We start from the raw sequence: 57,671 nt of genomic DNA on the forward strand, positions 1-57,671 counted from the left end.
GGCACCACGTGGATTTGGTTTTCAGTTCTACACCGAATCGATGAAACTCACTACCGCCGATGGCGAAGACTTTTGCGGTTTCGTGGGGATCGGTGGCAACCAAGACACAGTGCATTTTCAGATTAACGGCACCGGATGCAAACACGTGTTTACCAAGCTGCCGGCTTGGGAGCTCCACGGTTGGTTGTCTAACGTGTTAGGTATCAAACAGCTGGCGCGTCTGGATTTGGCGTTCGACGATTATCACGGTTTGTTCGATTGTAACTACGCACTCAAAGCCGCTTATGAAGATGCATTTCGTACCGCCTCCCGAGGCGTTTCACCGACAGTGAATGAAAACCACAAGTACCGTTTTGGTGAAAACGGTACTAAGCACTACAGCCAAGAAATGGTCACCGTCGGCTCCCGTACCTCTCGCATTTACTGGCGTATTTACAACAAAGCCCTTGAACAGAATCTCGCTCAGAACGGCATGGTTTGGTATCGCACCGAGTGTGAGCTAAAAAAATGGGACATCGACGCCCTATTAAATCCTGACGGCGCCTTTGCGGCATTGAATGCTTTTAGTTCATCGATAAGCAGTGCTCCCGCCTTTAATACCAAGCCTCAGCCTGAAAAGCGTGTCGCGTGTGATGTGTTAAGTGCTGCCTATTGGATGCGTCGCCAGTACGGAAAGATCCTTAACGCGCTGATTGAAGAATTCGACGGCGATATTCCCAAGGTCATTGGATTATTGCAACGGGACGGACGCAAGTTCCGCTTCCCTGATACGTATGCGGCGTTAATCCAGTCCATTACGAACCGGTCTGTCTCAGACCCATTGGAGTGTTAATCATGAGTAAAGGTGTATTTGTGTTAGGCGTGGACATCATCTGGAACAGTTTTCGGGGGGATGGTGCTCAGCTCAATATCTCGCGTCCACTGCGTGAAATCAACGTAGAGAAGTTCAAACGCCGCACATTAGGTGAGTCGGGCGATGTCAATCCGCAGTTTGACCACCCTATTCAGCTCGATTATCAGTACGCGCTGAAACTGGAAAAAACTGGCGCGTTAGTTCCGCGTCGTGAATACGAACTCAAGATGGAAATCAACCCGACCGACCCATTATCGGGCGCTATCGTAACGGAGTTGATCCCGATTGATGATGAAATCAAAGCCCACTTTAAAGCATCAGGTATGACCAAATAATGAGTCAAAATTCAGGAACTTACATTATCACTTGTGAGTATCCCGATTGCTCAAGTGGCTATCGTTTGGTGACGTTGGAAGAGATCTCCACTCAACTGGCGCCGCCTTATATGACCCTCGACCAACTCAAACAGGTCATGCCTGAAACAGTATTGTTTCTTGCACTCTGTTGGTGTTGGAAGAAGGTTCTCCACCACTAAAAAGGAAATCATTTTATGAAAACGTTGAATGTAACAAGTGTTGTCTCCGCTGTGTCTTTGGCTTTGGTTTCAGGTGCGGCTTCAGCTGCGGCGCCCGATGTCACAGGGGCGGTGGCGAGTATTGGTGAATTTGGTGTAGTGATTGGTACGCTTGGCGGTGCTTATCTGTTGTTGACCATTGCTAAAAAAGCGTGGGGCAAAATCGGTGGTTAATGGCGCCTTTGCTTGCTAATTCAAGGGCTGTTTACTCAGCCCTTTTTTGATCAATTAAGAGGGTTTAAGGATGGTTCATTATGACGTTAGAAATGTATGTCATTTGCGTATTTTTACTCGGCTTATTTGTGCTGCACTCCTAGTCTGGACACCGATTTGCACGGCATTAGAAGTTAAGGCCACTTGGGTACTGAAGACCGAAGACTACCGTGATTGCCTTATCATTACCGAAGAGGAAACGGCTACGGAGGCGTTGAAGGAGCAATGCAAAAGCCAAGTATATGAATCACTGACACTACCGAGTCCCGAAACCTATCATGTTGAATTTACTTCTGATCTTTACCAAATGAAGTTTTATTGGGGCAAGTTTTCTGCCTCCATTCGATTCGCCCGCTGGCAGCTCATCAATAGAAAATCCGCGCCAAATTGCAAGTCAGATCAAGCACCTACGTTTCCCAATACGTCGTGTGATCCCCCGATTCCAACCTGTGCCGATTCGGACATCCAAAAGGAATTTCAGCAAGCACAGTATGTGTGCCAGATAAATAACCCTAATAGCCAATTGTGGAATACCGATTACCGTTGGTCTTGTGAGGACGTTGAGGGAGAATCTCCAACCATGTCGTCAAGTTGTCACTATAACCCCAATAACTGTATTGTTGGCTTGAGTTGTAAAAGCGACAATGATTTACCCTATTGTGATCCCAGTAAAGAGGAGTGTGAACTTCCCCCGCAGAGCACCACTCCGTCAGACTTGCCGCCCATCGGTGGCAGCACCTACGATACGGTCGAAAACATTCCTAGCTTTTGTGATATGAATCCGCAGTTGTGTGAGAAGCAGCAACCTCCAGTAAACCGCGCTGAGCCCAATCCCAATCCCGTGAGAAAGCCGCCAATCAACTCCACATTATCGGCGGGTGACAGCGAGATTGTGCAAGAAATCTCAGTCACTAATCAGCATTTGGGCAATGTAAACGCCAATCTCAAAAACCTCGGTGGTCAATTGCTTGATCAACTGGCGCGAGGCAATGAGTTCTCCCAGCATCAATTGGGTGTGCTGCGAGAAATGCTTGAGTCACTGAGCCGAACTAAAGTGGTGATCCCGAATGAAATAGGAAACGACGGTAAACCTACGACAAAGCCGATGGCGAGAGCCGATTGTGACAAGTCTATCTTTGAGTGTCGCGGCGATGTCATTCAATGTGCCCTGCTCAAAGTTCAGTACGACAACACATGCACGGCTGACGAACTGGTGCAACTGGAAGAGGCGTTTAAAGGCATCAAGTTACTCAACAATGAAACGCTGTTGGTGCAGAGCGACATCGTTGATTACTCACGCATGAATCAAAAGTACCTCAGCGGCGGCGTTTCTTTTGGAGGCGGCGGCTGTCCTGCACCTGAGCGCATTTCGTTTCGTGCCTTTGGTGAATCCAAATCCATCGAGTTTAAGTTTGATCCCGCTTGTCGTTACGCCGAATTGTTAAGACCCCTACTTATCGCGTTCGCCTGGTTAACGGGATTGTTCATCATCGGACGGACACAAGGAGCCGTTTAATATGCAGTATTTCATCGGATTCTTAGCCACGGTGTTGGTTCCACTCATTCCAAGTTTGGCTAAAGGACTCGCCACCTATGTGGCGCTCTCGGTTGGTTTCTCGCTTGTGGCTTATACCGGTGTTTCAATGGCGATCGATTCGATTGCCGACTACATACAGTCGAACATGAACGGCGTGACACCCAAACTCGCGGCACTCATGGGCATGGCGGGCGTCGATACCTACATCAATGTGGTGCTCACCTGTGTGGTGTTCTCGTTTACGCTGAACGGCTTAATGTCGGCGACCGGCTATCGCCCTTCATGGCGTAAACCTATCGATCCCGCATAAGGAGACGAGCCAATGTTGCACGGTTTCAGTGGTGGGATGGGAACAGGCAAAAGCCTTAACGCCATCAAGTTTATCATCGAGAACGACAACTTCGCCGACCGCCCTGTGTACTATCACGGTATTCGGGTGATGCTGCTTGATTACAAGGTGTGTGACAGTTTTCAAGGCTGGCTGTATGGCGTCTATTTTCCAGCCAACAGTCACAACAAAGAGCTGGAATCAAAGCTGCTGCGCATTGAAACCGAGCAACGTCTGGCAACCCTTGAAGATTTTCCCTATCTGGCGTTTCATTACAAGAAACATGAGCCGTTTAAACAGTGGATGTACTGGTTTAAGAAACTCGCATCCCCTAAGCGACTCGCTGCGTTTAAAGAAGCGTTAGCGGTGCTCGAACTCGATGAAGAATCGATCACCTATCAGGACATTGAACACCTGAATCTGTCTTGGACGGCGTTTGATGATCCAACGGAGATCCACACACTTCCTGCCGGTTCGGTGATTCTGGTTGATGAAGTGCAAAACATTTGGGGCAACAGAACGGCGGGTAAAGCCATGTCGCCTGATGTGAAGTTCGTAACCACGCACCGGCACAAAGGCATTGATTTAGTCTACATCTCCCAAGACTTTAAAGATGTTGACCAAATCATCCGCCGGCGTATGCAGTATTACGTCCATTACGAATTCATCGGCGGTGATTGGCTGCATCGATATTTCCACATCGAAGGCTTTGACCCTGCCAACAAGACCGAACTAGCCAAGGCTGAGAAAGAGAAAGTCAAACGCGATAACAAATACTATGGCGTCTATCTCAGCTCCATCAAGCACACGCAAAAGGTCAAAATCGACCCGCAGTTAAAGAAAGGCATCATCGGCTTAACGGTCGGCATTTTAGGTATCAGCGCGGCGGCGTTCTACCTCTATTCGTGGTTTCAAAAACAGGTCACACCGGCTTCCGTTGAAACGGTTCAAAGCGAGATTTCAACCGCTGAAAGTACCGAAAATATGGAGGAAACAAAAATACTGGATATAAACACAGTATATATAGAAAAGTTTCTTCCAAGGCTCGATGCCCTACCTTTTTCAGCGCCGGTGTATGACGGACTAACGCACGAAGCCAACCATTATCCCGAGCTGACTTGTGTGATTATGCATGATGAATGCAGTTGTTTTACCCAGCAAGGCACCGCCTACGCATTGGAAGATCATGCCTGTTTTAATATCGCCCGCTATGGGTATTTTGACCCGTTTGAAGTCTCAAGCGACAACCATCAGCGCCGTAAAACTGCTCAAACTCGCTCTAATGGTGACAATGTCGTACTTAACAAAGGTGGGCTCTATTAATGAAACGCATCCTTGCCCTCGCCTTGTTGTGCCTCGCTTCCCGTGCCTTTGCCTTTGAAGCAAACCTTGCTGGTAAGACGCTCAATGAGTTCTTTATTATCTCAAGCAAAGTGTTTGATAAGACCATCATCGTTGACCCGTCAGTGAACGGTGACTTGAAGCTCTATCAAGCCTCGGGCGCGGCGAACTTTCGTGATGTGTGGTTCAGCGTTATGCGCGCTCACAGCCTCACTTACATCGAATCGGGTTCGGTCATTCGCGTAGACAAGCGCAACAAACTCACTGGTGGCAATGAAATCATCACGCGCACCTATAAGCTGCTCTATCTGACTGCTGATGATTTACTTGAACCGCTGAGAAAGTCCCTCGTAGTGCAATCGTCCGTGCTCGATGTGCCTGATGTGACCAATGTAGACAGTATCATTGCAGGCTCTGCACTGATGATCACCGCGCCCAAGTCCATGCACAGTGATATTGCCGAGTTCATTAATACGGTCGATAAACCACTCAAACAAGTGAAGATACGCGCTGTGATTGTCGAAACCGTTGACGGTGACTTACGAGATTTAACGGTCAATCTCGCTGCCGGTGCGGGTGCGATTAAAACTGCGTTCGATGGTTCAGCCATCGCGTTCTTGACCGGCTCGCCTAACTTTACTGCGACGAGTGACGACTTTAATGCGTTTGTGCGTTGGATTGAGTCCAATGACAAAACCGATATATTGAGCCGCCCTGAAATCAGTATCCTGCATGGTCACAGTGGATTGATTAGTGTTGGTCAGGAGCTGCCTATTATCACCGGCTCGTACACCACGGAGACTGATGGAAGCAACAAACCGTTTCAGACTATCGAGCGTAAAGACGTAGGCTTATCGCTTTGGGTTCAGCCTATGATTGGTTTGAATGGAGATATTAAACTTAGGGTAAAACAAGAGCTTAGTCGTGTTGATAAATCTGTGGAAGCCAGTGACATTGTCACGAGTAAGCGTCAAATAGACACCGTTCTCACGGTCAAATCCGGTCAAACCATCGCACTAGGCGGTATGATGGCGAGAGATTCGCAAACCGTCACCATGAAAGTGCCAGTTCTTGGTGATATTCCCTATCTAGGTGTGTTGTTTCGTTCTGACTCGGAGAAAACCAGTAATCGAACTCTTGATGTGGTGATCCATGTTGAGTAATAATTTTCTAAATATCAGATGTTTAACTCTAATACTTAACCACAAAATCTAACTAAGAAAGACCGCCTTAAGATTAAAACGCAAATTTTTAGAATTAAGTTGTATTTTCAGGTTCATGATATAAACTCAAATATTAAAAATTAAGCTATAAATAATTATGAGGGTTTTGTATGGCAAGAATTAGAAGTCCTAAACCACCCCTAGTTTTGATGGAACAATTTAAACCTCAAGAATTTATTCCGTTATTTGGACGTTATGGTGTGACTGATGAAAATGGTAACTACCTGCATTGGGATAAGTTTCAATGGAGAGTTCCCAGAGGCACTAATCCGGAATTAGCTTGGCTACTAACTAAAATGGCTCGTAATTCTATTTCTAAAAACTTGACCATATTGCACGCAAAAGAAAACACCAGTTTTAAATACTGTGTTCCAGATTCACTTTGGGCAATGCTTCACCGCATTGACACCGTAACAGGTGGTGGTCACAAAATTGGTGATAGCTCATTTATTACGAATAGAGAGAAAGATCGTTATCTAGTGAGTAACTTGATGATGGAAGAAGCTATTACATCTTCTCAATTGGAAGGCGCTTCAACTACTCGGAAAGTGGCAAAAGAAATGTTGGAAACCAATCGGACTCCCAAAGATATATCTGAGCAGATGATTTTTAACAACTACCTATTAATGAAAAGAGCAGTTTCATTAAAGGATAAACCTCTAACAATAGACTTGATCTTAGAGTTACATGAAATTGCTACATTTCAAGCCATTGACAATGGGGCTATGTCTGGCGAATTGCGAGAAAACAATGATATTACAGTTGCTAATATTTATAACGAGGTAGCACATACGCCGCCATGTCACTCTACTCTTAGAGATCGCTTAAATGCTCTGTGTGATTTTGCCAACGAAAGTCCTAATGAGGATGGCTCTGCTGAGTTTATTCATCCGATAGTCAAAGCTATTATTCTTCACTTCATGATCGGTTACATACACCCATTTGGTGACGGAAACGGAAGGACAGCAAGAGCGCTGTTCTATTGGTTCATGCTTAAATCTGGTTATTGGCTGTTTGAATACGTTTCTATAAGCAAACTTATTCAGGAGAAAAGAAGTGAGTACGATACTGCGTTTTTATATACAGAAACAGATGATTTTGACCTGACTTACTTTATTTATCACCAAGTCGACATCGTAGCGAGAGCTGTTAATTCTTTGCATGAGTATATAGAGACGAAGAAAAACGAGTTCTATCAATTCATGGAATGGATAGATAAAAGTCCAATTTCACAACGATTGAAACGGGGTTCGTTAGAGATCTTGAAAACAGCTGTCAAACAACCTGGCAGAACATTTACAGCTAAGGTAGTCTCACAAGATTTAGGGGTAAATGAAAATACAGCTCGTACGTACCTAAATGATCTTGTTGAGGAAAATTTGCTTTTACCTTCACATAAGAAAGGAAAACGAGGAATAACATACATAGCTCCTGTGGGGCTAAGAGAACAACTAAAACTCTGAACGAATGTCCCGTAGGGATAAGGGAGCGTCTTACGCGACCGAGGCACCAAGCCCCCACAAATGCTGAGTGTCTCGTGTCGTTAAATGGCGCGGAGCTTCCCTAGTCTTTTGATGGCATCAAATCCCCCCTTCCTGCCAAGCCAGACGACCTAATAACCTAAAACGCCAAACGTTGCTCATAGCTTTGCAGCATACGAATAGCCGCTTTCCATCTGACAGTTAAAGCGCATCACGGTTGAGTGTGTGCTCGGAACGAGCGCACGCACAAGCGTGATGCGCTTAAAGGAAAGGCAAAACCCCCGAATCTGTATTACGGGGGTAAATTCCACCTAACTATCGGCGTTCTCTGTTTTGGGGACTGAAATCGCTGCGCAGGACTAGGATATTTGCCAACGCTCTAGCGGTTTTCATTAAATATAAAGATGTCTTTCTAGTGGATTCAGATCCTTCGGTGATTAATGCAGCACCTAAAAGGATCTGTTGTGGTGTGATAAGTAAACCTGTGGGCAGTTCTAGCATTCCATTAGTAATCTTAAACTGATGCCAGTTTGCTTCTTTTGACGCATCGCGTGTTCGATACATGCGCATAAGTCTTTTGCATTCAGGTGGTATTGCTCTGCCTTTGTCCCACTCTTTTACAGTTTTTATGTGCTTAAAGCATAGTTCTGCTGTCTCTTCTATTGATAAGTTACATTCAAACTCTCTAAATATATGATTTTTAGTTATAAACATTCGTGTCATTATCTTCACAATAAAAAAAGACAGCCTTATAACTGCGATGAGTGGATAAATCAGCAAATACATAATATCTATGTTTGATTATGCGATGCTATTCATACATTCACTGTTATCTAAGTTCTTTAGTTTCTTTATCGATAAATATGTTCACTGATTCGATAGCTTCGCTTAAATCGTCAAATTCATCAGCTTCTTTTTCAATATTACTATGTGTAGAATTTGTACCCAAAATCCTGCTAATTGATTTAAATTCATGTTCTAATAATTCTGGTTTTACATTTTTCACTAGAATTTTTTTAATTAACTCTCTCCAAAAATTAATTTCTTTTTTATGTTCAACTAGGCGTTTAATTAGAATGTAACGTAATCGTTTATTCATAACCTTAAGTTCAGATAATTCTTTTCTGATGCCATCACTTATTTCTTTTGCAGACTCAAGTTTTTTATTTAAACTCTCGTTGTTATCTTTAATTTCCGCTTTATGGTTTCTAGTCTTATGATCAATATCATTTTCCACTTCTTTTAAGCGATTTCTAACACTATTTGTGTCTGATCTGGATTTAAGGTAGAAAAATCCATATATAATTCCATATATTAGCGTCTGCAATAAAGTATCTAATAATATTTTACGTAAAGGATTTTCAATATCTGAATCGGATTCAGTGTAAAAACCTAGTTCTTTTGCATTACTAAAAGTACAACAATCTAATTTATTAATATCTAATGGAATTAGAATCCTAGTCTTGCTATTAGGACTTATATTTGAAAATTGAAATAAATACTTATCAATAGGCAGTAAGAAGTTGTCTTTAGACTCTATTAATATCGGATTAGATACAGATATTAAATCTATATTGAAACTGTAATTAACAGTAAGAAATAGCCCGTCAATTGTACTTTTAGAATAATTTGTTATTTCTATTGGTTTGTAGTAATTTTCAGCTATCTTCATTGGTGAACCAAGCGAAATAAAACCATTGTTTTTATTTAACGTATAGTTTAGACCGAAATTAATAAAAAAAGTAATTACAGTTACTATTATTATATTCGTTATATCTTTTACCATCCCTATCCCTTAACCACTTACGACATGTCATTCCATTTCTGTATAATAGCCTTTAAAAATAAATATTTCATTTAATTGTTTTTGATTGAAGATTGGTTACGATTTGATTTTTGACTCAACGAGCATTCGTGCTAATGACCTAGAGTACTTAATGAGTTTGGAGGTTGTTTTAAGTTCTAGTTCTGATTGTATGCTTAACAAAGCTATACCAATTAAAATTTGTTGTGGTGCAACCAACTGACCTGTCGGTAATTCCAATTTATCTTTGATCATTGTGAATTGATCCCACGACTTATGATCACTGATTTGGCGCTTTTTCGCGTACCGCATGAGCCGTTTACATTCCGGTGGAATAGGTTTTCCATTATCCCACAGTGTGACCATTCTCGAACTTTTGAAACACAATTCTGCCGTTTCTCCGATACTCAGATTGCACACAAACTCTCTGAATATCTTATTTTTATGCATTTCGTGACAATCTTGGAGAATTAGTATATAAATACAACATATGATAAGTTATTGTTAAATAACGATTATTTGTCATAATCCAATATAATGCGTACTGTCTTATGGGTTCTAAACTAGCTGCCACAGCCCCGCAAGCCATTGAAATCGTTGTTAATCCTAGCCCGTTATACTTTTTTGCGATGTTCTGCCAATACAATTTTATTTGCGGATTTTCGTTTCTATCAGCGTGACAACCAAGCAAAGCCATCTCTGGGTCGATTCCTGCATTTTCCGCTAAAAAAACTGCTTCTGAATCAGAGATATAGCGTGTTCCTTTGCGCATTTCACTGATTCTAGACGGTTGCAGGTTTAAATCATGGGCAATTTGCTTGTCTTGTATGTAGTTTGCGCCTTTTTATCGGAATCTAACTAACAGAGTATTTTCATACATAAGCTAACTCCATACTAATTATTTTCATTGATAACGTTATCTCTAGTTACCTCAACTGGAATCTGGTTGGCTTAGTCATATGACACAATCTTCCACAATACTACTGTTCATATATGACAATGTAACAGTTATGTGCCTGTTTTAATTAGTTAGTGATTTAGTTCAATTGCCAATATGACAGGCGGAATTAACCGTATCTCTCATTTATATATATCGATAGTCATTTTACCGTTCAAGATCCACACATATTTTCAATAAAAGCTGTTTAAAGTCCCTCATATTTGGTGCTTTCAATGGAAGTAAGTAATCACACTGTCACTCAATAGAATTATCCACTAGCTATTTATCGGTTGTGAAACTTGTGTGTAATTTTATTACAAACATGACTTTTGATTTGTTTCTGTAGCATAATAGTCTGCACTAACATGTTGTAAAATAAAGTTAATGTATTTTTTTGTGACTTTGTCGGGGGGTTTGGGTGCGGAATCCTGTTTGCTTATAGGCAGATAAGCAAGTTGTAATTTTTATAATTAACTGTGTGGAAGAATTTAAATGAAAGTAAAAGTAACGTTGGGATATTACAGGTAATAAAAAAGGCACTTACGTGCCCTATTTGTTTGGTTGTTCTTGTTTCTTTGACTGTCTAATTTGCTCGGCGACAATTTTTATTGCTTGTGCAGTGCTGATACCTTGAGACATTAAACTTTGTATTTTCTCGACAGCTTCTTGTTGCTCTTTGTGAGTTAGTGGTGGGAAATCATCAAACATAAAAAAGGCTCCTACTTTAGGAGCCCTACTATAGTGAGTTGATCAATAACTCGCAAGAAAGTTAATGTAGGCGCCCATCGCGTTTTCATTTGTGTAGCTTGCTGCAATGTCTAGCTGAAACAAATTAAGCGGAGATATTCCTACCCCGGCTGTTAGAGTACCTTCAGTATTTTCATATGCTAGGTTTCTGTAGTAACCAGCTCTTAGCTTCAATTGACGCAATAAGTCGACTTCGCCACCAATTCGGATCATTTGTGTATTGTCGTCAAAAGCAGCATAACGTTTCTTTTCGTTAAGATCATAATCAACACTTAAAGTGAAGTAATCTGCTACTATACCTGCGCCTACCGTGTACTGAGGCCTCATTTCATACTGATAGCTGATATCAGGGTTTCCTGAAATAGATGATGGGATAGTTTTTGTTTCTATGTCTCGACTGATAAGATTATTTGCGGTCATACCAACTCGAAACGGACCATAAAACCACAGTGCGCCAGCATCCAAATTGAATACAGTCTTACCAGTGCCATTCTCTGCAACGTCGAATATGTTGTAATCTGCCAGACTTGCTTCATAAACATAGGTATATACGCGCTGGAGTTTTGGGGTGATACCAAATGCCATATGTTGGCCCATAAAGGTTTGGTATTTACCCAGTGAAATTCCCAATTCTGTTACAGCAACAGATACTGCATTAACAGTGCTATTTTCCGCTTTTTCAGCCGTACACTCAGCCGTGTTAGATGGATTACTACATGTATTTGCTATTTGCGGATTCACGAAGGTTTCTGTAAAAGCCTTCCCGTACACGTTTGCAGAAATGAACTGATTAGGTATAGCAAACGCGACTACGCCACCAATTTCTGCATTCAAGATGCTTCCATCAAGATTATCCATAGCGGTCTGGAGTTCGTCTATTCTTGATAAATCTTGGCTATCAAGGATATCTGTTACAGTATCTAGGTTATCGACCATATTATTTTGGTCGTTGTATGAGATACCTATACTCGGAAGTATCATTCCAACATCATCATTTCGTCTATAAATCGCGATTAAAGCCGGATTATAAAAAGGTGCAGTTAAAAAGTTACCTGAAACGACACCAACTCCTCCCATAGCGTCACCTCGTGCCTCGATAGCATAGTTAGCAGCGAACACAGAAGGTGTACCCAATAGAATAGACAGTGTGATTAGTTTGATTTTGTTGTTCATAGCGATATAAAGCAGTAATTCTTTCCAAATATAGCGACTGATTGTTTACTAACTTTAGCTATTCCTCTGAAGAAATATCGTATGTTTTACTAATAACTTGAGATATTTCAATAGAAATAGGTCCTTGCCAGCGTAGATGGGTCATTGAAACGGCAAGTATATATCTATCTGGTGATAGTTCAGTAGCCTCTAGGTTGGTTGGATAATCTGATTCGTATTCTTTTGACCAAACTTCTTTATATTTGCCGTCGATGTAGTCATAGACATTAATGTCTAGTTTCGGTAAAGGGCAAAAGCGATTTAGAAGTGCATTTTTATCAACTGTCCATTGATCTTTTGATGCCCATCTAACTGTTTGTTTGGCTTTACTCTCCGTGAAAATGACCCAGGTGCTCCAAGTGTCATTGTCTGATGTTGAAATGTCTAATCGATACAATCCCATTTCAGGCTTACTGTTTAAGTTGTATCTTTTGATGAAAGAAATGGTATTTCCAGTGACGTTGTCACGATTTATCTTGCTAAACGACGTATCTCCTGATAATGGCTTGTCAACCCACTGAGTCAGTTGAAGAGAGTTAATTTCTTTATGGCTCTTAGCATCAATCACAACTTGATATGCGTCCCTACCTGGGCTTCGTATATCAAGACGTCTTATGTTAATTGAGGAAATCCAGCTGGGAAGAGCATTTGCATCAAGCCCTTTACCACAATCGACGGTTAAAGCTTGTATCAATAAATCGTTTAAATGATTCTTTATGTTCTTGTTATGCTCGAGTTGCCATACTTCTACAAGAGAAGTGAACATATTTTCTAGATCATTATTTAAAAGGCGTTGATGAGCTTGCGTCAGTGGTGAATTGCTTTCAAACCACTCTACGCCATTGGCAGTTAATGGCACGCTAAAAAGCGTGCCTAATATTAGTGCTAATCTTCGCATTGATTACGCTTTCATCTTGTACCCTACACCGCGCAGTGTTTCGATTTCAAGACCTGGCAATTTTTGGCGTAGTTGAAGAACGTGCGTATCTACTGTACGTGTCGTTGGGAAATGGTTGTAGCCCCAAACATGATCTAACAGCTCATCACGTGTAAATACTCGTCCTAAATTACTCGCCAAGAAGAGCAGTAAGTCAAATTCAGTACGAGTGAGAGTCACTGACTCACCTTTGTAAAATACATCGCGAGTAGCTTTATCAATCGTTAATTCTGGTAACACAACCTTCGTGTCATCTTGACCATCTGATTCAGGAGAACGTAGCTGAGCACGAATACGAGCAAATAACTCTGCTTCAGCAAAAGGTTTTGTTAAATAATCATTAGCGCCAGCGTCTAAGCCTGCTACTTTATCTTTTACTGTTACTAACGCTGTTAATAAGATGACTGGTACATCTTTTAACTTTTTCCAATCGGGCAAATGTTGAACAGAATCACCATCTGGAAGTTGTCGATCTAGAATAACTAAATCTGCATTTTCCCAATGTTGCTTAACATCAGCGATTGTTTCTGCATGTAAACAGTCATATCCTGCTTGCTCTAAGCTTACTAAAAGACCATCAGCTAGGTTTTTGTCATCTTCAACAAGAAGCAACGTCTGTTTCACAGGGTATCTCCAATATAAAAGTAGTGGGTGGGCCAATTAGGGTCATTTTTCCGCCCATTCTATCGACCATTGATTCTACTATAGTTAAACCAAGTCCTAAGCCACTTTTACTGACAAATGGCTTGCGTAAGTGACGCCAATCCTTGTTTGTTAATGTCCCTTGGTCGGTAACTTTAATCGTGACAGAATCAGATTTTGTTATCACTTCCAACGTCACCGGCGCAACGCCATATTTCACGGCATTGCGAATTAAATTGTCTATGCATGTGCCTAGCCAATATACGTTTAATTTTGCTGCAATATCATCATTAATGATCAGATCTATTTGATTATTAAACTCTTCCTCAACTTTGAATTGGAGCCATTCTTGTACAGATGGAACCCAATCAGTCGCTAGAGGTTTATTATCAGACTGCAAATAATCCTTACTTGCTTCAGCTAATTGTCTCAAGCGTCGAGAGTCTTCACATAAGCGGCGAAACTCATCGTATAGGGAATTTGGTAAGTGTTCAAATTCCCTTCTAAATCCTTCGACAGTAAGAGATAAACTCGCTATCGGAGTTCTCAACTCATGTGTCAGTATTTGCAGTACTAACATTCGGCTTTTCATCTCTTGGCGTTTACTGTTCCAACGGTATATAGACCAACCGATCACTAAAAGAATGTTAGCAATAACGAGTGCGATCATACTCATGCGTAAGAGATCTGAATGATCTTCTATGTTCCAACAAATGTTACCACGTTGGACAAAGCAAGTATTATCAACTGATGCAATACTGTAGGTTAATCCAGCTTGAGTAGCATTTGTATCCCATGAATCTTTATCAAAAATGTAGTATTCGTCTCCTTTTCTAAGCCAAAGTTCATTTCCTTCTGCAAACATCATAGCGCCAGAAATTAAGGCGGTGATGGAATCTTCATCCATTGCTTGTAAGCGCCCTAATAATGAGTCAGACGATGCTTTGGCTCGTTCCTGAATATGCATGTACTGCTCAAGCTCTTTGAGTTTATCCGGATATTTCTTCACGTATCGCTCTGCATAGGTACCGCCACCTGGATGGATTAACCCACTGCGTGCAAACCATCGAGAAGAGAGTTGAGTCCCTTTACATGTCGCTCTGGTAAAAACTAGCGGCTCTGTCACAAGTGGATTCAGTGGAAGATTTCCTGCGCAATTCAACGCGAGCTTATACAGCATTTGAATATCTTTAATTGGGTATTCTGCTGTTTGAGGAAGCATGCTATCAGGGGTAAGCAGACGTGTTGGGTAATCGGTTTGAATTCCTCGAATATCGTAAAAATCAACAGCTGAGTCATAATCAAATAGCGACACGAACAGATCAATACGCTCGGGGAGCGAAACTGCAAATGTACTGGCCGAAAAAGTCGTTGCGATTAAGGCAAATGTTAATTTTATCGCTTTTATCAATTTGATTATTCGTTAAATCATAAGTTTAAAAAAACTATAACGTATTATGCTTAAAATGAACATGAGCGATGTTATATCGATGTCAATAATACTTAATTGCGGTTTTGTTGATTGTTATGTGTACGAAATGGCTGAAATTTAATGTTTGTGACAACGTCGCAACAGATCAAAAAAAAGAGCAACATAAAGTTGCTCTTGAATGCTTTACGAATATGGCTTAGATATGGCTTAAAATATCATTACAGCTCTGCTTAGCATCGCCAAACAACATTTGTGTGTTTTCTTTAAAGAACAATGGGTTTTGTACGCCTGCATAACCTGTATTCATAGAACGTTTAAATACGATTACGTTTTGTGCGTTCCACACTTCAAGTACAGGCATACCTGCAATTGGACTGTTTGGATCTTCTAGAGCCGCAGGGTTAACCGTGTCGTTAGCACCAATGACTAACACAGTATCTGTATCAGAAAAGTCATCATTGATTTCATCCATCTCAAGAACAATATCGTAAGGTACTTTCGCTTCTGCTAGCAATACGTTCATGTGCCCTGGAAGACGTCCCGCAACGGGATGGATACCAAAACGAACATTGACGCCTAGCGCTCTAAGCTTCTCTGTAATTTCATACACAGGATACTGAGCTTGCGCAACAGCCATACCGTACCCTGGAGTGATAATGACAGATTTAGAGTTTTTAAGCATATCAGCGACATCTTCTGCATTCGTTTCGCGATGTTCGCCCTGTTCTTCATCCTCGCTAATAATCACTTCTTGTCCAAAGCCACCCGCAATAACACTGATGAAAGAGCGGTTCATGGCTTTACACATGATGTACGAAAGAATTGCACCTGACGAACCCACCAATGCACCTGTCACAATTAACAGATCATTTGCTAGCATAAAACCTGCTGCGGCAGCTGCCCAACCTGAATATGAGTTCAACATAGAAACAACAACTGGCATATCAGCACCACCGATAGATGCCACTAAGTGGTAGCCAAAAGCAAAGGCAATTAGCGTCATCACAATCATTGCAAACATGCTGCCATCAGCGTTAATGAAATGGAACATTAGTAATGTTGAAACGACAATCGCAGCCAAATTCATTTTGTGCTTATGAGGTAAATTTAATGGCGATGATTTAATTATCCCGCGTAACTTACCAAAGGCAACGATTGAACCTGTAAAGGTTACAGCACCGATGAATACACCAACAAACACTTCAACTAGGTGAATAACATGCTCGGCATGCGTCGCAACTTCAGGCGCAGCTAAGTAGCTGTTATAGCCAACAAGCACGGCGGCCATACCTACAAAGCTATGAAGAATCGCAACGAGCTCTGGCATTTCAGTCATTTCTACTTTCTTAGCGAAATGCATACCGATACCACCGCCAATTACCATCGCAATGATAATCCAAATGAAACCTTCAGCATTAGGGCTAAAAATTGTCGCAATCAATGCGATAGCCATACCCGTAATACCGTAGTAGTTACCTGCACGTGCCGATTGCTGTTTCGACAATCCAGCCAAACTCATAATGAAGAATAAAGCAGCAACAATATAAGCTGCTTGTACTAATCCTGCAGACATTGCTTACTCCCTTAGTCTTTGCGGAACATTTCAAGCATACGTTTAGTAACAGTAAAGCCACCAAATATGTTTATGCTTGCGATAAGAATGGCGATAAATGCCAAGAAGCTTACAACGCCATTACCTTGACCTATCTGTAGCAACGCGCCTACAACGATAATGCCAGAAATAGCATTGGTTACTGACATCAGTGGTGTATGCAATGAATGAGTTACGTTCCAGACAACGTAATAGCCGACAACGCATGCAAGAACAAATACAGTGAAGTGTCCTAAGAATGCAGCAGGAGCTACACTTGCTACCCATGCAAATGCACCAACACCTACAGCCAAACCGATGATCTTCTTAGCTGGTGAAGTAGGCTCTTCGACTTTTTTAGCTTTAGGTTCTACTTTTGGTTTCGCTTGAGGTTGAGCTGAAACTTGAATTGGTGGTGCAGGCCAAGTGATCTCACCTTCTTTCACTACAGTGACACCGCGCAATACCACATCATCAAAATCGATATTGATGTTGCCATCTTTTTCTTTACACAATAGTTTTAACAAGTTTACTAAGTTTGTTGCGTAAAGTTGTGAGGATTGTGTTGGTAGGCGTCCGACCATGTCGGTATAACCAATGATTTTTACCCCGTTTGGTGTCGTTACGACCTGATCTTTAACGGTATATTCACAGTTACCGCCGTTAGCTGCCGCTAGATCGACAATCACACTACCCGCTTTCATTGAGTCTACCATTTCTTTGGTGACTAATTTTGGCGCAGGGCGTCCCGGAATAAGAGCTGTGGTAATAATAATGTCGACATCTTTTGCTTGTTCGGCATAAAGTTCAGCAGCTTTCTTATTGAACTCGTCAGACATTTCTTTTGCATAGCCGTCACCTGAACCTGAGTTTTCTTGGTAATCAACTTCCAAGAATTCAGCTCCCATAGACTGAACTTGCTCTTTTACTTCTGGACGAACGTCAAATGCGCGAACAATGGCACCTAGACTGCCAGCTGCTCCGATAGCAGCAAGACCTGCAACACCGGCTCCAGCGACAAATACTTTAGCTGGAGGAACTTTACCCGCAGCGGTTATTTGGCCAGTGAAAAAACGGCCAAACTCATGAGCCGCTTCTACAACCGCGCGATAACCTGCGATATTCGCCATTGATGATAGAGCATCTAAAGACTGAGCACGAGAAATTCGAGGTACAGAATCCATCGCTAAAACGTTAATGTTTTTCGTCGATAATTTTTCCATCAACTCTGGATTCTGGGCAGGCCAAATAAAACTGACTAATGTCGCGCCCTCTTTGATCTGGGCAATTTCATCAGTCTCACCATCAGAAAGTGGTGCATTTACTTTCAGAATTAAATCGGAGTTCCATACATCGTCTTTTGAAACGATAATTGCTCCAGCCTGTTCGTAAGATGCGTTATCGAAACTGGCAAGATCTCCTGCATGAGATTCGATAGCAACCTCAAAACCTAGTTTAATTAACTGCTGAACCGATGACGGTGAAGCAGCGACCCGCGTTTCTCCCGCGAGTATTTCTTTTGGTACACCAATCTGCATAGCGATTCCTTGACTATTGGCACTGTGGATATTCGTTTTTTATCTAACGCCTGATTTAAACTCAAGATATTTGTAATAATATTTTAGGTTTATTGGTTATAACGTTAACTAGCGACTGTTTATCAATTTTACAGAAAATACAAAGTGTTTATTTCATGTAAGAGCTCAAACCAGTATAGGCAAGTATTGAATTTACGTAGTGCCAAAATAAATAAAGAGCTATAAGGTTATCCACTTATAGCTCTAAAATTTATGATTTCTGTCAACGACTTGATTGGTTATTAAAAGATCCGACCAGACATTTGATCTATGAACATTTGTGCTTTCTTGAGCATGAGTTCTTCAGCGTCAGCTTTATTTGAAAGTACATCAGAACGAATGAAACGGTGCGTCTTCAGCTCTCCATCTTCTTCCTTGGTTATTCTTCCTGCTACGCGATATTGCCCGCCTTCAGCAATGACTTCTTGGTAAATTAAAAAATCTTTGTATTCTACAGGTTCAACCGTTGCTGCTTTTGTTTCTGATTTACTACCAAACAAACGAGAAAAAAATCCCACAATAGCTCCTTATGATAAGTTGTGTTGCTTAGTCCCAAGAATTGGTTTTTCGTACCATTCTAACTCAGCATCTTCGTCAAATTGGGTTTGAGTCATAATAATAGGTATATCGGCATCGCGATTTTTTCGTCTGTCATCAACTATCATACTTTCCGCTGCTTCGACAGCTGTTACAGCATGTTGTTTTAAAATGACCAGACGCTCTTCAGGCAAAGCTGACAGAAAATCAATATCAAATCGGATATAGATTGGCCGAAGTTGACTTAAAGCAAGGCACGCGAGATCCGCTAACTGGTCGTGACTATATGTCGTAGCGTATTTATCTTGTGCTATCACTTGTCCAACGAGTGTTTCCATATAGTTGTGCACTTCAACATTCAGTTGCATTCGAATTCTCCTAAACCGATGTGTCGGTGTGATACGTTCAAATAAAGTTATTGCATCAATGATCTTTAATCAAACTAAGATCGAGCTAACTTGAACGAATTTTGCTCAAGCGCGCGCTTTTATAACTAAAGTTTAGCAAAAAGCTTGGAAATTCATTAAATAAAGTTATTCTTAGCTCAAGAATCATAATCACAATTAGTATTTATTTTGCTGGCTAGATTATAAGCATGTCGTCGAGTTTAGTTACGTCGCCTTGGTTTCGTTTTGCATTCCCTTTGATGCTCCTTGCGGCTATGTGGTATGGAATGAACAACGTAATTGTTCTTACCCGAGCCAATAGTGGTCTTGCGGGTGGTTTACCGTACGCGTTGTTTCTTAGTTCTATTGCGATTGCATATATTTTCAAGCAAAGCAGAATGGCCATGGTCGCATGTGTTATGTTGATAAGTTATTGGATTATTCAATCTCGTTTGCAGTCACCTCTATACACCGGTTCTACTTTGCTTGAACTTTCAATCCTCAGTTTTTTGTTGCCTGTTGCCTGTTTGCTGAGTTACGCCTTTAAGAACGGTGACTTGTTAAGCCGTGCCTTTTTTGTCTATCTGATATTTTTGGCGCTCTTTGGTATATGGGCATATATTACTGTCGACTATTATGTCTCTGGTGGCTTTGGTAGTTTGAAAGACACCTTTTTGTTCTCTGTGCCAGAGATATCAAAACTTCCGTTTATATTAGTTCTCTATTTGTTAGCCATGATTGGAGTCACCGGTATTTTTGTATTGACGAAAAACCGTATTATGGATGTATTTATCTATACTGCAGTTTTAACATCTGCGATGACATTTATATTTTTTCAACTTCAATATGTCTCCAGTACGATGTTTTCGTTATCAGGTGCACTGATGATGCTCTACTTGATTTCTGCCAGTTACGAGATGGCATTTAATGATCAGTTGACTCAGTTACCTGGGCGACATGCCCTTGATATCGATATGAGAAGCCCCGGCCGTAAATTCGCCATTGCTATGGTCGATATTGATCATTTCAAGTCCTTTAATGACTCTTACGGTCATGACACTGGCGACGATGTGCTAAAGCTTGTTGCAAGTCGTATTCGCTTAATTAAAGGTAAAGCTAGGATATATCGCTACGGCGGTGAAGAATTTACTATTTTATTTAAAGGAAAAACGGCAGCTCAGGCTTATGACTATCTTGAAGCTGTCCGTAAAGATATTGAGCAGTACGATCTAGTGATTCGAGATGCAAATAGCCGTCCTAAAGATGATAAATTTGGTGCATCTAAGCGTTCAGATAAGCGCAGTCGTTCCGTCAATATTACGATTAGTATCGGTGTGTGTGATAGCTCATTGGAGAGAAACGCCAAAGAAGCAATCAAACTTGCTGATGAAGCCCTCTATAAAGCGAAAAAAGGCGGCCGGAATAGAATTGAAGTTGCGTCTTAGTCTTGGTTGAAAAACAAGACGAGGCTGCCTCCTTTAAACGCACTCCCATAATTAAATGTTAGTCCCAAGCCAATGTTGTCAACAAAGCTAATTTCAAATGGTGGCGTCATTAACCATCCCACTGTTGCTTCATAGTAAAAACTGGTACCTAACGGTTCTGAGACATCACTACCCACGTCGACTCTTCTGACAGTGCTGTAAACTGACTGAATCGAACGACCAATTTGTTCAATGTTATAGACGATAGTGGCGCTATTGACGATGTACCACCCTTCACTATTACCAATTTCGCCTTCGTTGGCCTCACCCCAACCATAGCCATAAAAGTAATGTCCAGCAGCGGAATATTGCCATTTGCCCCAATTTTCATTTTTGCTATACGTTAGCTTTAAATGGGGTTCATATATATTTGACCACGCAGTAGTGTTAAAGAGTAAGCCATCAAAAATGGGGGCATAAGATTTACCAGTGGCGCTATTGTAATCCATAGTATTCTCATAACGCATCAAATGTACGCCAAATCCTGGCGTTATCCTCCAGTGATCATCAAATTTATATTCATAACGATAGGCTGTATAGAAGTCAGCTATCACTTGTTGAAAATCGTCTTCGACAGTCTCATCTCCCCATCTAACTTTCTCTTCGGTCCCTAATCCTGAAAGTCTAAAAAACAGCTGGTGTTTATTTCTATCTTCTTCGTTATTCAATTGAAAGGACATAGGAAGCGTGGATATGGCGTATTTTTTTCTATTTGCTAATGAATCTTCGGTACCTAGATCTGGATTGTCAGTATTGAACAATTCGTTTGGGTTGAAATCTTTAATTCCCACAGTAAATACGTCACTATCGCTTAGTACGACGGTATAGGCAAAGCTCTGCTCAAGGAATGTTTCAATGAAATCGTACCCTTTTGCATAAGCAGTAATAGGGAAAAACAGTAGGTAAACGGAAAACTGTATGAGATTTTTAGTTAACACAGAGTACAAGTCCTTTGCTAATGTCTGGTTGGGAAAATGAAAATATGCAACCATAGTAATAATTTAGCAGTATTAAACCGATTTGTAGTCACTCTATTCAGGAAAATTGGCAATATCTCAAACCTAAAGCTAATCTAGGAATGTGTTCCATAACAAAATTCATAATATTAATAAAATTTATAACTATAGAGTGCTTTCCCTAAAGGAACTAAAGCAATTATAAAGGAAGTCTAGGGATGGAAGGATCATGCCAAGAAGAACATTCGATGTTTGTTAGTAAATGGTTTGGTGCTATTTCAAAGTTGGTCCTGATTACCCTCGCATGGGTGGTATTGTGGCGCGCAGCAGCTTTGATGGAGTATGCGCCTCACGCCAGTATCTGGTTTCCGCCTTCGGGCGTAACTTATGCCATATTTCTCATATTGGGGTGGCGATCTATACCTGTAGTATTGGCCGCATCGGTCTGTACTACCTTTTGGGAAGATAGCATTTATCAAGGACAGCAGAGTTTCTCCACTTTGCTTCTCACTGGGTTACTCTTCGCTACGGTGCATTGTTTTTCCTATTGGGGTGGTGCTGCCATTCTGAGAAAAATAAGTCACACCGGAAAAATCTACCGAATCCCCTACCTAATTTTGCTGTTCCTGATTATCGCAGCAAGCTCTTCACTAGTTGCTGCGATTGGTGGGGCAAACAGTTTGGCTATCACAGGTATTATTGCGTCAGATGAAGTCATGTCTATTTGGGGGCCATGGTGGGTTGGTGATCTCGTTGGTGTTGTTGTTATTGCTCCGATCATGGTGGGTATTCTTTCAAAATTCTATCCTGAGCAAAGTCAGTGGTTAGTTGAGAACTTTACCTCAGTATACGAACAGTCTCCAATTCAAAACTACATATACAAACAAGCAATCGCGATTGTATTGTTAGTATTAATCAGTGTGTTAGTCGCTATATATCCATCTTCAAGCATTGTGTTCTGTGTCTTCTTCTTAGGCATCGCTCAAATGTGGATAGTTTTTACAGAGAGCGCTGCTCGAGCATTCTTGAGCTTGGCTTTATTGAGTACGACTACGGCTATTTTGGTGTCTTGGTTACAGCTGGGTAATCACGCAATGGTGTACCAATTTACGATTTCATTGCTAGCCGCCAACACATACTTTGGCTTATGGGTTCCGCACATACTTATCGATAATCGAAACCTAAGAGTACTCGCGGAAAGGGATGTATTAACGGGTACTCAAACGAGACAATTTTTTATTAAGAATGTGAAGAATGAAATAAATCGCTGTCGTATATTGAATCAACCGCTTTCTCTGGCTTTGTTCGATATCGATGGATTCAAACAAATTAATGACACTTTTGGTCATACTATTGGCGACAAAGTTCTTACCGTGGTATCACAGCATGTTGGTAAAGAAATAAGACCTGCGGATCTCATTGGTCGTTTTGGAGGGGATGAATTTATGTTGCTATTGCCTGGCGACGACTTGTCGCAAGCGATTCAGGCGGCTGAACGAATTCGAGTTAGAATTGAAACTATGAAGTTCCCTTCTTTAGATAAAAACATTACATGTAGCTTTGGTATTGTTGAAATTCAGGCGAATGACACTTTCGTATCAGCCTTTGAAAGAGCAGATAATTTCCTTTTGCAAGCAAAGAAAAAAGGTAAGAATCAGGTAAATCCTCCATTGCAATAGATAGGTTAGCTCTCATTTGTTACGTTGTAGCAAATGAGAGCTAATTGTAAATATTTAACTAATTAAACCATGTTTTTATCTTCTCTAACGTAGGCACACCTCCAGCATGAATGACCTGCTCATCGACGACGACTGCAGGTGTAGACATTACGCCGTAGTTCATGATGGCTTCCATATCCGTCACCTTCTCAACCTGAACATCAATTCCAGCCTCTCTAGCTTCATTCTCAATAAGTTTCGCTGTGTTAACACAATTGGCACACCCGGAACCGAGAACTTTAAAAACCTTCATAGTTAAACTCCTTCAAACTTGCCAAGTAATTAAGTTGAACATCCAACCAATAATAGTGAATGCAGTAAGTAATAGAGCAAAAAGCATCCCTAGTAATCGCCACTGCATAACCTGCTTGAGCATAACGAATTCGGGAATACTTGCGGCCACTGTGCTCATGCAAAATGCTAAAGTAGTGCCTACTGGAAGCCCATTTCTAAGTAAGCTTTCCATGATTGGAATAACGCCCGTTGCATTGGAATACAAAGGAATACCTATTAGTACTGATGCAGGCACGGACCACCACTGCTTGCTACCTAAATGGCTTTCAATCCATCCGTCAGGTACATATCCATGTAAAGCAGCCCCTACTCCAACACCTATTAATACCCATTTCCAAACGCGTACAAATATTTCGCGAGTTTCATTTTTTGCAAATGTATTACGCTCGCTAAATGACATCGAATTTGATGAGTAATGATTATCTGTGTTTGAAGGTTTTGGGGATTTATGCATTGCTTTAGCTGCAAAAGGCTGCAGCCAGCGATCTGCTTTGATCATATCGAGAAACCAACCACTGATTACACCGATAACCATACCGGATAAAACGTAGAGAAGCGTAAATTTCCAACCTAACAAGCTGAGGAGTAGTAATACTGCAATTTCATTGACCAGTGGTGAAGTGATCAGAAAAGCCATTGTGATACCCAAAGGAATCCCAGCGGTGGTAAAGCCAAGAAACACTGGGATGCTAGAACATGAGCAAAAAGGTGTAATTGCACCAAATATGCTTCCCATAAGGTATCCAACAACACGTTTTTTGCCCGACAGGTAATCTCTTACTTTTTCGACTTTTAACGATGCACGAATGAGTGCAATCACGTAGATCATTACAAGCAATAAAACGAGGATTTTGCTGGTATCTTCAACAAAGAAATGAATGGCTTGCGCCATTTTCGATTCAGCGTCTAAGCTCAATAATTGGTATGTAAACCAATCAGCTAATGATGTGAAAACCCAGAACATCTTGTACTCCTCTTACATGCGATAAATAAACAACGGTCTTTGTGAGTTGCTATCTAAGACGTACATAGAGTTAAAAAGACGCAATAAATTACAAAAATAAATTCAAGTCATAGACTTGCCTCTATTTATCGCCGCTTTGGAGTGAAGCAACAGACTTTGTTATGTTCGTCGAACTTAATATGGCAGTTCACTTTAAGTTGCTCGCGTAGTTTAGGACGAGCACGCTGAATTCGTGATTTTACAGCGGTAAGAGAAAGATAATGCTTTTGAGCATATTCTTGTTGGCTATGCCCTTGAAGATCACAGAACTCGATGATGGAACGATCTTCGTCAGTTAAACATGCAAGGGCTTTAGGTAGACATTGTGCCAAGCTTTCAATTGGTTCTCGTTCCAATGCTCTTTCGATTGGTTGTTTATCATTAGTGTTAGATAGTTGTTCTAATCTGCCAGATTTTCTCCATTCATCTATGAGTAAGTTTTTAGCAACTGTAAATAACCAAGCTCTTTGGTTTTCAATATCACAAAACACACTGTCTCTCTGCAACGCTCTAAGAAAGGTTTCTTGCAACAAATCGAATGCAAGGTCTTGGCATGAGCAATGCTGAGTTAACCAACGGTAGAGATCCGTTTCTGTTGCTGCCCATGTATCTAATAAGCAAGGTACTGGAGAGGGTTGAGTTGAATTCATAGATCAAGTTCGCTCCCAAACAATAATGTCTAAAGGCTTCAAACAACACCAAATGATAGGCCGTATTTTTAGATTAATTTGGGATCTGACGATTGTTCTGATAATTATAAAAAAATCCGGAAGAATATTTTCCTCCGGCTTAAATCAACATTTAGATTATGTTACGCGTCTGGCTTCAGTGCATATTTCCCTGAACCTAGGAACATTGTAGCAATAGCTGCGAATAGATAAACGGCAACACCTTCTACAGCCCATGCCCCTACTTTGTTTAGAGTGAAGAAGTTATCCATGTGCATTAGATAAACAACCATTAAACATGTGCCGATAACAACGATTGACGATAAGCGAGTGAATATACCAGCGATAATCAGAATTGGAGCAACCACTTCACCCAAATAAACCCCATAGGCGATAAATGCAGGAAGCCCATTTTTAACAAGCATACCTTGGATGAACTCAGTCCCGCCGTGTACCTTATGGATCCCGTGTAATAAAAACATTAATGCGAAACTGACACGTAAAATCAATTTTCCTAGATCTGGTTTTGCTAATAGCTTATCTACTTGATTTAAAATTTCGTTCATGACAACCATCCTTTTAGGTCTAATAATCATTACTATAGAGCTCTATAGTGTTCAATATCACCTAAAAGTATTAATCATCTTCATCAATTTTTCCGAATAATATCGTTGACGTAAATCAATCCATCACCTGAACTCATATTGTATGTATAAACGGTCACACATCACGTTTATGTTAAATGAAATAAGCACATAGCGATCGATAAGGAATAGCGTCCAGTTAATGAATAATAATTCATAATTTTTAATTATCTTTTCGATAAAAAAATTTTGGTTTCATCGGGATATTTTTTATTGCGTGAGAAAAAGTATGACTTTATTATCGCCCTGCTTCTTGATGATAGCCAATCCGAGTACATCACAGTAGTTTTGTGGCAAGGCGATAGAGCAACTATCCAAGAGTGACTTTGACGGCGTAAACACGCTTTTATTGACGCTCCACTTTTCATCATCCAAGACCATGAAAAGTGCCTTGTTATTTTGGAGAATTGCTATGGCTAATTCAGCTTCTGTATTGGATTTTCAATCTTTTTCTTCTCAAGCTCTATCTGCAGAAACTATCGATCTAATCGAAACTTCTGTTGCACAGTTTGGTGCTCCTCTACTTATGCTTGATTGCGATATTATTCGCGCTCAGTACCGTGCACTAAGCAATGCACTACCGAATGTAGCTCTTCACTTTGCTCTTAAGCCGCTACCTCATCCAAATGTAGTTAAAACACTTTTGGAAGAAGGCGCATGCTTTGACTTAGCTACTACTGGTGAAGTTGAATTAGTGCAACAACAAGGCGTACCAGCGGAACGTACAATCCACTCTCACCCAATTAAACGTGACCGTGACATTCGTGACGCATTAGCGTATGGCTGCAATGTGTTTGTGGTAGATAACTTAAATGAGTTAGAAAAATTCAAACCTTATAAAGACGAAGTTGAATTACTCGTTCGCTTGAGCTTCCGTAACTCTGAGGCTTTCGCTGACTTGTCGAAAAAATTTGGTTGTTCTTCTGAGCAAGCCTTAGTGATTATCGAAACAGCGAAAGATTGGAACATTCACATTAAAGGTCTGTCATTCCATGTGGGTTCTCAAACAACTAACCCGCAAAAATATGTGGATGCAATTCGTAGCTGTAAAGAAGTGATGGATGAAGTGTTTGAACGCGGTTTACCTGCGTTGAGTACACTGGACATTGGTGGTGGTTTCCCTGTTACTTATACTAAACAAGTGATGCCAATTGACCAATTCTGTATGCCGATTAACAAAGCGTTAAACGAGTTACCAGAAACCGTTCAAGTGATTGCAGAACCTGGTCGCTTCATTGTAGCTCCTGCTGTAACCAGCGTTGCGTCAGTTATGGGTCAAGCAGAGCGTGAAGGCCAAATTTGGTACTACTTAGACGACGGTGTATATGGCTCTTTCAGTGGTTTGATCTTCGACCATTCTGAATACCCTATTGTGACATTGAAACAAGATGGCGAGTTCGTACCAAGTGTACTGTCAGGACCAACATGTGACAGCATTGATGTGATTGCAGAAAACATTATGCTACCTAAGCTGGAAAATGGCGACTTGGTTATCGGTCGAGTGATGGGCGCATACACAAGTGCAACCGCAACAGATTTTAACTTCTTCAAACGCGCTCAAACTATTGTGATTAATGAGTTTGAAGAAAATAGCCAACGCATGATTGGCTAATAAATTGCTAATATTGGCTTATAAATTGCTGATAGTTGAAGCTCCCTAATTAGGGAGCTTTTTTGTTTCATACCGTTCAATTAGTTTTTATTCCAGCGTTCTCCATATGCTGAGCTGTAATCTGGGGTTGGAATAACTCCACTCATTTCTTCAACAGGTTTTAATGGCCCAACGACTGTTCTATACGGCATATAACCTGCCCAAACAGGCAGATCTAAATCCTCTTTATCATCGTTAACGATACCATTACTGACTTTTACAGAAGCCTCTGTTAGCGGAATACGCAGTAGCATAGTTGCAGTTAGCTCTTTTTCATTGCTCAAACGAACATCTTGAGTTCTTCCCGGTGCGATATGTTCAACGAAGTGATTCAACAAACGGTCTTTATCCCGATTGTCTTCAACAATTGAGAAACTACCAAACACAACTGCAGAGCGATAATGAGCACTGTGATGGAAAGCAGAACGAGCCAATATCCAGCCGTCAAACAGGGTAAAGGTCAAACAGGTTTGAGCGCCATTTTTCAACGAGCGTAGCAATCGACTATTGTTTGCACCATGGATATAGACGTGATCATCTACCCTCCATGCCAACATTGGGATTACAACCGGTCCTTGTTCGTTCTTAATCGCTATATGAGCAATTAGGCTTTCATCAATGATCTGGTACAGTACCTTAAGTTCAAATTGCGCCTTGTGCACTGCTTTTTTTATTTGTGTTCTTGGTGTATTTGAAAGCATTGTCTATCCCTATCTAAATCGTTCTTTATGGTTGCAATGTAACAACACACTGGTACCTTAATAAGAACCAGTTTTGGATTAAGGACAGAGCCACTTTGCAGCCCATCGACTCTGGTGATTTGGTACTTTTTGTTGACAAATCACCAAAACAGGAAAACTTATTTCACGCTATACGCGAAAAGATCGTCAAACAACTTTGGCATAAGGGCGGTAAGCTACCATCAACTCGTAAGTTAGCCGAAGAATTAAATCTAGGTAGAAATACAGTCACTGCAGCTTATGAACAATTAGTAGCAGAAGGTTATCTAGAATCTCGAACTGGTTCTGGATTTTATGTTGCTGTCGAACTACCCGATCACTACCTACCAACTTCTAAGCCTACGAAACACAAAGAACAAACACAGACAGTACAAATACAAAAAGTAGAACCGAATAACACCGCATTTGCACCGGGAGTTCCCGATCTTCAACAGTTTCCTATAGCTAAATGGAATAAACACCTACAGGTTCACTCCACAAGACATTCTCTGCTTGGTAATAAAGGGACTCAAGGTGATGCCGAACTACGACTTGCTTTGAGCGACTATCTCGCCACAAGCCGTTCGGTGCACTGCGATGCTGATAGAATCATTATCACCTCTGGTGCTCAGCAAGCATTGATGATCACACTGATGGCTGTAATGGAACCCAATGACTCTGTATTAATGGAGCAACCGGGCTACTCCAAGATGAGAAAAATTATTGAGCTTCTCAAATATCAATTTGAACCTGTTCATGTGAATGAATATGTGGGGTTCGACATAGAACGCATATTCAAAAGTAAAGCGCGTGCACTCTATATAACACCCAGTAATCAGTATCCAATGGGAACAACATTAAACACTGAGCAACGGCTAAAGCTTATTGAATGGGCTAATCAAGGGAATCACTGGATTATTGAAGATGACTACGACAGCGAATTCCAATTTGCTCATCGTCCTTATACCAGTTTGCAAGGCTTATCAGCAGAAATTCACGCGGACTCACGAGTTATCTACGTAGGTTCGTTTAGCAAGACCATGTTTAACAGCTTACGAATGGGATACCTGATTGTTCCACAGGCTTTAGTTGATAGATGTTTGGCAATTAAAGATGCATTGACAGGCGATTCCCCAGCTCATATCCAGTCGGCTTTGGCTGACTTTATTAAATCCGGCGACTTTCTTCGCCACATTAGAAAAATGCGTAGGCTTTATAAAGATAAACATCAGCAAATGATGAGCTCGATTCAGAAACATTTTGCTAAAGATGTAGAAATAATCAGTCAAGCCGCCGGACTTCACGTAACGCTAAAATGGGTTGAAGGTATTGATGAAGTGACATTGTCACTGGCTGCACTAAACGATGGGATTGTAGTTAGACCATTGAGCTACTATGAGAACCCTGAGTTTAAGCAACGAGAATGGCAAGGCGCAGTGCTAGGATTCGGCAATATCTCGATTGATAAGATTGACGAGAAAATCAAACGAATTGCTGATCTGTTTTACCAAGATACTAAATGAAAAGAAGCTGCCTAATACAGCTTCAACTAAAGTCCAAAATCTCATTGGATCTACAACGACAATCCTCTCACCGATTCGGAAACCAGATTTGCTTCTAACACAATTTCATCAATAACCGCTTTAATCTCGATGGCTTGTGTTTCACCGTAATTCGTTTTTTCAAGCGCAGCTTGAATGTGTGTATCGATACTTTGAGTGATGGTTGAATTTTTAGCAATTACTTCAGCAATTTCTGCCGTTGATTGAGATGTGCGGGCAGCTAACTGACGCACTTCATCAGCGACCACAGCAAAGCCTCTACCCTGATCGCCAGCCCTCGCTGCCTCAATAGCCGCGTTAAGTGCAAGTAAGTTAGTTTGCTCAGCAATGGCCGTAATCGTTGAGACAATCGCATTAACATTTTTAGCTTGTTCGTTAAGTTGCGCAATCAAAGACCCAACGCCCTGAACAGAGCCATTGATATCTTCTGAGTTTGAAAGAAGAATCTCAACTCGCTCTTTACCTTTCTGGGAAATGTTTACAGTTTCCTGTGCAGTATTGCAAGCAATCAGAGCAGCCTCTTGCACTTTCATCGCTTTTTCTACTCGTTCAGTAATGTTGCTCGCTAGTTTGATGATTTTTACCACTTGGTTAGCATGGTTATATATGGGGTTATACGTGGCTTCTAGCCAAATAGTACGACCATGTTTATCTTTACGTTTAAATAGACCGCTTTGAATTTTGCCTGTGGTGAGATCTTTCCAGAAGTTAGGATTATCCCTATAGAATTCTTCATCACAGAACTGTCGATGATGTTGTCCAACAACCTCATTTAATGTATATCCAAAACAACTTAGGAAATTTTTGTTAGCTCGCAGAACTGTACCATCTGGTGAAAAATCGATAACAGCGAGAGACTTATCCAATGCTTTTAATAGTGCTTGGTTTCTTTCTAATTCGGTTTGTTCAGCCGTTACGTCAGAAGCGACTTTAGCAACCGATTCTACTTTGCCATTTTTCACAATCGGAAAATACGTCGCTTCTAACCAAACTGCGTTACCCGCTTTATCTTTACGGATAAAGGTTCCATTGGTTGGTGCACCTTTTGCCAATGATTGCCATAGATCCTTGTACTCTCTCTTTTCTACATCTTCAGGAAAGCACAACTCGCTGTGGTGCTTATCAATAACTTCATCTAACTGGTAACCAAAAGTGTTCAGTAGAAGATCATTGGCATATAAAACACTTCCAGTAGGGGTAAATTCAATATAAGGGACGGTTCTTTTGAGGGAATCTCTAAAAGCACTAACTGATGCTGCTTGTTCTTTTAAATCAGAAACGGTTTTATTGTGAAAACTTTTTGAGACAAACATTGTTCACTCCTGTTAAACAATACATCGTTAGGTTTAGCTTAAAGTCCACAGAGTAGCAATGTTAGTTCAATCTTTTTCGTGACTTACGAGCAACTTGCAAAATGAATTTTGAAATTGAGCAAGAAAATCCATCTGCAAAGTTACAACTCTCAATCATATTTAATATGAAAATGTGCCTAGATTTCCCATTTGTCGTAATACCCAGTTTACGCGATTTTGGACATACTGAGTCATAGGTACTGGTTGGATCTTATAAGGGTTGGGTAACACCACGGCTAATTGTGCTGCTTGATACGAACTAATCTGACTTGCAGAAATACCAAAGTAATGATGACTAGCAGCCTGTACCCCATAAATGCCAGGTCCAAATTCCACAACGTTTAAGTACATTTCCATGATTCGTTCTTTGCCCCAAATCATTTCAATCAGCAATGCAATATATAGTTCGTACGCTTTACGCAGATAAGTATGACTAGGATATAGAAATACATTCTTGGCTGTTTGCTGACTAATTGTGCTAGCTCCGCGTTGTGGACCTTGGTCACCACTACTTTGTAACACTGCCAAAAGTGCAGAAAGATCGACTCCCCAATGATGTGGAAATCGTTGATCTTCTGAAGCTATGATTGCTAGTGGAATAGTTGGCGAGGTTGAGTCAAGGCTCACCCACTGATGCTGAGTCGTTTCTGGATAACCTTTAGGGGGAAAAAGCGTGCGTGAAATTTGCCATCCCCATATTGGTGGGTTAACAAATTTCAAGATAATGACGAGTACTACTGGCAAACCCAAAGCCAATACCATCAACGTGCCTAACGATTTTTTAGTGCTGCTTATCAATTTTCGGGATGTGCTTTTCAAACGGGTTTGTCTCATTGGTAGTGTTTCAATAGAAATAAGATCTTTATGTTCGTCCACTTCAACTTGTGAAATTGGTTTGCAATCCTATCGCGTGCGCAAGGTTACGCGAAAAAGCCAACACGATTGTTCAGCCTATGTAAAATCAGCTATTGATATAAATCTTGAATACTTTGATTTATTGACGGTTCAACACATGGTGCAGTGCTAGACACATTTACTAGTCTCTTTTTAGTGTTATTCTCGTTTTCCTGAAAAGCTAATGATAGATAAGGAAAGTTTGATGGTCTTAGACCCAACCGTTTGGGTATGGTTACCACTCATAAGCGCGATCCTATTTGGTTTCACGTCTCACAAACCAATAACAAATATATTGCTTGCGTTTTCGATGATATCTGCGTTTGCTGTTGGCCGTATCGATGCGTTTGCATTAGCCATTTCTGTTGTTCTTCTTAGCATTGCGTACTCTATACCCAAATTGATAAATGAACGTCGATATCAAGCACCTGTTTACAAAACGGCTGCCTATGTTGGTTGGTCGATCGTTGTCCTTTTATCTGCGCTTCTGTTTATGCACAAAATACCCGGTTTCTATAACCTTTTGGTTTTGAACAAGGTCTATGCTGGTCCTGATAGTATACCATTTTCCATGTATTTAAATTTGGATAAACCAATAGCGTTTTTTGCACTCCTATTCGCCTATCCGACACTCTTAGGAGATAAAGGTCGACCTAATGGTAAAGGGCTTTTGATTACCATTGCATTACTGGCTAGCTTACTGCCAGTTGCTTCTTTAATTGGTGCGTTGCAAATTGAAGTTGGTTTACCTGATTGGTGGTGGATATTTGCTATCAATAACCTAATGATTACGTGTGTTGCTGAGGAAGCCCTATTTCGAGGTCTGATTCAGAAATCACTATCAGAGCGATACGTATGGTGGATCGGTTTATTAGTGGCAAGTCTATTATTTGGATTAGCGCATATAGCTGGTGGACCACTGTTGATGCTCTTCGCGACATTCGCAGGCATAGGCTACGGGCTCATTTTTCATTTTACTGGACGCCTTTGGTGTTCCGTACTTGCTCATTTTTCTTTGAATTTTGCCCATTTGGTTTTATTCACTTATCCAATAGCTGCACAGTAAGTTTTAGTGGTCACTGAAGTTATGCAACTAAATCAGAGGGAGTGTAAATTCCAGCTAAGATGGTTACTTGGCGCTTATCATTTGAATCGATACGTTGTATGGTACGCAGTCTCGAGTGGCTATAAACACCCATTTCCGTAACCGTGCGCATTTACAACTAAGAGTATTTACAATATGTCACAACGTAACATTAAATTTATTGCTACCGATATGGACGGTACACTTCTCGACGGACACGGACAGCTCGACCCTGAATTTTTCAATCTTCATCCACAACTAGTGGATAAAGATATCCTATTTGCAGCGGCTTCTGGCCGTCAGTATTACAGCTTGTTGGATACTTTTTCAGAAGTAAAAGATCAAATCATGTTCATCGCTGAGAATGGAACTTTAGTGATGTATAAGGGCGAAGAGTTGTATAGCCTTCCTCTCGATTCGGGCGTCATTAATGGTTTGATTGAAACCGCCCGCAGTATCGAAGGTGCGCATATTGTTCTGTGTGGCAAACGCTCTGCTTATATCGAAACTGAAGATCAACGTGCTAGAGATGAAGTTCAAAAATACTATCACCGTTGCGAAATTGTCGAAGACTTAACAACGGTCGAAGACGATTTCTTAAAAGTGGCTATTTGTCATTTTGATGGTTCAGAAAAGCACATTTACCCAGTGATCAATCCAGCTTTTGGTGATACACAAAAAGTGGTGGTGAGTGCAAAAATTTGGTTGGATGTTATGAACCTAGCAGCTTCAAAAGGCGATGCAATTGAACATTTGCAGCAACAGCTTGGTTTTACGCACGAACAGACCATGAGCTTTGGTGACTATTTCAATGATGTGGAGATGTTGCAGGCAAGCTATCATTCTTACGCCGTAGAAAATGCTCACGATGGTGTAAAAACTTATGCTCGATTCCGTGCGCCAAGTAACGATGAAAGTGGTGTGTTGGTTGTGCTAAAAGAGCTATTGGCAGAACTAAATTAATCACCGAATTCAACATTTTCTCTTGCTAAACGGGCTTGTGTGACAGTACAGCCCGTTTTTTCCATCAGTTCGGCTAAAGTGATGTTTTGATTATTTGCTATTAATTCAGCCAAGCGATCCGGTAACGACGCTTGTAGTAACGGCAATATAGCATCTGCAATTTTCTGAGCTACAAATGGATAATCTGCTACTGTCTGATCGCCTTTAATTTGTTGATTAAATGAACACAGTTGTTCAACAAAACCTGATATTTTCCAGTTCCTCGAACGTCGAATTCTTTTTAGTTCACACTGGTGTTCTAAAGCGATTGCTTTTAACTCTTTCGCCTTTTCACCGCCTATACGCCTCACTAAAGAGGGAAAGTGAATAGTCAATTTTTCACGTTCGGTATTTTTTTTAGTCAAAGTTGAAGCCGATGTTTTCTAACTTAATACCCGGATTATCAGTTCCCCCTTCTCTAAACACAACCTTTTCTCCAATAACCAGTATCTAGATGATGTCTAATTTCTAAAGTTCGTGCATCAGGTTAATTTAACAGCAAATAATTAATCTAAATCACATTTCAGTATGCAACTAATGAAACATTAATCTATTCAATCGCACAAAAAGATTCACTAAGTTAGTATGGACACATGTTTGATATACGGACATTTGTTTGTGACACCTAGAGAACAACAAATCCTCGCCCTACTACGCGAGAACCCAATGATTCAGCAACAAGAACTGGCTGACCAGCTTATGATCAGCCGTAGCGCTGTTGCTGGACATATCATGAACCTAACAAGTAAAGGGCTCATTAAAGGCAAAGGCTACATTCTTACATCGCAGAAAACCGCGATTGTCATTGGTGGCGCAAATATGGATCTTTGCGGTAAAGCATCGGTGCCACTACTTTCTGGCGACTCCAACCCTGGAACCCTGCATTACAGCCCAGGTGGTGTTGCACGAAATATTGCAGATAACCTTGCACGTCTCGGTAGTAAAGTTGAACTTATCTCCAGCATTGGAAACGACCAATGGGGTGAGCAACTGGTTTCTGCCTGTATTGATGCGGGTGTTGGCGTTGGACATATTCTCCGTTGCCAACAAGGCAGAACGGCGACTTATCTTTCTATCCACGATAACGAAGGTGAGATGCAAATTGCTCTGAACGATATGAAAGTACTAGAGCAATTAAATGCCGATCAACTTACCAAACACAAGTCACTGATTTCTCATAGTGATTTAGTCGTTATAGACGCCAATTTAAGTGATGATGCTTTAGCCTATTTATTCAACTGCATAGACAATACTCGCATCTTTGTTGATCCCGTTTCAGCGAATAAAGCGATAAGACTCAAACCTTACTTGGCCCAGATCGACTTATTAAAACCCAACCTCATTGAAGCCGAATTGCTTTCGGGGATCAAAGTATCTTCTGATGATGACTTACCTAGAGTTTGTGACGCATTACACGCGCAAGGAGTTAAAGAAGTCGTATTGAGTCTTGGTTCAAAAGGCATATTTGCCAGCAACCAATCAGAAACCGTACGTCTAAAGCCACGTACCACCAGTGTAACGAACGTAACAGGCGCTGGGGATGCACTTATGGCTGGATTAGCACACGCCACATTAGAAATGTGGCCTTGGAAAAAGAGCATTGAATTTGCTTTTAGTTGCGCCGAGCTCGCAACGCAATCTTATGACACTATCAACCCGCGCATGTCAGATCGCGCAGTCCACCGTTTAATGGAGATGAACCATGTTGAATGATTTTCTTGATATCCACCCTGAAGTACGCGCTGCATTAGATAATAATCAGCCTGTGGTTGCCCTCGAATCAACCATCATCTCTCATGGTATGCCTTATCCACAAAACGTAGAAACTGCTCTTAAAGTTTCGAATACTGTCCGTGAAGCCGGCGCAACACCAGCAACTATCGCGATCATTAACGGCCGTCTTAAAGTTGGTTTAACACCTGAAGAGATCGAACTGTTAGGTAAAGCAGGACAAAGTGTGACTAAAGTTAGCCGCCGAGATATTCCATTTATTGTGGCTTCGGGTAAACACGGCGCAACAACAGTAGCCGCAACAATGATCTTGGCAGATATGGCTGGTGTGCGTGTATTTGCAACTGGCGGTATCGGTGGGGTTCACCGTGGTGCAGAAACCACATTTGACGTATCGGCAGACCTTCAAGAATTAGCACAAACCAATGTGGCTGTTGTTTGCGCAGGCGCAAAATCTATTCTTGATCTTGGTTTGACGCTTGAATATTTGGAAACTCATGGTGTGCCTGTCATCGGTTACCAAACAGAAAGCCTTCCTGCTTTTTATACTCAATCGAGCGACTTCAACGTTGACTACCGATTAGATTCTGCCGATGAAATTGCAGCAGTACTAAAAGCTAAGCAACAGCTCGGGCTAAAAGGCGGTTCTGTCATCGCTAACCCAATTCCAACTGAATACGCTATGCCAAAAGATGTAATTGATAGTGCAATCGAACAAGCGCTACGTGAAGCTGATGAACAAGGTATTCATGGTAAAGCATCAACCCCTTTCCTTCTTGCGCGTGTTTGTGAGTTGACTGGTGGTGATAGCTTAAGCAGCAACATTCAACTGGTACTTAATAACGCGAGATTAGCTTCAGCCATCGCGATAGCGTATTGTGCATAATAGACAAAAAACTAACACTCTAGCCCACTTACATAGTGGGATTTTCTTTTATTGCTCCAAACGCCTATTAGTATGAGATTGTTATACCAGTCTAGGTATGAATATGATCAGATTAGGTATTACTAGGGTAGTAATTGGGCATCGAACTCAAACGTGCAATAATTCGTCCGTTAAGATAGTGTCCCTCCTGCCGAGGCGGTGCCCAAATACTAATCAATAAGTTTTCCAGATTACTATAATTTTCGACTGCTATTTGGCGTCCTTTGATTGTTCTTGTGTAAAGTACTAATTGTCCGAATCTATGCACAATATCGTCGAGATGTTTTTAGTGTGTTAAGGGTCACAGCGTTTATTTGGTATTGTTTGTTAGGGTAAATTGTGATTCATATAAACACTGTTGAGTACGTAGCTTGCTATAACAAATAAGGAACCAGCTCATGGAATATCGTCAACTCGGTCATTCTGGTTTGCGTGTGTCGACACTTACTCTAGGTACAATGACATTTGGTGGCCAAGGTAAGTTTGCCTACGTTGGAAACACTGGATTGGGTGTAGCCAAAGAACAAATCGCTTTATGTATGGATTCTGGAGTCAATCTGTTCGACACTGCCGATGTATATTCTGGCGGCATTTCAGAAGAAATTCTCGGACAAGCAGTTAAGTCATACAGACAAGAGATTCTTCTTGCTACAAAAGCAAGATTTCCCATGGGTAATGGGGTGAATCAAGCAGGAGCGTCTCGTTACCACATCATCAACGCCTGCGAAGCGTCACTAAAACGTTTGGATACAGACTATATCGATCTCTATCAGATCCACGAATGGGATGGCATTACACCGGTTGATGAAACGCTTGAGGCAATGGATTCACTAGTTCGTAGTGGCAAAGTGCGTTACTACGGTGTCTCGAACTACACTGGCTGGCAACTTATGAAGGCGCTTGGTCAATGTGCACAAAACCACTATCTTCGTCCTATATCTCAGCAAATTCATTACACGCTACAAGCAAGAGAAGCAGAATACGAACTTCTGCCTATCGCGCGTGACCAAAATGTTGGAGTGCTTGTATGGAGCCCTCTCGCAGGAGGACTACTTTCAGGAAAATATCGACGCGACTTACAGAACCCAGAAGGTTCTCGACACCTGCTTGGTTGGACAGAGCCTCCGGTTTACGACACAGAAAAACTCCACGATATTATTGATGTTTTAGTGGCAATTGCAGAAGAACGAAACGTATCAGCGGCTCAAGTTGCTCTGGCTTGGTTACTCAGCCGTGATACTGTGAGTTCGGTTGTTATAGGCGCTCGTACCAACGAACAGCTAAAGGATAACCTGCTCGCTGCCAATCTTAAATTGAGTGAACAAGAGCTATCGATGTTAGAGAAAGTAAGCCGACCGCCACTGCTCTATCCTTATTGGCATCAAGCGACAACAGCCTCGGACCGATTGTCTAAAGATGATTTACAACTGCTCAAGCCATACATTGATGATATGAAAAAGTCATAGTGTGAATATAACTATTTGATAAAATAGATAAAATCTGCTAACAAGAGCGGCTTTTTTGTACATAAATTTAAATCAGAATTATACCAATCGTATTAATTTCCCAATCAAGTAGACATTGAGTACCGATAAGCGAACCCTCCTAGCCATGGAAGACTCGGCTGAACCACAAGGATAGGTTTAGCGTGTCTGCGTTCGGTGCTCATTGTCTAATACTGAAGAGGTTAATAGTGTAATTGGTATACACAAACCATTATTCACGGCGAGTGGATAAAAGCCGGAACCCACATTGATTTAGTTGGTGCTTATCGTAAAGACATGCGTGAGTGCGATGGTGCAACTGTGGCCAAAAGTCAGGTCTATGTCGACACATGGGCAGGCGCTCAAGGAGAAGCCGGAGATTTACATCAAGCGATTGATGAAGGTTGCTTCAACATGGACAGTATTCACGGCGATTTAGAACAGTTAACTCGCCGTGAAGTGTTTGGACGCAAGAACGATTCAGACATCACGATGTTCAAGTCCGTCGGAGCGTCGTTGGAAGACTTAGCGGCGGCAATCGTGCTTTGGGAAAATTTAGAGAATAACTAGCGTGTATTGTTTTTTAATAAAGTTAGGGCCACTGTAATGTGGCTTTAACAATCGATGAAGACATGCTATTAACTGTTCTTTAAGCTTTGAATGATTTTCTTAACTAGCTTTTCCAAACACTCTTTTGAAGGCTTTGTCGTAGCGAAAGATCGTAGCCCGTAAATGTTCATAACCAAAAAGTCACTGAGCAACTCACAATCGGTATCTTGCTGAATCTCGCCGTTTGCCTTTGCGATATCAAGTTTGTACTTAATGTTGGTTTTCCATTGATTAAGCATGTCACAGATAATCTGTTCGACTTCATCATCCTGCTGTTCAAGCTCGCTCAATGATTTTTGCAGCAGACAGCCTTTGTTTTCGTAGCATTCTTTTAATTCGACGATATCGTTCAGATAAAGTTCGAATCCTTTCAGAATGCCTTCACCTTTTACAAAGAACGCTTCAAAGGACTGAGACTTAGTTTCAGCATAATGATTTAACGAAGCTAATAATAAGCCACGTTTGTTTTCGAAAGCACAGTATATCGACCCCGGATGCAATCCCGTTGCTCTTTTCAAATCCTGCATACTGGTTTTGTTATAACCTTTGGCGATGAACTCATTCATCGCCGATCGTAATACATACTCTCGGTCAAATTCTGCACTTCTCATTACACATTGCTCAATAGCTTTAAGACCCTTTAAGTGTACTGGTTTAAAAACTCATTAACAAGATACTTGAATGAATGTTCAAAAAAGAACTTGAATGTTCATTCAAGAAAGAGTTAGCATGTGAGCATAAAGTCCGAATAAGCCATGTAAGGAACATGCAAATGACAACTAAACTATTTGAAAGTTATAAGCTCAACGACAAAATCACTCTTAAAAACCGCATTGCTATGGCTCCTTTAACTCGCTGTATGGCTGATGCGAATCTAGTCCCTACTGATGCCATGGTTGAATATTATGCCAAACGTGCTGATGCAGGTTTGATCATTTCAGAAGCAACCATTATTCGTCCTGACGGCCAAGGTTATCCAAATACCCCAGGGCTATATAGCGAAGCTCAAATTGAAGGTTGGAAAAAAGTCACAAGCGCTGTTCATGCCAATGGCGGTAAGATATTTGCCCAACTTTGGCATACAGGCCGTGTAGCTCACCCATATTTTTGGGGAGGCGAATACGTGTTAGCGCCTTCGGCTGTTGCATTTGACGGTACTGTTCCTCGTATGCGTGAATTGGTGTACACAGTTCCTAAAGAAGCAACAAGCGAAGAAATTGCACAACTTGTTGAAGACTACGCACAAGCAGCACAAAACGCAATTGACGCAGGTTTTGATGGCGTAGAGATTCACGGTGCTAACGGCTACCTAATTGACCAGTTCCTACACTTCGATACCAACCATAGATCTGATGAGTTTGGTAAAAATCCAGAAAACATGTCTCGTTTTCCTCTTAAGGTCATTGATGCTGTAATTGCACGTATAGGTGCAGAATTAACTGGACTACGTGTATCACCTGCAGGCTATGCCCATATGACTACAGATGCACGCGATCGTCAGGTGTTTGATTATTTCTTAAAAGAAGTTGAAAAGCGCGATTTAGCTTATTTACATGAAGGCATGTTTGACGACAGTATGGAGTTCGATTTCCTTGGCGGTAAAGTGTCAAAATATATGCGTGAAACCTATTCTAAAACACTGATGGCTGTTGGCGGATATGACGCTGAAACTGGGGCTCAAGCGATTGAAAATAACAAGTTCGACCTATTGGCAATTGGTCGCCCATTCATCGCAAACCCTGACTACATTAGTCGTGTACAGCATAATCAAGAGCTTGTTGCATACAATGCTGCAATGTTAGAAACCTTAGTGTAAGTTTGTAATCGTTCTAAAAAAGTATCCACCGGCATAGCCGGTGGTTTTTCATATGCGCCTATAAGGCTCTCCTACTGGCTGCGCCCTAGCAGGTGCGTAGTGATCTGACATTTGCATATGACTACTTCTTGCGGCCCGTAAACGGGCTATCTGAATACGGGATCGATAATTGCTCTCCCATTTTATCCTGCTCTAGTTGGTGCTTTATGTAATTCTGTATCTTGCTCGTATTCTTACCTACCGTATCTACATAATAACCTCGGCACCAAAATTCACGATTCCGATATTTAAACTTCAAATCCCCGAATTGTTCATAAAGCATTAGGCTACTTTTACCTTTCAAATACCCCATAAACGCTGAAACACTCATTTTGAGCGGTATTTCTAAAAGCATGTATTCAATACCGAGCTATCGTTGATGTGAACTACAATTTCATCGCAAAAGAAACAAACTAATCTGATACAAAGCCTCGGGGATAAGGATATCCCACGGCTTTTCGCCTATAAAACTAATCATTTCTAATAACTTTTTAATTTTCTCCTCACGCTCACACCAGAACATCTAGACACAAAGAACCATAAAAAATTAACCTTAGTACCAATTAATAACCAAATAAAATGAAACGTGTCGTAACAAATCGCCATATGATGCTATATTCGCACAAGTCGTTATCTGCTAAGCTCATGAAGTCGTTAGCAGTAAAAGGAACTCTAATAGGGTAATGCTGTGGAACTACAAAATCTTTCTCGTCATGAATTAGCCATTGTTTGTAAACTTTTTGGTGCGCTTTTCTATTACCCACCAAGTGATTTTAACCAATTTCCTTTCGGAACATATTTCGAGGAAGATGAGGTTGAAACCCCAATCAAAGAAGTAAATCAGGTTTTAAATAGTTTTAAGTTTACCAATCAAAAAGCATTACAAGATGAACACGATCGCTTATTCACACTAAAAGACGATATGCCAGCACCACCTTGGTCTTCGATGTATCTTGATAGAGAATCAATCCAATTCGGTCATTCACATAAGCAGTATTGCGAATTTATTGAACATTGCGGTCTTGGCTTACGCGATGAAGCAACTGATCCCGAAGATCATATTGGCCTGATGCTCATTATTCTGGGGATGCTTATCGAAGACGAGCAAGAGCAACACGTAAAAGAAATGCTGGGTGACTACCTCGTGACTTGGTCTGGCTATTACTTCAGTAACCTTAAGAAGAGTTCCCCTGATGGAGTCTACGCTGAGCTTGCTGAAAAAGTTAAAAGGCTTTTAGAATTGCTGTGTACTAGCTATTCCGCGCAAGTGCTGATTAAAAATAATTACTTTCAACCAGCACTTACCTAAATACATTTTTCTATGCAACAAATTTATTTGGCTGGTGGTTGCTTATGGGGCGTTCAGGAGTTTATCAAGTATGTTCCTGGTGTACTTAATACCGTCGTAGGTCGTGCCAACGGTACTACTTACTCAACAAAAACCGAATACGACGGTTACGCAGAATGTGTATGTGTGCAATTCGATGAAACTGTTGTTTCGGTGGCTCAGCTAATCAAACATCTTTTTGAAATTATCGACCCCTACAGTGTTAATCAACAAGGTCATGACGTTGGATTAAAATACCGAACCGGTGTGTATAGCTGTGATTCTACTCACCTAGATGCCGCTAAAGATTATATATGTTCAAGGGTTGATGCTGAAAGAATTGCAGTAGAGGTACTGCCACTAACTAACTTTATTCCTAGTGACGATGAGCATCAACATCGCCTCACTCGAATACCAAAAGACCAATATTTGTGTCATATACCATGGGAACTGTTACACAAATATCGTAGAACAAAGCAAGAATAGAAAACGGCTCTTAGTGAGCCACAATTTTGAAGCTTATAACTGCAAATAGTGTGCAGCACATAGCTTGTTGCCGAAAGGATCTCTCAAATATGCGAGATAAAGTTTTCGTTCAGCACTTGCTCGTACACCCGGAGGATCCTCACAGGTCGTTCCACCATTTTCGATTCCAGCGGTGTGCCACGCATCCACAAGCTCTGGAGTCGCTACTTTAAAACCGATTGTCATGCCATTGCCATGCGTGGCTGATTCGCCGTTAATTGGCTTTGTAACACCAAGAACGCCATGTGAATTGATGTACATGCAGCGCCCTTTACTATCGATAACACCTTCCGGATAGCCTAAAACTTTTAAGATTGCGTCATAAAACGCTTTAGATTTTTCAATATCGTCGGAGCCAACCATAATATGACTAAACATTGCCCTTCCTTAGTGATTCATTACGCGAAGTTGCTATGCATATAGTTACCTCATCTTGACCACATCAGCAACGAATTGTTGAGTTGTGTATCCTTAACCAAGTATCAATAACTATTGAACAAAGCAGTCTTAATTGCCTCATTTTTATATGCATGGAACAGCTACTTTGGTAGATCAGATCGTTCCTTCAAGATTACAAACTGCATCACAATTACAACATTTCATACCGTTGGATTATTACATCATTGTTAGATTGTTTTTATAACAAATATTGCATAGAAAAAAGCCACACAGAACAGTTTATAACCATAATGACCACACTAAATTCCTGACTATTACTGTGGTTTACAGTAAATATTTCTAGTTTAGATTAAATTGTTGTTAAAAATATCTTTAAAATTGTGTAACATTCAATCCTGTTTTGGTTGTTTACTTACTACTTTTGACAGCTATAAACAGGGGTTTTCTACAGGCAATGCTCATACACAAAACATAAATAAAATATTGAGCGTAAAAGTGTCGGTGGCTGTAGAAAATTAATCATAGATAAGCACTTGTAATGTTTGCGATTTAGAGAGATTTAGGCCCAAAAATGAGTAACGTAACTGGTCAAAAAGGATTCAACCAGCTTAGTACTAATGCTGCTGACAAACTGGTCGATGTGGTTTTAATCGGTGGTGGTATCATGAGCGCAACGCTCGGTACCTTTATCCAACAATTGGAACCTAATTGGTCTATTCAAATGTTTGAGCGACTAGATAAAGTCGCTGAAGAAAGCTCCAACGGATGGAATAATGCAGGTACTGGTCATTCTTCCCTAGCAGAATCGAACTACACTCCCCAAACTTCAGATGGTGAAGTTAAGATGGGTAAAGCGGTAGATATCTACGAACAATTCCAACTTTCTCGTCAATTTTGGGCTTACTTGGTTCAGGAAGGCCTTATCAAAGATCCGAGCACCTTTATCAATAGTGTGCCGCACATGAGCTTTGTGACTGGCGAGAACAACGTAGATTTCCTGCGTAAACGCTTTCAAGTGCTTCGTAGTTCGCCACTGTTCGATGGCATGATCTACTCTGAAGATAAAGAACAAATTAAGTCATGGGCTCCATTAATCATGGAAAATCGTGACGAAAACCAGCCAATTGCTGCCACGCGCTCTCGTTTTGGTACAGATGTAAACTTCGGTGCGTTAACGCACCACATGATTGACATACTCAGCCAGAATGAAAACTTTTCGTTGAGCACTAAGCATGAAGTGAAAACACTGAATCGCCAGTCTGATGGTACTTGGAAGGTAACTGTTAAAGACTTGGTAAATAACACTTCTCGCACTGTTCATACCAAGTACGTATTTATCGGTGCTGGCGGCGCATCGCTAACACTATTGCAGAAGTCTGGCATCCCAGAATCACGCAACTACGGCGGATTCCCTGTTGGCGGACAATTCCTTGTAACCGAGAACCCAGAGATTGTTAAACAGCACCGAGCAAAAGTGTACGGTAAAGCTGCGGTAGGTGCTCCACCAATGTCAGTTCCACATATGGATACACGTTTCATTGATGGTAAAGAAGTCGTTCTTTTCGGCCCATTTGCAAGCTTCTCTAGCAAGTTCCTAAAAGAAGGTTCTTTGTTAGATCTGTTCGGTTCCGTGACACCTTCAAACCTACTTCCTATGACGCAGGTTGGTCTTAAGAGCTTCGATTTGATCAAGTATCTGGTTGGTGAACTGCTTCAAAGCAATGAAGATCGTATGAAAGCGCTTAGAGAGTTCTTCCCTAGCGCAAAATCTGAAGATTGGACGCTGTGGCAAGCAGGTCAACGTGTTCAGATCATTAAAAAAGTTCCAGGTAAAGGTGGTGAACTCCATCTTGGTTCAGAACTCGTGCACTCAGCTGATGGCAGCCTAACTGCATTACTGGGTGCTTCACCTGGTGCGTCAGTTTCTGCGGCAGTTATGATCGAACTCTTACAACGCTGTTTTGCCGAACACATGGCAACAGATGAGTGGCAAGTGAAAATTAAGCAGATGATACCTTCTTATGGACTAACGCTTAATGAACATCCAGAGCTTAACCAAGAGATTTTGCTTAACACCAGTAAAGTTCTCAAGCTTTCACAAGATCTTGTTGAAGTTCGTTCAGCACGAGAGGAGCTTGAAGAGCAAGAGCAACAAGTGTTTGCAACGATCGCTTAAGCAGTAGCTACATCGATAAAAAGCTAACCATACTCTCGTATGTGTTAGCTTTTTTTATAGTCGTATTCTTCTTAATTATGGTTACCTTTGCATTCTGTGAACTAGTTTAAATCCGACATTAAAAAATGAATCGGTTTCGAGTCGAATTGGCTTAATTTCCAAGGTTACAAATTCTTTAAAATGGCAAGATTGCGCTTTCAGTTATGTTAGGTTTTAAGGCTGTAGCAATGTCAATTTACACGTTTCGTTCTGTGAAGGAGTGGTTTCCACAATATTCCGTACTTTCAATTTGGCCTCATGCTCCTGCTTCTCCCTCTATAACACCGCAATTTACATATAACAACGCTACATATGCTCCAATGGAGCGAGAAATATCGAAAATCACCCATCCTGAAATCATGGTTGTACCTTCAACAACACCAAATGGTATAGGCGTACTGCTAATTCCCGGCGGAAGCTACAAAAGAGTAGCGTTTGATAAAGAAGGCGTCGATACAGCCATTAAGCTCAGTTCAAAAGGCTACACCGTGTTTGTCATGACATATCGCATGCCTGCTGATGGGCACAAAGAAGGAAATCGCGTATCCCTTGCTGATGCGCAGAGAGCGATGAGGATTATTCGCTCCCAATCTGCCTCTTTGGGATTAAAACATATAGGCGTAATCGGTTTTTCTGCTGGAGGTCATATTACTTCAAGTTTAGCCACGTGTTTTGAGATGGAAACATACGAAAGTATCGATGATTTGGAATTGATCAGTGCAAGACCAGACTTCTTCTCACTGATGTACCCTGTTATATCTATGGATGAAACTATCGGGCATCCTGGCTCCCGTCTGCAACTACTAGGCTCTTCTCCGGATGAAGATTCATTGATTGCATTTTCAACAGAAACCAATGTTACTTCACGAACACCACCGTGTTTCCTAGTCCACGCCAGTGATGATAAAGCGGTAAAAGTGGAAAACAGCATTGTCTTTTGGCAAGCATTGAAAACCCATCAAGTGCCGACTGAGATTCACCTTTTCGAAAATGGTGGTCATGGCTTTGGTATTCGAGACACCATAGGTTTACCTGTTGAAGCCTGGCCACAGCTGTTCGACATTTGGGTCAAACGCCATTTTCACTAATAAGCCCTATTCAAACTAATACTAGCTATAGAAGGATTTGATATGCATTTTCCAGTTAACGAGCCTATCTTACCCGAAGAAACTTTTGTGCTGTCAGACGGTGCACCCAATGAGCTTCTCGGCGATTGGCCAGATCGGTTTTATGCACACATATCAAGGCTAGAACTTCATTACTTTAAAGCCAAACACCCCGCTAAAGCTCAAGCTTTAGTGTTTGGTGGTGGAGGTTATCTGCAATTGGTTCATGACAAAGAAGGCGTCGAAATCGCGCATTGGCTTAACAATATAGGCATTGATGCTTATGTAGTTACCCATCGACTACCGGGCGCAGTCAACAAAGATGGAAGTATTAATAGCTTTGATATCGCCTTACGAGATGGACTAACCTGTTTAGATTTCCTTAAAAAACGTACAGGATTGCCGCTTATTCATGTGGGACTTTCTTCGGGCGGACATACAGCAGGAGTAATGGCATGCCAAAATGCGCCGTTATCTGCTGTAGGTGCAATTATTACATATGCACCAATTAATGCTAATCACCGTAAATACAAATCACCTAAAGGTAAACCTGATTACCCCCCTGTCGAAAAGCAGAATTTTTATGACGCATGGCCAATCGGTATTGCATCTGAGTCCCATGGTGTACCAGCGGTTCCTTTATTTGTAGCTTACGCTCTCCATGACGAAGCAGTGCCAATTGATCATGTTCTTAACCTAATAAAGACAGCACAAGTCTATGGTAGTGATGTCGAAGCTCATATCTATCCCGATGCACCACACGGTTTTGCGTTAAGAGAGAAACATGGCACACATGCTCAGTGGCACTTACTTGCAGAGAAGTGGTTAGAAAAATTATTGGTTGATATCTGAACGTTACCGCGTATGGTTCAGTCAAAATGACAAGTGACTCTGCTTGCTAGGCTCATCATCTTTACTAGCAATCGATTTTAAAGCACCTGCTAAATAGAGCTGGTGCTTTAACTTTATTATCTTACCACAATTTGTAACCAATAAATTACCGGTACTTATTTCTACTTTATAGGAAAACAAATATCTGTTTTGATTATATTTGTGTTGCTAATGCGTACATTGTTTTATATGTTATTGATAAATATGTGAAGTGTTGCTGCTCGCGATCGAATACTCACAAAACGCATGTAGCTTCATGCCATTGAACGATTAGCATTAGATGGAATAGTGGTTATGGATAACTACTTTTGGCTGCTAACTTCGGCATTACTAGTGTTTGTAATGCAAGCAGGTTTTCTATGTCTCGAAAGCGGCCGAATTCGCAGTAAAAACAGTATTAACGTTGCAGCAAAAAATATTGCTGACTTTATCATCTCAGTCATTATTTTCTGGCTGTTCGGCTTTTCGCTCATGTTTGGTGAAAGCTATTACGGCTTCATCAATCCTTTTCCATCCGTTTTCAATAACGTCGAAAATCCTTGGGATACTAGCTTTTTTCTCTTTCAAGTTATGTTCTGCGGTACAGCAACAACTATTATGTCTGGTGCGGTTGCTGAACGAATGTCTTTCAAAGGCTATTTACTTATCGCAACGGTGTTAAGTTCCCTCATCTATCCAGTGACGGGTCATTGGGCTTGGGCTGGTGCCTTTAACCCTGATAACCCAGGCTGGTTACAATCTTTAGGTTTTGTCGATTTCGCGGGCTCAATGGTAGTTCATGGTGTTGGTGGTTGGCTCTCTTTAGTAATCATTATGATCATAGGACCACGTATTGGTCGGTTTGATCAGGGAGTGACACTTCCACAAGGTAGCAATCTCCCGCTTTCTGCTCTCGGAACTCTGCTACTTTGGTTTGGCTGGTTCGGCTTTAATGGCGGCAGTACCTTAATTTTTAATGCTCAAGTACCCATGGTTATTCTTAATACCTGTATTGCGGCTGCTTGGGGTGGCGTGACGGCTTCTGTCATTCACTACTATTACCACCGCCACTTTGATGTTTCGTTGATACTCAACGGTATTATTGGTGGGCTAGTCGGTGTTACTGCAGGTTGCCATGTGGTTGACACCATTGGCGCTACGCTGATTGGTTTAGTTTCTGGCTGCATTGTGTTCTTCGGTGAAAAGTGGATTAACTCACTACGTTTAGATGACGCACTGGGTGTCGTTCCCGCTCACCTGTTCACCGGTATTTGGGGCGTTCTTGCAGTGGGTCTGATAGGTGATCTAGACAAAATAGGCACAGGTTTAACCCGTACTGAACAAATTGAAATTCAGCTACTCGGCATAGTGTGTATGAGTGCTTGGTGTGTGGTTATCGGATTTATCGCAGCGAAAGTAATAAACCACATAAGCCCATTACGTGTTACCCAAGAAGATGAAGAGCAAGGTATGAACGTGGCTGAGCATCACGCCGCGACAGAGCTTTTAGACCTACTAACCTCTATGAAACATCAGCAAGATAAAGGCGACTTCTCCTCGCCTGTTCCTGAGCACCCGTTTACCGAAGTTGGTCTCGTCGCCACTCAATACAATAAAGTTATTAAACGGGTACAGACTGAAATCTCTGCCCGAGATGAAGCAATCGATAATTACCAAACTAGCGAACTGCGTAAAAGTGCTATTTTGGATTCTTCGATGGACAGCATTGTCACCTTAGATTTGAAAGGAACCATCTTAGAATTCAACTCCTCGGCAGAACGAACTTTCGACAGCTCAGCATCACGAGCCAAAGGACAGAGTTTTATCCAGACTTTTGTTCCAGAGCAATCTCACTCGCGTTTTTCTGACAGTCTCGAGCACGGTTTTATGCTCCCAGAAGGCTTATTGCTGAACCGTCGTAACAATCTGAAGTTGAAGCGTACAGGAGGCAACGAATTCCCCGCCGAGATTTCGATTACCTACTCTAAGCAACTGGATCAAACCAAAGGCGAATACGTGTTGAATATTCGCGATGTGACACGTCAACGTAAGTTAGAAGCCAAATTAAAACAACTTGCTTATAGTGACCCGTTGACCGGTCTATACAACCGGACTTATCTCGTTGAGAAGATGAAAACCTATCTCAATAATTTAAGCAGTTCTGACCAAGCCATCATCGTATTCTTTTTGGATTTGGATAAATTCAAACGTATTAACGACACTATGGGTCACAAAGCTGGTGATGAGCTGCTGTGTGAAGTAGCAAGAAGGCTAAGTAGCGTTACTCGCCAGGCGGACATCATCACTCGTTGGGGTGGCGATGAATTTATTATCCTGATGCGCGGAGATATCAACCTGTCAATTGCTGACAATAAAGCTAGCGAAATTCTCAATGTCATGCGCCAGCCAATAGAACTTGCAGGCCAAACGCTGAACATTCCGACCAGTATTGGCATCAGCATGACACACAATGCCGAAATCGAAGCAGACAAGCTCATTCAGCAAGCTGATATTGCTATGTATCAAGCCAAAATACTTGGGCGCGATAACTACCAGTTCTTTGATGACCAAATGGCGTTGCGCGCACGCCAAGATTTCCATTATGAACAAGCTCTAAAAGAAGATCTCAATTCAGAACGTTTCTATCTTGTCTACCAACCAAAAGTTACCGAGAAAGGCCACATCATCGGGCTGGAAGCACTCAGTCGCTGGGAACATGAAACCGATGGATTTATATCTCCTCCTGTATTCATAGGCATCGCAGAAGAATCAAGCTTGATCATTACCCTGGGCGAACGAGTCATTCAGACGGTCCTAACCTTTTTGCACAAGCTCAAAGCCGAAGGTTCAGAGTTAGTTCCAATCTCTATAAACATTTCCGGCAAACACCTGCTGAGCGATGAGTTCGTTCCAACACTACGCAGCCAATTAACCAAGTTCGACATTGATGGTCGTTGGATTGAAATAGAGATTACCGAAGGTGTACTGGTAACCGATATTAATCGCTCAATTGAAGTAATGACGCAGCTAAAAGAATTGGGCATATCCATTTCAATTGACGACTTCGGTACAGGTTATTCGTCGTTGAACTATCTTAAACGTCTACCAATTAACATCCTTAAAATTGATAAGTCGTTTATTGATGAATGCCACACGATTCAGGAAGATGGAAAAATCTGTTCAACCATCATAAGTCTTGCGCATAACTTAGATCTTGTGACCATTGCAGAAGGTGTTGAAACTGCAGAACAGCTTGATTTTCTTCTCAAAAATGGCTGCCAATATTTCCAAGGTTATTACTTCTATAAACCTCTGAGACAAAGCGATGTAGAAGCCTTACTTGAAGGCAACTTACACCACGCCTTCATTAATGCTTGATCCTTCTCTCCCCTCTGCCGATCTACGCAGAGGGGTTTCCTCGTGTAAAAGTGAGATAACGTTCGCCTTTTCAATGACTCCCATTAAGCATATGCACATTTGTGATTAATCTAACGATATAGAAATAGCGCTGCGTGTATTTTAAACCGTCGTTTCATTTTAATAATAAGGATGGTTATGAAGCCCGCTATTTTTGCTACTCTGCTAACCTCTGTTTTAGCTCTGTCACCACAATTGTCATATGCCGATGCTGCCAACGGTCCAGATTATCAGACGCAAGCGTTTGATAGCGCTGAACGGACATTCCCACTGTTTTATGAAAAACTGAAAGAGCGCATGCCTTTCTCTATGGGCTGGGAAAAGAACCAACTCACTCCAGAACAATGGCGCACTCAAGGATTAGAAAAAGCACGAGAACTGCTTCTTCCGTATCAAGACAACACTCCATTTAATCCTTTGGTTATTGATGAAGTTGACCGTGGTTCATACGTTGCACAAAAAGTAGTATTCAATATCAGCGATGAAAGCCGAGTGTTAGCGTTAATGTTAGTACCTAAAGGTGACGGTCCTTTCCCTGCTGCACTTTTCTTACACGATCACGGCAGTAAATTTGATATCGGTAAAGAGAAGTTTGTTAAAACTTGGAATGACGAAGCTCGTCTGGCTTCATCACAAGCATGGGCCGATAAATTCTTCTCTGGTAAATATCCGGGGGATGAACTCGCTAAACGTGGCTACGTTGTACTGTCGATTGATGCATTGGGCTGGGGAGATCGTTCTGTACCAGAGTTCGCTACCAACTCGCAACAAGCGTTAGCATCGAACCTATTTAACTTAGGAACTTCATTTGCTGGCATTATCGCTTTGGAAGATGTTCGAGCTTCAGAGTTTCTCGCAAGCCAACCAAAAGTCGATAAAACTCGCGTTGCGTCCATTGGCTTTTCTATGGGTGCATTTCGCTCTTGGCAATTAGCAGCGCTCTCCGACTCTATTACAGCCAGTATTGTGGATTGTTGGATGGGAACAATGAAAGGTTTAATGGTTCCAGGTAACAACCAGCTTAAAGGTCAATCCGCGTTTTCAATGCTTCACCCATACATCGCTCGATACTTAGATTACCCTGATATTGCTTCACTGGCTGCTCCAAAACCGATGCTGGTATACGCAGGTGGTCAAGACAAACTGTTCCCAGTAGACGCTGTTAAGTCAGCATTTAGCACCATGCATGCGGTATGGAAAGCGAACAATGTTGAAGACAAATTGCAAACTAAAATCTGGGAAGATAAAGGACACACCTTCACTGAAGACATGCAAAAGGAATCATTCGATTGGCTGGATAAACAGTTCGGCCTTTAACCTAATGTTGCCGTAGATTTACATTCCATTTTAAAGAGCTAAAGATTCCCTTTAGCTCTTTTCTTATTTAACGGCTTAAGTCTTTTACGTAAACGTGTGTCGTTTTACTTTTTTCGAATCCAACCTTGGGATAAAACGCGTGGGACTCTTTTCTTTCGATATTGGATCTTACGACGATCTTCTCTAGTCCTTGATTTACGCCCCACTCTTGAGCCTTCTCGACCAAAGCCTGTGCGATTCCTAACCGGCGATAATCATGCCCTACCACCAAACCCGTAATTTCAGCTTTTAATCCAGATTCAAGGAACAAGCGTTTCTCTACCGCTAACCATCCACAAACGCAGCTATCTTTGATTGCGATAAACACACCATGCATTGGCGACGCGTTAAGTTGTGCTAACCAATCTTCTGTTTCATCCGCGTTAACAAAGTAGCCCAGTTCTGATGTTAACTGCGCAATCTGTTTTGAGTCTTCTTGGCTAGCAGTGGCAATATCAAAATTCATTAACGTTCCTTGTTTCGTCATAGGGGCTTCAAACATGACAGCTTAGATAGGCCAAAGCAATAACGAACAAGGCTAGCAACAAATTTTAGACAAAATAAAACCTCAATAAAGAGGTTCTATTTTTAATCGCATTGCCGTTATCCAATACACCGCTGTTTATTCAACAGACCTTGGTTTATTCAACATACTTTGGCTTATTCAGTAAACGTTGGGTAATCGGTTAATCCTTTCTCTGCTCCACCAAACAAAGTGTTCGCATCGTGCGTAGCCCATGGTTGACCGTTTTTTATACGCTCAGGCAGATCTGGATTGGATACAAATGGGCGACCAAAGCCTATCATGTCCGCAACACCTGAACTCAGAGCTTGTACCGCCTTATCAACGTTGTATTTGCCCGCATAAATCAGTGTGCCAGCAAAAGCTTCACGTAACGCCTGTTTAAACGTCATCGGCATAAGAGGTGCATCATCCCAATCCGCTTCTGCGATATGTAAATACGCAATACCGTATTTATTGAGCACTTTCGCGGCAGCTACATACGTCTCTTCTGGGTTCGCATCGACTGTCCCATTGAGCGTAGTCAACGGAGCCAAACGTACACCAACACGGTCAGCACCAATCGCATCACATAGTGTCTCAACCACTTCATCAAGAAAACGTAAGCGGTTTTCCAAGCTACCACCGTACATATCTGTACGACTGTTCGATTCAGAATCAATAAACTGGTTCACCAAATAGCCGTTGGCAGCATGCAGTTCAATGCCATCAAAACCTGCCAATAGAGCATTTTTTGCTGCTTGGTGGAACTGATTAATCACTAAATTGATATCGTCTTGTGTCATTTCTCGCGGCATGGCGGTATCAACAAATCCCGGAGCATCAGTGCCGTTATCTATAAACACTTTTACGCCATCCGCTTTGATTGCAGAGGAAGATATTGGCTGCTCACCATTAATGTTATCAGGATGCGTAACACGACCCACATGCCAAAGCTGAGCGAAGATAACACCACCTTTCGCATGTACTGCATCGGTTACTTTCTTCCAACCTGCAATTTGTTCATCGCTGTAAATACCCGGAGTCCATGCATACCCTTTCGCATTTGGTGCGATTTGTGTACCTTCACCGACAATCAAACCCGCTCCAGCACGTTGCGCGTAATAAGTTGCCATAAGGTCATTTGCTACGTCGTTTGGTTGAGTCGCTCGTGAGCGAGTCATCGGTGGCATAACAATACGGTTTGCTAACTGAAAACGACCTACTTGAAGTGGTTGAAATAATGAGTCAGTCATAATATCCCCAACTGGAAAGTGAATGCTTTATGTTGGTCAGATTCTATCAATGAACTTGGTGGTGATTAATCAACGAAAGGACAAAACATTTTTGCAATTTCTACAAAAATAACCGCTGGGTAAACCTTTATATCACAGCGTAAATCTTGGTTTGATAAAGTCGATAAATGCCGAAATACGTCGAGCCACTTGCGACGATTTGTAGTAAACCGCGTTAATCAATTCTCGGTCTGACGACTCTTTGCGATAGGAATCTAGTAACACGATTAAGCGCCCTTCAGCGATATCCTGCTTTACCATATAGCCTGATAAACAACTGATGCCATTACCTGCAAGTACAAGCTGACGCACGGTTTCACCACTGCTACAGGCAATCGTTGGTTCGATATGGTCAACGCCTTCAACTGGCCAAACATTCAGACTTCTTGGAGTCGTAAAACCAATAATGTCATGCTGTTTAAGTTCTTCTGGCGTAACGGGAATCCCTTTCCTTGCAAGGTATTCTGGCGCGGCGACAACAAATAAGCTGCTTTTACCTAAGAAACTAGAATGTAACGTAGAATCCGGCAAACGACCGATTCGGATCGCAACATCAGTGCGCTTTTCAAGCAAGTCAACATAGCCCTCATTTGAGGTTAGTTCTAATTCTATATCGGGATATGCTTCGCTAAACTCTCTAATCAGTGGCACTAGCTGATTGAGCATAAAAGGGCTGGCGGCATCTACACGCAATTTGCCTCTTGGTAGATCGCTACCAAGAGAAATATCTTCCTCTGCTTGTCGCAGGTGTTGCAAACCCGAACGAACAGAGTCGACAAAACGCTTTCCTTCTTCGGTCAGCTCTAAACGTCTAGTGGTTCGATTAAGTATCGTAATACCAAGTTGCCTCTCAACCCGACTGACAGCACGTGATACTTTAGCGACTTGCACCCCCATAACATCGGCAGCCTGCGAAAAGCTGCCATTATCCACCACGTTAACTAGGATTTCTAAATCATCGGAGCGCGTAAGCATTAAATGTCCGTTTATTGCAAATTTGACAAAATTAGTCTGGCGATAATAGCCAATTTAAGTTCAAAACAAAATCGGAGTTTCGGCAAATGGGCGGAATGAAGATAACGAAACCCAACCTCTATTTATATTGCTCGACGCTGGGGTTGAAGAATTAGATATTTGTGCAACGTTAGATAACGCACTCTTTGATTGTGGAGGCTTTACCTACACCTTTTTCGATTATCGCCAACATCTGATCGTTTTTTACGGAAGAGACAATCTTATCGAGCAGGTTTTCTGCCGTTGATTCTGATGAGGCTTCAACCAAGCAGTAATAAGAGTTAGAGATCTGCTGCGTCACTTTCGAAATTGCTTCTTGGTCACCAAGCTCAGTGTTCATCAGATCATTAATGGATTGAGTGAACTCTTTCGCTCTTTGCGTAGCATCACCTAATACGTCGAGATTCAAACTTTTAAGATCAAACGATTCCGCTTTCGATTGCAAACCATCGACCGCTTTGTTCGCTACTGCTTGTGCTTGATCAATCACTTTATTGGCATCATCACACCCCACTAAAGCAAACATAACCGTTAACGATATTAGCGACTTCTTCATTTTTAACCTCAGAGAAATATGTAACGCTGTGATAATAAGTGAAGGTCAAAGTGTGTAGAACACAAATACCGTAACAAAATGCGTTAGATTTTCAATCCATTGAGTGAGCAGCGAATGGTAGTCAGCTACTTTACCAAACCGAGTATGGTTTTGAACTCTGGTGCGCGCCAGTCCTTAACCAGTTCATAAAGACACATCTCAATTGATGTGCGCTTAATGCCAGCGGAAGACATCTTTTCAATAGCGAGGGATTTGTTGCCCAATTCGCGCGAGGAAATACAATCCACCACCAGATGAACTTCGTGCCCCAATTCTTTCAGGCTCATAGCCGTTTGATAAACACAGATGTGAGCTTCTATACCACAAATCAGCCATGATTTTTACCTGAAGCTTGAATGTATTCTATGAAGCTTGGCTCACTGCAAGCATCAAATGTGAACTTGGTGATCGGCGTTTGACCAACGAGTAAGTCACTGAGCTTTTCGACCGTTCTGCCCAATTTTTTAGGATTTTGCTCTAACCAAACTATTGGCAATTCAAGCGCAAGTGCGCCAGAGAGTAACTTTGTACAGTTTGAAATCACCTGTTCACTGTCAGATACCAAACTGGCGAGCTTGCCCTGTACATCGACAATAATAAGTCCTGTATCTTGCTTGTTTAACACATATTCTCCTGACGTGAAGTAGAGCCTTCTTAGAGCTTAGCCTAAGAAGACTCTATTGTGTTTGTTGCTTTGCTACTCTGCCAATTATGCAAATAAAGCCTGCCATATCAGTCTTAACGCCAAGCACGTAAGAACAATATTGAACACTCGGTTGAAGTATACGTCGCTCATACGCTTTACAAATTTTAATCCCACCCATGTTCCTAAAGATCCAGAAACGATCATTAGAATCAGTAGTGGTAGCCAAGGCATAAACTCAAAACCTGCGATACCAAAGACCATAAGTTTTGTAACGTGTTGCAACGACATCGCTATCGCGAAAGTAGCAATTGTTGTTAAGCGTGCAATATGCACTTGCTTCACAAAGGCACCAACTAATGGGCCAGAAGCGCCAACAAACAGTCCGACAAACGAAGTCACTAAACCTGCAACCAAAACGCCTGTTTTACCCAAAGCTACCGAAGGGATTTTAGGCCCCCAGCAGAGAAACAAGATAAACCCTGCGATGGAGAGATACATCACCTCCGGTGGCAGCGAGACCAGAACAAAGAAGCCAATTATTGCGCCAAGTACCACACCTGGCGCAAACATGGAGATCAGTTTCCAGTCGATGTGTTTCCAACTCATAATAGCTCGCCCACTGTTCGAACCAAGTTGGATAAAACCATGCAAAGGTATGATGATTTGCGGTGGCACAACTTGAGCCATCACTCCTAGCATCATTACACCACCACCCGCTCCAAAACTCGCAGTGAACATTGAGGTAAAAAAGGCGGTAACGATAAGAAGCGTCACAATGCCTTGAGAATAACCGTTAAACAGTTCATTAAGATCTAACATTGCAAATCAAAACTCATCCAAGAGGCCAAGGTAAACTCACTACAGCTTGAAGTAAGCCTTGTGGTAAGTCGAGCACCATAATATACGCTAACGTACTGATAAACATAATGGCGATGAAGCCTGTAAGTATCGATTTAAACCAAGAAAGTTGAGCTTTGATGCGCAGAAACAAACTAAAGAACAAGAAGGTCGATAGAACGTAACCTGCCACGTAACAACCCAATATCATGGCGCCAATCCACGCGATATAACCATAGGCAGACTCACGGTTAGTCTCGCTATTTGCTTCAGAATCGTAATTGGCTGAGGACGTTGTTTTGTATCTAATCAGGTTTAATGCAACCAGAACGGTTAGCAAAATTAAAACCACAGAAATCCCAAGTGGAAATATTTGTGCCAACGTTGATACTTGAGTTGCGTCATAAAGTGCATAGCCCCCCACTGAGAGTACCGCACAAATAAACAGCAACTGAGGAGCAATCTTAGGTGTGTCCATCGGTTGCGTTTCGTGAACTGAAGATTTGCTGTTCTTAAGTTGCAGTCCGGTAAACGTTAGAGATACAACGATGATAGCAGCAATGATCAGCACGCCCGG

The 57,671-nt window shown here is 41.5% G+C and carries 54 protein-coding genes and 3 pseudogenes (2 of these 57 running past the window's edge); 26 read left to right on the forward strand and 31 right to left on the reverse strand.

The features are described from left to right. From G5S32_RS19885 to G5S32_RS19920, 8 genes are all read left to right on the forward strand, one after another. Nucleotides 1-832 carry the 3' portion of a replication initiation factor domain-containing protein gene (locus G5S32_RS19885; protein ID WP_165313877.1) on the forward strand. 308 nt of this gene lie to the left of the window's left edge, so only the last 832 of its 1,140 coding nucleotides appear in the window; the start codon falls outside the window, past its left edge; its stop codon occupies nt 830-832. A 2-nt stretch (nt 833-834) separates the two neighbouring features. Next, complete coding sequence (locus G5S32_RS19890; protein ID WP_165311357.1) at nt 835-1,188, forward strand: DUF1293 family protein; 354 nt, start codon at nt 835-837, stop codon at nt 1,186-1,188. A gap of 215 nt (nt 1,189-1,403) precedes the next feature. Next, nucleotides 1,404-1,601, forward strand: a complete 198-nt coding sequence (locus G5S32_RS19895) for a major capsid protein (protein ID WP_165311356.1) — start codon at nt 1,404-1,406, stop codon at nt 1,599-1,601. Nucleotides 1,602-1,671: 70 nt separating this feature from the next. Further along, nucleotides 1,672-3,156, forward strand: coding sequence for a virulence factor TspB C-terminal domain-related protein (locus G5S32_RS19900; protein ID WP_165313878.1), 1,485 nt, complete (start codon nt 1,672-1,674; stop codon nt 3,154-3,156). Nucleotide 3,157: 1 nt separating this feature from the next. Further along, nucleotides 3,158-3,487 (forward strand): DUF2523 domain-containing protein, encoded by a 330-nt coding sequence (locus tag G5S32_RS19905; protein ID WP_165313879.1) that lies wholly within the window; start codon nt 3,158-3,160, stop codon nt 3,485-3,487. A gap of 12 nt (nt 3,488-3,499) precedes the next feature. Further along, entirely contained in the window at nt 3,500-4,828 is a 1,329-nt protein-coding gene (locus tag G5S32_RS19910) for a zonular occludens toxin domain-containing protein (protein WP_165313880.1), read from the forward strand. Further along, nucleotides 4,828-6,009, forward strand: coding sequence for a type II secretion system protein GspD (locus G5S32_RS19915; protein ID WP_165313881.1), 1,182 nt, complete (start codon nt 4,828-4,830; stop codon nt 6,007-6,009). The genes G5S32_RS19910 and G5S32_RS19915 overlap by 1 nt, the downstream gene beginning before the upstream one ends. Before the next feature lie 170 nt (nt 6,010-6,179). Further along, entirely contained in the window at nt 6,180-7,532 is a 1,353-nt protein-coding gene (locus tag G5S32_RS19920) for a Fic family protein (RefSeq protein WP_165313882.1), read from the forward strand. 333 nt (nt 7,533-7,865) lie between these two features. Here G5S32_RS19920 and G5S32_RS19925 read toward each other — a convergent pair whose 3' ends face one another. The 12 genes and pseudogenes from G5S32_RS19925 to G5S32_RS19980 form a co-directional block, all read right to left on the reverse strand. Then, nucleotides 7,866-8,273, reverse strand: coding sequence for a regulator (locus G5S32_RS19925; protein ID WP_165313883.1), 408 nt, complete (start codon nt 8,271-8,273; stop codon nt 7,866-7,868). Nucleotides 8,274-8,379: 106 nt separating this feature from the next. Beyond that, complete coding sequence (locus G5S32_RS19930) at nt 8,380-9,336, reverse strand: hypothetical protein (RefSeq protein WP_165313884.1); 957 nt, start codon at nt 9,334-9,336, stop codon at nt 8,380-8,382. A 550-nt stretch (nt 9,337-9,886) separates the two neighbouring features. Continuing rightward, nucleotides 9,887-10,183: pseudogene (locus G5S32_RS19935) on the reverse strand (DUF3693 domain-containing protein); the annotation flags it as partial. A 660-nt stretch (nt 10,184-10,843) separates the two neighbouring features. Beyond that, nucleotides 10,844-11,002, reverse strand: a complete 159-nt coding sequence (locus G5S32_RS19940) for a YoaH family protein (RefSeq protein WP_165313886.1) — start codon at nt 11,000-11,002, stop codon at nt 10,844-10,846. Nucleotides 11,003-11,044: 42 nt separating this feature from the next. Continuing rightward, nucleotides 11,045-12,214: a conjugal transfer protein TraF gene (locus G5S32_RS19945; RefSeq protein ID WP_165313887.1), complete on the reverse strand. Its 1,170-nt coding sequence runs from the start codon at nt 12,212-12,214 to the stop codon at nt 11,045-11,047. 58 nt (nt 12,215-12,272) lie between these two features. Continuing rightward, complete coding sequence (locus G5S32_RS19950) at nt 12,273-13,151, reverse strand: DUF2861 family protein (RefSeq protein ID WP_165313888.1); 879 nt, start codon at nt 13,149-13,151, stop codon at nt 12,273-12,275. 3 nt (nt 13,152-13,154) lie between these two features. Then, nucleotides 13,155-13,814 (reverse strand): response regulator transcription factor VxrB, encoded by a 660-nt coding sequence (vxrB, locus tag G5S32_RS19955; protein WP_165313889.1) that lies wholly within the window; start codon nt 13,812-13,814, stop codon nt 13,155-13,157. Next, nucleotides 13,789-15,243, reverse strand: coding sequence for a sensor histidine kinase VxrA (gene vxrA, locus G5S32_RS19960; protein ID WP_165313890.1), 1,455 nt, complete (start codon nt 15,241-15,243; stop codon nt 13,789-13,791). Before vxrA ends, vxrB begins: the two co-directional genes overlap by 26 nt. A 217-nt stretch (nt 15,244-15,460) precedes the next feature. Beyond that, nucleotides 15,461-16,837 carry a Re/Si-specific NAD(P)(+) transhydrogenase subunit beta gene (pntB, locus tag G5S32_RS19965; protein ID WP_165313891.1) on the reverse strand — a complete coding sequence of 459 codons (1,377 nt, stop codon included), beginning with the start codon at nt 16,835-16,837 and terminating at the stop codon, nt 15,461-15,463. 11 nt (nt 16,838-16,848) lie between these two features. Then, complete coding sequence (locus G5S32_RS19970; RefSeq protein ID WP_165313892.1) at nt 16,849-18,393, reverse strand: Re/Si-specific NAD(P)(+) transhydrogenase subunit alpha; 1,545 nt, start codon at nt 18,391-18,393, stop codon at nt 16,849-16,851. A gap of 281 nt (nt 18,394-18,674) precedes the next feature. Continuing rightward, entirely contained in the window at nt 18,675-18,950 is a 276-nt protein-coding gene (locus G5S32_RS19975; RefSeq protein WP_165313893.1) for an HlyU family transcriptional regulator, read from the reverse strand. Nucleotides 18,951-18,959: 9 nt separating this feature from the next. Beyond that, nucleotides 18,960-19,337 (reverse strand): late competence development ComFB family protein, encoded by a 378-nt coding sequence (locus G5S32_RS19980; RefSeq protein ID WP_165313894.1) that lies wholly within the window; start codon nt 19,335-19,337, stop codon nt 18,960-18,962. 227 nt (nt 19,338-19,564) lie between these two features. Between G5S32_RS19980 and G5S32_RS19985 the strand changes: the two genes are divergently transcribed. Further along, nucleotides 19,565-20,800: a GGDEF domain-containing protein gene (locus G5S32_RS19985; RefSeq protein WP_165313895.1), complete on the forward strand. Its 1,236-nt coding sequence runs from the start codon at nt 19,565-19,567 to the stop codon at nt 20,798-20,800. Here G5S32_RS19985 and G5S32_RS19990 read toward each other — a convergent pair. Beyond that, on the reverse strand, nt 20,797-21,777 hold the full coding sequence (locus G5S32_RS19990; RefSeq protein ID WP_246201134.1) for a Solitary outer membrane autotransporter beta-barrel domain: 981 nt from the start codon (nt 21,775-21,777) through the stop codon (nt 20,797-20,799). The two genes, G5S32_RS19985 and G5S32_RS19990, sit on opposite strands and share 4 nt — an antisense overlap. A 236-nt stretch (nt 21,778-22,013) precedes the next feature. Between G5S32_RS19990 and G5S32_RS19995 the strand changes: the two genes are divergently transcribed. After that, on the forward strand, nt 22,014-23,474 hold the full coding sequence (locus G5S32_RS19995; protein ID WP_246201135.1) for a sensor domain-containing diguanylate cyclase: 1,461 nt from the start codon (nt 22,014-22,016) through the stop codon (nt 23,472-23,474). A gap of 58 nt (nt 23,475-23,532) precedes the next feature. Here G5S32_RS19995 and G5S32_RS20000 read toward each other — a convergent pair whose 3' ends face one another. From G5S32_RS20000 to G5S32_RS20015, 4 genes are all read right to left on the reverse strand, one after another. Beyond that, entirely contained in the window at nt 23,533-23,766 is a 234-nt protein-coding gene (locus G5S32_RS20000) for a thioredoxin family protein (RefSeq protein WP_165313897.1), read from the reverse strand. A gap of 12 nt (nt 23,767-23,778) precedes the next feature. Next, nucleotides 23,779-24,771: a permease gene (locus tag G5S32_RS20005; protein ID WP_165313898.1), complete on the reverse strand. Its 993-nt coding sequence runs from the start codon at nt 24,769-24,771 to the stop codon at nt 23,779-23,781. A 125-nt stretch (nt 24,772-24,896) separates the two neighbouring features. After that, nucleotides 24,897-25,460 carry a sigma-70 family RNA polymerase sigma factor gene (locus G5S32_RS20010; protein WP_165313899.1) on the reverse strand — a complete coding sequence of 188 codons (564 nt, stop codon included), beginning with the start codon at nt 25,458-25,460 and terminating at the stop codon, nt 24,897-24,899. 161 nt (nt 25,461-25,621) lie between these two features. After that, nucleotides 25,622-26,044 (reverse strand): DoxX family protein, encoded by a 423-nt coding sequence (locus tag G5S32_RS20015; protein WP_165313900.1) that lies wholly within the window; start codon nt 26,042-26,044, stop codon nt 25,622-25,624. Nucleotides 26,045-26,534: 490 nt separating this feature from the next. Between G5S32_RS20015 and G5S32_RS20020 the strand changes: the two genes are divergently transcribed. Next, complete coding sequence (locus G5S32_RS20020) at nt 26,535-27,734, forward strand: type III PLP-dependent enzyme (RefSeq protein ID WP_165313901.1); 1,200 nt, start codon at nt 26,535-26,537, stop codon at nt 27,732-27,734. Between the two features lie 80 nt (nt 27,735-27,814). On the opposite strand, the gene G5S32_RS20025 is transcribed toward G5S32_RS20020, so the two are convergent. Then, nucleotides 27,815-28,474 carry a pyridoxamine 5'-phosphate oxidase family protein gene (locus G5S32_RS20025; protein ID WP_165313902.1) on the reverse strand — a complete coding sequence of 220 codons (660 nt, stop codon included), beginning with the start codon at nt 28,472-28,474 and terminating at the stop codon, nt 27,815-27,817. A gap of 95 nt (nt 28,475-28,569) precedes the next feature. Here G5S32_RS20025 and pdxR point away from each other — a divergent pair, with 95 nt between their 5' ends. Continuing rightward, on the forward strand, nt 28,570-30,015 hold the full coding sequence (gene pdxR, locus G5S32_RS20030; RefSeq protein WP_246201137.1) for a MocR-like pyridoxine biosynthesis transcription factor PdxR: 1,446 nt from the start codon (nt 28,570-28,572) through the stop codon (nt 30,013-30,015). Between the two features lie 50 nt (nt 30,016-30,065). Here the strand turns inward: pdxR and G5S32_RS21655 are convergent, their stop codons facing one another. Further along, nucleotides 30,066-31,367 carry a methyl-accepting chemotaxis protein gene (locus G5S32_RS21655; RefSeq protein ID WP_165313903.1) on the reverse strand — a complete coding sequence of 434 codons (1,302 nt, stop codon included), beginning with the start codon at nt 31,365-31,367 and terminating at the stop codon, nt 30,066-30,068. 159 nt (nt 31,368-31,526) lie between these two features. After that, nucleotides 31,527-32,204 carry a monofunctional biosynthetic peptidoglycan transglycosylase gene (mtgA, locus tag G5S32_RS20040; RefSeq protein WP_425509220.1) on the reverse strand — a complete coding sequence of 226 codons (678 nt, stop codon included), beginning with the start codon at nt 32,202-32,204 and terminating at the stop codon, nt 31,527-31,529. A gap of 301 nt (nt 32,205-32,505) precedes the next feature. On the opposite strand from mtgA, the gene G5S32_RS20045 reads away from it, so the two are divergent. Both G5S32_RS20045 and G5S32_RS20050 read left to right on the forward strand, forming a co-directional pair. Then, nucleotides 32,506-33,366 carry a CPBP family intramembrane glutamic endopeptidase gene (locus G5S32_RS20045; protein ID WP_165313904.1) on the forward strand — a complete coding sequence of 287 codons (861 nt, stop codon included), beginning with the start codon at nt 32,506-32,508 and terminating at the stop codon, nt 33,364-33,366. A gap of 174 nt (nt 33,367-33,540) precedes the next feature. After that, a complete protein-coding gene (locus G5S32_RS20050) occupies nt 33,541-34,347 on the forward strand; it encodes a Cof-type HAD-IIB family hydrolase (RefSeq protein WP_165313905.1) in 807 nt (268 codons plus the stop codon). Here the strand turns inward: G5S32_RS20050 and G5S32_RS20055 are convergent. Further along, entirely contained in the window at nt 34,344-34,751 is a 408-nt protein-coding gene (locus G5S32_RS20055) for a ribosome recycling factor family protein (protein WP_165313906.1), read from the reverse strand. The two genes, G5S32_RS20050 and G5S32_RS20055, sit on opposite strands and share 4 nt — an antisense overlap. A 253-nt stretch (nt 34,752-35,004) precedes the next feature. On the opposite strand from G5S32_RS20055, the gene G5S32_RS20060 reads away from it, so the two are divergent. The 4 genes from G5S32_RS20060 to G5S32_RS20075 all read left to right on the forward strand — a co-directional run bounded on the left by G5S32_RS20060 (nt 35,005) and on the right by G5S32_RS20075 (nt 39,096). After that, nucleotides 35,005-36,099: a PfkB family carbohydrate kinase gene (locus G5S32_RS20060; protein WP_165313907.1), complete on the forward strand. Its 1,095-nt coding sequence runs from the start codon at nt 35,005-35,007 to the stop codon at nt 36,097-36,099. Continuing rightward, entirely contained in the window at nt 36,089-37,003 is a 915-nt protein-coding gene (locus tag G5S32_RS20065; protein ID WP_165313908.1) for a pseudouridine-5'-phosphate glycosidase, read from the forward strand. Before G5S32_RS20060 ends, G5S32_RS20065 begins: the two co-directional genes overlap by 11 nt. Before the next feature lie 437 nt (nt 37,004-37,440). Then, nucleotides 37,441-38,508, forward strand: coding sequence for an aldo/keto reductase (locus tag G5S32_RS20070; RefSeq protein ID WP_165313909.1), 1,068 nt, complete (start codon nt 37,441-37,443; stop codon nt 38,506-38,508). Between the two features lie 252 nt (nt 38,509-38,760). After that, entirely contained in the window at nt 38,761-39,096 is a 336-nt protein-coding gene (locus G5S32_RS20075) for a hypothetical protein (RefSeq protein ID WP_281347266.1), read from the forward strand. 68 nt (nt 39,097-39,164) lie between these two features. Here the strand turns inward: G5S32_RS20075 and G5S32_RS20080 are convergent, their stop codons facing one another. After that, complete coding sequence (locus G5S32_RS20080) at nt 39,165-39,746, reverse strand: TetR/AcrR family transcriptional regulator (RefSeq protein WP_165313910.1); 582 nt, start codon at nt 39,744-39,746, stop codon at nt 39,165-39,167. Between the two features lie 161 nt (nt 39,747-39,907). Here G5S32_RS20080 and G5S32_RS20085 point away from each other — a divergent pair, with 161 nt between their 5' ends. Next, nucleotides 39,908-40,951: an alkene reductase gene (locus G5S32_RS20085; RefSeq protein ID WP_165313911.1), complete on the forward strand. Its 1,044-nt coding sequence runs from the start codon at nt 39,908-39,910 to the stop codon at nt 40,949-40,951. 121 nt (nt 40,952-41,072) lie between these two features. On the opposite strand, the pseudogene tnpA reads toward G5S32_RS20085, so the two are convergent. Next, nucleotides 41,073-41,348 (reverse strand): annotated as a pseudogene (tnpA, locus tag G5S32_RS20090) (IS200/IS605 family transposase); the annotation flags it as partial. 330 nt (nt 41,349-41,678) lie between these two features. Between tnpA and G5S32_RS20095 the strand changes: the two are divergent. Together G5S32_RS20095 and G5S32_RS20100 are read left to right on the forward strand one after the other, a co-directional pair. After that, nucleotides 41,679-42,299 (forward strand): TorD/DmsD family molecular chaperone, encoded by a 621-nt coding sequence (locus G5S32_RS20095; RefSeq protein ID WP_165313912.1) that lies wholly within the window; start codon nt 41,679-41,681, stop codon nt 42,297-42,299. A gap of 12 nt (nt 42,300-42,311) precedes the next feature. After that, nucleotides 42,312-42,803, forward strand: a complete 492-nt coding sequence (locus G5S32_RS20100; protein ID WP_165313913.1) for a peptide-methionine (S)-S-oxide reductase — start codon at nt 42,312-42,314, stop codon at nt 42,801-42,803. 33 nt (nt 42,804-42,836) lie between these two features. Here the strand turns inward: G5S32_RS20100 and G5S32_RS20105 are convergent, their stop codons facing one another. Further along, nucleotides 42,837-43,220 (reverse strand): VOC family protein, encoded by a 384-nt coding sequence (locus G5S32_RS20105; protein WP_165313914.1) that lies wholly within the window; start codon nt 43,218-43,220, stop codon nt 42,837-42,839. A 592-nt stretch (nt 43,221-43,812) separates the two neighbouring features. On the opposite strand from G5S32_RS20105, the gene mqo reads away from it, so the two are divergent. The 5 genes from mqo (at nt 43,813) to G5S32_RS20130 (ending at nt 52,166) form a co-directional block, all read left to right on the forward strand. Next, a complete protein-coding gene (mqo, locus tag G5S32_RS20110; protein ID WP_165313915.1) occupies nt 43,813-45,417 on the forward strand; it encodes a malate dehydrogenase (quinone) in 1,605 nt (534 codons plus the stop codon). A gap of 227 nt (nt 45,418-45,644) precedes the next feature. Continuing rightward, the gene (locus G5S32_RS20115) at nt 45,645-46,544 is read left to right on the forward strand and encodes an alpha/beta hydrolase (RefSeq protein WP_165313916.1); all 900 of its coding nucleotides are present in this window, start codon (nt 45,645-45,647) and stop codon (nt 46,542-46,544) included. 42 nt (nt 46,545-46,586) lie between these two features. Further along, on the forward strand, nt 46,587-47,414 hold the full coding sequence (locus tag G5S32_RS20120) for an alpha/beta hydrolase family protein (protein ID WP_165313917.1): 828 nt from the start codon (nt 46,587-46,589) through the stop codon (nt 47,412-47,414). Nucleotides 47,415-47,747: 333 nt separating this feature from the next. Further along, complete coding sequence (gene amt, locus G5S32_RS20125) at nt 47,748-50,810, forward strand: ammonium transporter (protein ID WP_165313918.1); 3,063 nt, start codon at nt 47,748-47,750, stop codon at nt 50,808-50,810. A 177-nt stretch (nt 50,811-50,987) separates the two neighbouring features. Then, nucleotides 50,988-52,166, forward strand: a complete 1,179-nt coding sequence (locus G5S32_RS20130) for a dienelactone hydrolase family protein (RefSeq protein WP_165313919.1) — start codon at nt 50,988-50,990, stop codon at nt 52,164-52,166. Between the two features lie 67 nt (nt 52,167-52,233). On the opposite strand, the gene G5S32_RS20135 is transcribed toward G5S32_RS20130, so the two are convergent. From G5S32_RS20135 to G5S32_RS20165, 7 genes and pseudogenes are all read right to left on the reverse strand, one after another. Continuing rightward, nucleotides 52,234-52,671, reverse strand: a complete 438-nt coding sequence (locus G5S32_RS20135) for a GNAT family N-acetyltransferase (protein ID WP_165313920.1) — start codon at nt 52,669-52,671, stop codon at nt 52,234-52,236. A 194-nt stretch (nt 52,672-52,865) separates the two neighbouring features. Next, nucleotides 52,866-53,963, reverse strand: a complete 1,098-nt coding sequence (locus G5S32_RS20140; protein WP_165313921.1) for an alkene reductase — start codon at nt 53,961-53,963, stop codon at nt 52,866-52,868. Between the two features lie 132 nt (nt 53,964-54,095). After that, complete coding sequence (locus G5S32_RS20145; protein ID WP_165313922.1) at nt 54,096-54,977, reverse strand: LysR family transcriptional regulator; 882 nt, start codon at nt 54,975-54,977, stop codon at nt 54,096-54,098. Nucleotides 54,978-55,146: 169 nt separating this feature from the next. Beyond that, nucleotides 55,147-55,572, reverse strand: coding sequence for a hypothetical protein (locus G5S32_RS20150; RefSeq protein WP_165313923.1), 426 nt, complete (start codon nt 55,570-55,572; stop codon nt 55,147-55,149). A gap of 125 nt (nt 55,573-55,697) precedes the next feature. Beyond that, nucleotides 55,698-56,236: pseudogene (locus G5S32_RS20155) on the reverse strand (hydrolase). Nucleotides 56,237-56,320: 84 nt separating this feature from the next. Beyond that, nucleotides 56,321-57,076 carry a sulfite exporter TauE/SafE family protein gene (locus G5S32_RS20160; RefSeq protein WP_165313924.1) on the reverse strand — a complete coding sequence of 252 codons (756 nt, stop codon included), beginning with the start codon at nt 57,074-57,076 and terminating at the stop codon, nt 56,321-56,323. 13 nt (nt 57,077-57,089) lie between these two features. Next, nucleotides 57,090-57,671, reverse strand: the 3' portion of a protein-coding gene (locus tag G5S32_RS20165; protein WP_165313925.1) for a tripartite tricarboxylate transporter permease. It continues 1,386 nt past the right edge of the window; 582 of the gene's 1,968 nt are visible here — the last part of the coding sequence; its start codon lies beyond the right edge, outside the window; the stop codon is at nt 57,090-57,092.

The sequence above is a fragment of the Vibrio ziniensis genome, from assembly GCF_011064285.1.
GTDB classification, from domain to species: Bacteria; Pseudomonadota; Gammaproteobacteria; order Enterobacterales; family Vibrionaceae; genus Vibrio; species Vibrio ziniensis.

Bases quoted from the DNA above. Each gene is read 5' to 3' on its own strand.
- G5S32_RS19890 (WP_165311357.1), top strand. From the start codon at position 835: ATGAGTAAAGGTGTATTTGTGTTAGGCGTGGACATCATCTGGAACAGT.
- G5S32_RS19895 (WP_165311356.1), top strand. From the start codon at position 1,404: ATGAAAACGTTGAATGTAACAAGTGTTGTCTCCGCTGTGTCTTTGGCT.
- G5S32_RS19900 (WP_165313878.1), top strand. From the start codon at position 1,672: ATGGTTCATTATGACGTTAGAAATGTATGTCATTTGCGTATTTTTACT.
- G5S32_RS19905 (WP_165313879.1), top strand. From the start codon at position 3,158: ATGCAGTATTTCATCGGATTCTTAGCCACGGTGTTGGTTCCACTCATT.
- G5S32_RS19910 (WP_165313880.1), top strand. From the start codon at position 3,500: ATGTTGCACGGTTTCAGTGGTGGGATGGGAACAGGCAAAAGCCTTAAC.
- G5S32_RS19915 (WP_165313881.1), top strand. From the start codon at position 4,828: ATGAAACGCATCCTTGCCCTCGCCTTGTTGTGCCTCGCTTCCCGTGCC.
- G5S32_RS19920 (WP_165313882.1), top strand. From the start codon at position 6,180: ATGGCAAGAATTAGAAGTCCTAAACCACCCCTAGTTTTGATGGAACAA.
- G5S32_RS19925 (WP_165313883.1), bottom strand. From the start codon at position 8,273: ATGACACGAATGTTTATAACTAAAAATCATATATTTAGAGAGTTTGAA.
- G5S32_RS19930 (WP_165313884.1), bottom strand. From the start codon at position 9,336: ATGGTAAAAGATATAACGAATATAATAATAGTAACTGTAATTACTTTT.
- G5S32_RS19940 (WP_165313886.1), bottom strand. From the start codon at position 11,002: ATGTTTGATGATTTCCCACCACTAACTCACAAAGAGCAACAAGAAGCT.
- G5S32_RS19945 (WP_165313887.1), bottom strand. From the start codon at position 12,214: ATGAACAACAAAATCAAACTAATCACACTGTCTATTCTATTGGGTACA.
- G5S32_RS19950 (WP_165313888.1), bottom strand. From the start codon at position 13,151: ATGCGAAGATTAGCACTAATATTAGGCACGCTTTTTAGCGTGCCATTA.
- pntB (WP_165313891.1), bottom strand. From the start codon at position 16,837: ATGTCTGCAGGATTAGTACAAGCAGCTTATATTGTTGCTGCTTTATTC.
- G5S32_RS19970 (WP_165313892.1), bottom strand. From the start codon at position 18,393: ATGCAGATTGGTGTACCAAAAGAAATACTCGCGGGAGAAACGCGGGTC.
- G5S32_RS19980 (WP_165313894.1), bottom strand. From the start codon at position 19,337: ATGCAACTGAATGTTGAAGTGCACAACTATATGGAAACACTCGTTGGA.
- G5S32_RS19985 (WP_165313895.1), top strand. From the start codon at position 19,565: ATGTCGTCGAGTTTAGTTACGTCGCCTTGGTTTCGTTTTGCATTCCCT.
- G5S32_RS19995 (WP_246201135.1), top strand. From the start codon at position 22,014: ATGGAAGGATCATGCCAAGAAGAACATTCGATGTTTGTTAGTAAATGG.
- G5S32_RS20000 (WP_165313897.1), bottom strand. From the start codon at position 23,766: ATGAAGGTTTTTAAAGTTCTCGGTTCCGGGTGTGCCAATTGTGTTAAC.
- G5S32_RS20005 (WP_165313898.1), bottom strand. From the start codon at position 24,771: ATGTTCTGGGTTTTCACATCATTAGCTGATTGGTTTACATACCAATTA.
- G5S32_RS20010 (WP_165313899.1), bottom strand. From the start codon at position 25,460: ATGAATTCAACTCAACCCTCTCCAGTACCTTGCTTATTAGATACATGG.
- G5S32_RS20015 (WP_165313900.1), bottom strand. From the start codon at position 26,044: ATGAACGAAATTTTAAATCAAGTAGATAAGCTATTAGCAAAACCAGAT.
- G5S32_RS20020 (WP_165313901.1), top strand. From the start codon at position 26,535: ATGGCTAATTCAGCTTCTGTATTGGATTTTCAATCTTTTTCTTCTCAA.
- G5S32_RS20025 (WP_165313902.1), bottom strand. From the start codon at position 28,474: ATGCTTTCAAATACACCAAGAACACAAATAAAAAAAGCAGTGCACAAG.
- G5S32_RS21655 (WP_165313903.1), bottom strand. From the start codon at position 31,367: ATGTTTGTCTCAAAAAGTTTTCACAATAAAACCGTTTCTGATTTAAAA.
- G5S32_RS20045 (WP_165313904.1), top strand. From the start codon at position 32,506: ATGGTCTTAGACCCAACCGTTTGGGTATGGTTACCACTCATAAGCGCG.
- G5S32_RS20050 (WP_165313905.1), top strand. From the start codon at position 33,541: ATGTCACAACGTAACATTAAATTTATTGCTACCGATATGGACGGTACA.
- G5S32_RS20065 (WP_165313908.1), top strand. From the start codon at position 36,089: ATGTTGAATGATTTTCTTGATATCCACCCTGAAGTACGCGCTGCATTA.
- G5S32_RS20070 (WP_165313909.1), top strand. From the start codon at position 37,441: ATGGAATATCGTCAACTCGGTCATTCTGGTTTGCGTGTGTCGACACTT.
- G5S32_RS20080 (WP_165313910.1), bottom strand. From the start codon at position 39,746: ATGAGAAGTGCAGAATTTGACCGAGAGTATGTATTACGATCGGCGATG.
- G5S32_RS20085 (WP_165313911.1), top strand. From the start codon at position 39,908: ATGACAACTAAACTATTTGAAAGTTATAAGCTCAACGACAAAATCACT.
- G5S32_RS20100 (WP_165313913.1), top strand. From the start codon at position 42,312: ATGCAACAAATTTATTTGGCTGGTGGTTGCTTATGGGGCGTTCAGGAG.
- G5S32_RS20105 (WP_165313914.1), bottom strand. From the start codon at position 43,220: ATGTTTAGTCATATTATGGTTGGCTCCGACGATATTGAAAAATCTAAA.
- mqo (WP_165313915.1), top strand. From the start codon at position 43,813: ATGAGTAACGTAACTGGTCAAAAAGGATTCAACCAGCTTAGTACTAAT.
- G5S32_RS20115 (WP_165313916.1), top strand. From the start codon at position 45,645: ATGTCAATTTACACGTTTCGTTCTGTGAAGGAGTGGTTTCCACAATAT.
- G5S32_RS20120 (WP_165313917.1), top strand. From the start codon at position 46,587: ATGCATTTTCCAGTTAACGAGCCTATCTTACCCGAAGAAACTTTTGTG.
- amt (WP_165313918.1), top strand. From the start codon at position 47,748: ATGGATAACTACTTTTGGCTGCTAACTTCGGCATTACTAGTGTTTGTA.
- G5S32_RS20130 (WP_165313919.1), top strand. From the start codon at position 50,988: ATGAAGCCCGCTATTTTTGCTACTCTGCTAACCTCTGTTTTAGCTCTG.
- G5S32_RS20135 (WP_165313920.1), bottom strand. From the start codon at position 52,671: ATGAATTTTGATATTGCCACTGCTAGCCAAGAAGACTCAAAACAGATT.
- G5S32_RS20140 (WP_165313921.1), bottom strand. From the start codon at position 53,963: ATGACTGACTCATTATTTCAACCACTTCAAGTAGGTCGTTTTCAGTTA.
- G5S32_RS20145 (WP_165313922.1), bottom strand. From the start codon at position 54,977: ATGCTTACGCGCTCCGATGATTTAGAAATCCTAGTTAACGTGGTGGAT.
- G5S32_RS20150 (WP_165313923.1), bottom strand. From the start codon at position 55,572: ATGAAGAAGTCGCTAATATCGTTAACGGTTATGTTTGCTTTAGTGGGG.
- G5S32_RS20160 (WP_165313924.1), bottom strand. From the start codon at position 57,076: ATGTTAGATCTTAATGAACTGTTTAACGGTTATTCTCAAGGCATTGTG.